General features: G+C 72.4%; 50 protein-coding genes (1 of these 50 running past the window's edge). 27 read left to right on the top strand and 23 right to left on the bottom strand.

The window, feature by feature from the left end; all coding sequences use genetic code 11:
- Positions 1-1,604: the 3' portion of a biotin carboxylase N-terminal domain-containing protein gene (locus ABH925_RS22865; protein WP_370150664.1), read on the top strand. It extends 142 nt beyond the left edge of the window; only the last 1,604 of its 1,746 coding nucleotides appear in the window; the start codon falls outside the window, past its left edge; its stop codon occupies positions 1,602-1,604.
- A gap of 138 nt (positions 1,605-1,742) precedes the next feature.
- On the opposite strand, the gene ABH925_RS22860 is transcribed toward ABH925_RS22865, so the two are convergent.
- Positions 1,743-2,642, bottom strand: coding sequence for a DeoR/GlpR family DNA-binding transcription regulator (locus tag ABH925_RS22860; protein WP_370150663.1), 900 nt, complete (start codon positions 2,640-2,642; stop codon positions 1,743-1,745).
- A 192-nt stretch (positions 2,643-2,834) separates the two neighbouring features.
- Positions 2,835-4,277 (bottom strand): NAD(P)H-quinone dehydrogenase, encoded by a 1,443-nt coding sequence (locus ABH925_RS22855; protein ID WP_370150662.1) that lies wholly within the window; start codon positions 4,275-4,277, stop codon positions 2,835-2,837.
- 69 nt (positions 4,278-4,346) lie between these two features.
- Between ABH925_RS22855 and ABH925_RS22850 the strand changes: the two genes are divergently transcribed.
- The 5 genes from ABH925_RS22850 to ABH925_RS22830 all read left to right on the top strand — a co-directional run bounded on the left by ABH925_RS22850 (position 4,347) and on the right by ABH925_RS22830 (position 9,683).
- Entirely contained in the window at positions 4,347-4,784 is a 438-nt protein-coding gene (locus tag ABH925_RS22850; RefSeq protein ID WP_370150661.1) for a gamma-glutamylcyclotransferase, read from the top strand.
- A 234-nt stretch (positions 4,785-5,018) separates the two neighbouring features.
- Positions 5,019-5,870: an LPXTG cell wall anchor domain-containing protein gene (locus ABH925_RS22845; protein WP_370150660.1), complete on the top strand. Its 852-nt coding sequence runs from the start codon at positions 5,019-5,021 to the stop codon at positions 5,868-5,870.
- A 205-nt stretch (positions 5,871-6,075) separates the two neighbouring features.
- Positions 6,076-6,936, top strand: coding sequence for a purine-nucleoside phosphorylase (locus tag ABH925_RS22840; protein WP_370150658.1), 861 nt, complete (start codon positions 6,076-6,078; stop codon positions 6,934-6,936).
- A 167-nt stretch (positions 6,937-7,103) separates the two neighbouring features.
- Positions 7,104-8,810 carry a phospho-sugar mutase gene (locus ABH925_RS22835; protein WP_370150657.1) on the top strand — a complete coding sequence of 569 codons (1,707 nt, stop codon included), beginning with the start codon at positions 7,104-7,106 and terminating at the stop codon, positions 8,808-8,810.
- 36 nt (positions 8,811-8,846) lie between these two features.
- A complete protein-coding gene (locus ABH925_RS22830; protein ID WP_370150656.1) occupies positions 8,847-9,683 on the top strand; it encodes a tyrosine-protein phosphatase in 837 nt (278 codons plus the stop codon).
- 127 nt (positions 9,684-9,810) lie between these two features.
- On the opposite strand, the gene ABH925_RS22825 is transcribed toward ABH925_RS22830, so the two are convergent.
- On the bottom strand, positions 9,811-10,806 hold the full coding sequence (locus ABH925_RS22825; RefSeq protein WP_370150655.1) for a PH domain-containing protein: 996 nt from the start codon (positions 10,804-10,806) through the stop codon (positions 9,811-9,813).
- Positions 10,807-10,935: 129 nt separating this feature from the next.
- Here ABH925_RS22825 and deoC point away from each other — a divergent pair, with 129 nt between their 5' ends.
- The 5 genes from deoC (at position 10,936) to ABH925_RS22800 (ending at position 15,694) form a co-directional block, all read left to right on the top strand.
- Entirely contained in the window at positions 10,936-11,943 is a 1,008-nt protein-coding gene (gene deoC / locus ABH925_RS22820; protein ID WP_370150749.1) for a deoxyribose-phosphate aldolase, read from the top strand.
- A 132-nt stretch (positions 11,944-12,075) separates the two neighbouring features.
- Positions 12,076-13,506, top strand: a complete 1,431-nt coding sequence (locus ABH925_RS22815; RefSeq protein WP_370150748.1) for an aldehyde dehydrogenase family protein — start codon at positions 12,076-12,078, stop codon at positions 13,504-13,506.
- On the top strand, positions 13,499-14,428 hold the full coding sequence (locus ABH925_RS22810) for an aldehyde dehydrogenase (RefSeq protein WP_370150654.1): 930 nt from the start codon (positions 13,499-13,501) through the stop codon (positions 14,426-14,428). The genes ABH925_RS22815 and ABH925_RS22810 overlap by 8 nt, the downstream gene beginning before the upstream one ends.
- A 179-nt stretch (positions 14,429-14,607) precedes the next feature.
- Positions 14,608-15,024 carry a DUF3052 domain-containing protein gene (locus ABH925_RS22805; protein WP_370150653.1) on the top strand — a complete coding sequence of 139 codons (417 nt, stop codon included), beginning with the start codon at positions 14,608-14,610 and terminating at the stop codon, positions 15,022-15,024.
- A gap of 19 nt (positions 15,025-15,043) precedes the next feature.
- Entirely contained in the window at positions 15,044-15,694 is a 651-nt protein-coding gene (locus tag ABH925_RS22800; RefSeq protein ID WP_370150652.1) for an ATP-binding protein, read from the top strand.
- A 231-nt stretch (positions 15,695-15,925) separates the two neighbouring features.
- Here ABH925_RS22800 and ABH925_RS22795 read toward each other — a convergent pair whose 3' ends face one another.
- A complete protein-coding gene (locus ABH925_RS22795) occupies positions 15,926-16,621 on the bottom strand; it encodes a SigE family RNA polymerase sigma factor (RefSeq protein ID WP_370150747.1) in 696 nt (231 codons plus the stop codon).
- Positions 16,622-16,961: 340 nt separating this feature from the next.
- On the opposite strand from ABH925_RS22795, the gene ABH925_RS22790 reads away from it, so the two are divergent.
- The 5 genes from ABH925_RS22790 (at position 16,962) to ABH925_RS22770 (ending at position 21,054) form a co-directional block, all read left to right on the top strand.
- The gene (locus ABH925_RS22790) at positions 16,962-17,639 is read left to right on the top strand and encodes a response regulator (protein WP_370150651.1); all 678 of its coding nucleotides are present in this window, start codon (positions 16,962-16,964) and stop codon (positions 17,637-17,639) included.
- Positions 17,640-17,740: 101 nt separating this feature from the next.
- A complete protein-coding gene (locus ABH925_RS22785) occupies positions 17,741-19,432 on the top strand; it encodes an ATP-binding protein (protein WP_370150649.1) in 1,692 nt (563 codons plus the stop codon).
- Entirely contained in the window at positions 19,429-20,040 is a 612-nt protein-coding gene (locus ABH925_RS22780) for a hypothetical protein (RefSeq protein WP_370150648.1), read from the top strand. Before ABH925_RS22785 ends, ABH925_RS22780 begins: the two co-directional genes overlap by 4 nt.
- An 81-nt stretch (positions 20,041-20,121) precedes the next feature.
- Positions 20,122-20,679: a VanZ family protein gene (locus ABH925_RS22775; protein ID WP_370150647.1), complete on the top strand. Its 558-nt coding sequence runs from the start codon at positions 20,122-20,124 to the stop codon at positions 20,677-20,679.
- Between the two features lie 186 nt (positions 20,680-20,865).
- Positions 20,866-21,054 carry a PspC domain-containing protein gene (locus tag ABH925_RS22770; protein WP_370150646.1) on the top strand — a complete coding sequence of 63 codons (189 nt, stop codon included), beginning with the start codon at positions 20,866-20,868 and terminating at the stop codon, positions 21,052-21,054.
- Between the two features lie 19 nt (positions 21,055-21,073).
- On the opposite strand, the gene ABH925_RS22765 is transcribed toward ABH925_RS22770, so the two are convergent.
- From ABH925_RS22765 to ABH925_RS22755, 3 genes are all read right to left on the bottom strand, one after another.
- Positions 21,074-21,517, bottom strand: coding sequence for a hypothetical protein (locus tag ABH925_RS22765; protein ID WP_370150645.1), 444 nt, complete (start codon positions 21,515-21,517; stop codon positions 21,074-21,076).
- A gap of 195 nt (positions 21,518-21,712) precedes the next feature.
- On the bottom strand, positions 21,713-22,843 hold the full coding sequence (locus ABH925_RS22760) for an adenosine deaminase (RefSeq protein ID WP_370150644.1): 1,131 nt from the start codon (positions 22,841-22,843) through the stop codon (positions 21,713-21,715).
- Positions 22,844-22,997: 154 nt separating this feature from the next.
- Positions 22,998-23,942, bottom strand: coding sequence for a LysR family transcriptional regulator (locus ABH925_RS22755; protein ID WP_370150643.1), 945 nt, complete (start codon positions 23,940-23,942; stop codon positions 22,998-23,000).
- A gap of 93 nt (positions 23,943-24,035) precedes the next feature.
- On the opposite strand from ABH925_RS22755, the gene ABH925_RS22750 reads away from it, so the two are divergent.
- Both ABH925_RS22750 and ABH925_RS22745 read left to right on the top strand, forming a co-directional pair.
- Entirely contained in the window at positions 24,036-25,358 is a 1,323-nt protein-coding gene (locus ABH925_RS22750) for an MFS transporter (protein WP_370150642.1), read from the top strand.
- 27 nt (positions 25,359-25,385) lie between these two features.
- The gene (locus tag ABH925_RS22745; protein WP_370150641.1) at positions 25,386-25,943 is read left to right on the top strand and encodes a Uma2 family endonuclease; all 558 of its coding nucleotides are present in this window, start codon (positions 25,386-25,388) and stop codon (positions 25,941-25,943) included.
- A 61-nt stretch (positions 25,944-26,004) separates the two neighbouring features.
- Here the strand turns inward: ABH925_RS22745 and ABH925_RS22740 are convergent, their stop codons facing one another.
- From ABH925_RS22740 to ABH925_RS22705, 8 genes are all read right to left on the bottom strand, one after another.
- Entirely contained in the window at positions 26,005-27,285 is a 1,281-nt protein-coding gene (locus ABH925_RS22740; RefSeq protein WP_370150640.1) for a thymidine phosphorylase, read from the bottom strand.
- 159 nt (positions 27,286-27,444) lie between these two features.
- Positions 27,445-27,861, bottom strand: a complete 417-nt coding sequence (locus ABH925_RS22735) for a cytidine deaminase (protein ID WP_370150638.1) — start codon at positions 27,859-27,861, stop codon at positions 27,445-27,447.
- A gap of 13 nt (positions 27,862-27,874) precedes the next feature.
- A complete protein-coding gene (locus ABH925_RS22730) occupies positions 27,875-29,176 on the bottom strand; it encodes an ABC transporter permease (protein WP_370150637.1) in 1,302 nt (433 codons plus the stop codon).
- Positions 29,173-30,618: an ABC transporter permease gene (locus ABH925_RS22725; protein WP_370150636.1), complete on the bottom strand. Its 1,446-nt coding sequence runs from the start codon at positions 30,616-30,618 to the stop codon at positions 29,173-29,175. The genes ABH925_RS22730 and ABH925_RS22725 overlap by 4 nt, the downstream gene beginning before the upstream one ends.
- Complete coding sequence (locus ABH925_RS22720; protein ID WP_370150635.1) at positions 30,615-32,168, bottom strand: ABC transporter ATP-binding protein; 1,554 nt, start codon at positions 32,166-32,168, stop codon at positions 30,615-30,617. The genes ABH925_RS22725 and ABH925_RS22720 overlap by 4 nt, the downstream gene beginning before the upstream one ends.
- Before the next feature lie 119 nt (positions 32,169-32,287).
- Positions 32,288-33,385 carry a BMP family protein gene (locus ABH925_RS22715; protein ID WP_370150634.1) on the bottom strand — a complete coding sequence of 366 codons (1,098 nt, stop codon included), beginning with the start codon at positions 33,383-33,385 and terminating at the stop codon, positions 32,288-32,290.
- 156 nt (positions 33,386-33,541) lie between these two features.
- A complete protein-coding gene (locus tag ABH925_RS22710; protein WP_370150633.1) occupies positions 33,542-34,816 on the bottom strand; it encodes an amidohydrolase in 1,275 nt (424 codons plus the stop codon).
- A gap of 290 nt (positions 34,817-35,106) precedes the next feature.
- The gene (locus ABH925_RS22705) at positions 35,107-36,705 is read right to left on the bottom strand and encodes a methylmalonyl-CoA mutase (RefSeq protein ID WP_370150631.1); all 1,599 of its coding nucleotides are present in this window, start codon (positions 36,703-36,705) and stop codon (positions 35,107-35,109) included.
- A 179-nt stretch (positions 36,706-36,884) separates the two neighbouring features.
- Between ABH925_RS22705 and ABH925_RS22700 the strand changes: the two genes are divergently transcribed.
- The 7 genes from ABH925_RS22700 (at position 36,885) to ABH925_RS22670 (ending at position 43,697) form a co-directional block, all read left to right on the top strand.
- Positions 36,885-37,637, top strand: coding sequence for an SDR family NAD(P)-dependent oxidoreductase (locus ABH925_RS22700; RefSeq protein WP_370150630.1), 753 nt, complete (start codon positions 36,885-36,887; stop codon positions 37,635-37,637).
- Between the two features lie 157 nt (positions 37,638-37,794).
- On the top strand, positions 37,795-38,541 hold the full coding sequence (locus tag ABH925_RS22695) for a 2-oxo-4-hydroxy-4-carboxy-5-ureidoimidazoline decarboxylase (RefSeq protein ID WP_370150629.1): 747 nt from the start codon (positions 37,795-37,797) through the stop codon (positions 38,539-38,541).
- Between the two features lie 286 nt (positions 38,542-38,827).
- Positions 38,828-39,208, top strand: coding sequence for a succinate dehydrogenase, cytochrome b556 subunit (sdhC, locus tag ABH925_RS22690; RefSeq protein ID WP_370150628.1), 381 nt, complete (start codon positions 38,828-38,830; stop codon positions 39,206-39,208).
- A gap of 8 nt (positions 39,209-39,216) precedes the next feature.
- Complete coding sequence (locus ABH925_RS22685) at positions 39,217-39,681, top strand: succinate dehydrogenase hydrophobic membrane anchor subunit (RefSeq protein WP_370150627.1); 465 nt, start codon at positions 39,217-39,219, stop codon at positions 39,679-39,681.
- 25 nt (positions 39,682-39,706) lie between these two features.
- On the top strand, positions 39,707-41,461 hold the full coding sequence (sdhA, locus tag ABH925_RS22680; RefSeq protein ID WP_370150626.1) for a succinate dehydrogenase flavoprotein subunit: 1,755 nt from the start codon (positions 39,707-39,709) through the stop codon (positions 41,459-41,461).
- A complete protein-coding gene (locus tag ABH925_RS22675; RefSeq protein WP_370150625.1) occupies positions 41,461-42,249 on the top strand; it encodes a succinate dehydrogenase iron-sulfur subunit in 789 nt (262 codons plus the stop codon). The genes sdhA and ABH925_RS22675 overlap by 1 nt, the downstream gene beginning before the upstream one ends.
- A gap of 179 nt (positions 42,250-42,428) precedes the next feature.
- Positions 42,429-43,697 (top strand): D-alanyl-D-alanine carboxypeptidase family protein, encoded by a 1,269-nt coding sequence (locus ABH925_RS22670; protein WP_370150623.1) that lies wholly within the window; start codon positions 42,429-42,431, stop codon positions 43,695-43,697.
- An 82-nt stretch (positions 43,698-43,779) separates the two neighbouring features.
- Here ABH925_RS22670 and ABH925_RS22665 read toward each other — a convergent pair whose 3' ends face one another.
- From ABH925_RS22665 to ABH925_RS22635, 7 genes are all read right to left on the bottom strand, one after another.
- Positions 43,780-44,037 (bottom strand): hypothetical protein, encoded by a 258-nt coding sequence (locus ABH925_RS22665; protein WP_370150622.1) that lies wholly within the window; start codon positions 44,035-44,037, stop codon positions 43,780-43,782.
- The gene (locus ABH925_RS22660; RefSeq protein WP_370150621.1) at positions 44,034-44,423 is read right to left on the bottom strand and encodes a hypothetical protein; all 390 of its coding nucleotides are present in this window, start codon (positions 44,421-44,423) and stop codon (positions 44,034-44,036) included. The genes ABH925_RS22665 and ABH925_RS22660 overlap by 4 nt, the downstream gene beginning before the upstream one ends.
- Before the next feature lie 101 nt (positions 44,424-44,524).
- Positions 44,525-45,964, bottom strand: a complete 1,440-nt coding sequence (locus ABH925_RS22655) for a sensor histidine kinase (protein ID WP_370150619.1) — start codon at positions 45,962-45,964, stop codon at positions 44,525-44,527.
- Positions 45,961-46,653, bottom strand: a complete 693-nt coding sequence (locus ABH925_RS22650) for a response regulator transcription factor (RefSeq protein WP_370150618.1) — start codon at positions 46,651-46,653, stop codon at positions 45,961-45,963. The genes ABH925_RS22655 and ABH925_RS22650 overlap by 4 nt, the downstream gene beginning before the upstream one ends.
- Positions 46,654-46,782: 129 nt before the next feature.
- Positions 46,783-47,724 (bottom strand): YihY/virulence factor BrkB family protein, encoded by a 942-nt coding sequence (locus ABH925_RS22645; protein WP_370150617.1) that lies wholly within the window; start codon positions 47,722-47,724, stop codon positions 46,783-46,785.
- 65 nt (positions 47,725-47,789) lie between these two features.
- Positions 47,790-48,545, bottom strand: a complete 756-nt coding sequence (locus ABH925_RS22640; protein ID WP_370150616.1) for a decaprenylphospho-beta-D-erythro-pentofuranosid-2-ulose 2-reductase — start codon at positions 48,543-48,545, stop codon at positions 47,790-47,792.
- A gap of 48 nt (positions 48,546-48,593) precedes the next feature.
- A complete protein-coding gene (locus ABH925_RS22635; RefSeq protein WP_370150615.1) occupies positions 48,594-49,967 on the bottom strand; it encodes an FAD-binding protein in 1,374 nt (457 codons plus the stop codon).
- Positions 49,968-50,076: 109 nt separating this feature from the next.
- Between ABH925_RS22635 and ABH925_RS22630 the strand changes: the two genes are divergently transcribed.
- Positions 50,077-50,613, top strand: coding sequence for a phosphatase PAP2 family protein (locus tag ABH925_RS22630; protein ID WP_370150746.1), 537 nt, complete (start codon positions 50,077-50,079; stop codon positions 50,611-50,613).
- A 49-nt stretch (positions 50,614-50,662) separates the two neighbouring features.
- Here the strand turns inward: ABH925_RS22630 and ABH925_RS22625 are convergent, their stop codons facing one another.
- The gene (locus tag ABH925_RS22625) at positions 50,663-52,891 is read right to left on the bottom strand and encodes a CDP-glycerol glycerophosphotransferase family protein (RefSeq protein ID WP_370150614.1); all 2,229 of its coding nucleotides are present in this window, start codon (positions 52,889-52,891) and stop codon (positions 50,663-50,665) included.
- Between the two features lie 133 nt (positions 52,892-53,024).
- Here ABH925_RS22625 and ABH925_RS22620 point away from each other — a divergent pair, with 133 nt between their 5' ends.
- On the top strand, positions 53,025-56,624 hold the full coding sequence (locus ABH925_RS22620) for a CDP-glycerol glycerophosphotransferase family protein (protein ID WP_370150613.1): 3,600 nt from the start codon (positions 53,025-53,027) through the stop codon (positions 56,622-56,624).
- The last annotated feature ends 93 nt before the right edge of the window (positions 56,625-56,717 follow it).

Genomic DNA, 56,717 nt, shown 5'->3' with positions numbered 1-56,717 from the left:
TCGCCCTCGGTGGCGACACTCCGGCCACCAGCTACCTCGACATCGCCAAGGTGCTGAAGGCCGCCGCCGACGCGGGTGCCGACGCCGTTCACCCCGGCTACGGCTTCCTCTCCGAGAACGCGGAGTTCGCCCAGGCCGTCATCGACGCCGGGCTGACCTGGATCGGCCCGCCGCCGCAGGCCATCCGCGACCTCGGCGACAAGGTGGCGGCCCGCCACATCGCCCAGCGCGCCGGCGCACCGCTGGTCGCGGGCACCCCCGACCCGGTCTCCGGACCGGACGAGGTGGTGGCCTTCGCCCAGGAGCACGGCCTGCCGATCGCCATCAAGGCGGCGTTCGGCGGCGGAGGTCGCGGCCTCAAGGTCGCCCGCACCCTGGAAGAGGTGCCGGAGCTCTACGAGTCCGCCGTCCGCGAGGCCGTGGCGGCCTTCGGCCGGGGCGAGTGCTTCGTCGAGCGCTACCTGGACCGCCCGCGTCACGTCGAGACCCAGTGCCTGGCCGACACCCACGGCAACGTGGTCGTCGTGTCGACCCGCGACTGCTCGCTGCAGCGCCGGCACCAGAAGCTGGTCGAGGAGGCCCCCGCGCCCTTCCTCACCGACGCGCAGAACGCCCAGCTCTACGCCGCGTCCAAGGCGATCCTCAAGGAGGCCGGCTACGTCGGCGCCGGAACCTGTGAGTTCCTGGTCGCCGTGGACGGGACCATCTCCTTCCTGGAGGTGAACACCCGGCTCCAGGTCGAGCACCCGGTCACCGAGGAGGTCACCGGGATCGACCTGGTCCGCGAGCAGTTCCGGATCGCCGACGGCGAGGCGCTGGGCTACGACGACCCCGAGGTCCGCGGCCACTCCTTCGAGTTCCGGATCAACGGCGAGGACCCGGGCCGCGGCTTCCTGCCCGCCCCCGGCACCGTCACCGCCTTCGCCCCGCCCACCGGCCCGGGCGTCCGGCTGGACTCCGGCGTCGAGTCCGGCAGCGTCATCGGCCCGGCCTGGGACTCGCTGCTGGCCAAGCTGATCGTCACCGGCGCCACCCGGACCCAGGCGCTGCAGCGTGCGGCCCGCGCGCTGGCGGAGTTCAACGTCGAGGGCATGGCCACCGCCATCCCGTTCCACCGCGCCGTGGTGACCGACCCGGCGTTCACCGCCGAGCCGTTCACGATCTACACCCGCTGGATCGAGACGGACTTCGACAACACCATCCCGGCCTATGCCGGGGCGGGCGGGGACGGCGACGAGCCGGACACCCGCGAGACCGTGGTGGTCGAGGTCGGCGGCAAGCGGATCGAGGTCTCGCTGCCCGCGAACCTCGCCGCCACCTCCGCGGCGAAGCCCGCGGCCAAGTCCAAGCGCCGCGCGGCCAGCTCCAAGGCCGGCTCCGCGGCCTCGGGCGACACCCTGGCCTCGCCGATGCAGGGCACCATCGTCAAGGTCAACGTGGAGGAGGGCCAGACCGTCGCCGCGGGCGACCTGGTCGTCGTCCTGGAGGCGATGAAGATGGAGCAGCCGCTGAACGCCCACAAGGCGGGCACCGTGGTGAACCTGGCCGCCGCCATCGGCGCCACGGTCACCTCCGGAGCGGCGATCTGCGAGATCAAGGACTGACGCACCGCTGCACCGAGGCATCGCCGCACTGAGGCATCGCAGTACCGGGGCTCGGGGCCCTGCTCGTCCGTCGAGCAGGGCCCCGAGCCCCGTGCCGTGCGCGCGCCAGGGCCCTGCGGGCAGCCGGACGGGGCCGGACTAGCGGACGACGCCGCTGCGGCCCACCGGGACCGGCCTGCGCTGCCCCGGGAAGGGCAGCCCCGCGCCCACCCCGCCCACCGCGGCGGCAGCGGCCCCCTGCGGCACCACCGGCGGCGCCGCGGCGGCCACGCACACCTGCACGCCGCGGTCCGCCAGCGCGTCCAGCTCCCGCGAGGCGACCTCGGAGGCTCCGGCCTGCTCGTCCGTCACCAGGCAGGCGATCGTGTCCGTCGCGACGGTCTGGAACATGGTGTCGGAGCCCAGCTTGCCGTGGTCCGCCAGCACCACCACCTCGGCCGCGGCCGCGACCAGCGCCCGGTCCACGCTCGCCGAGAGCATGTTGGTGGTCGAGAGCCCGCGCTCGGCGGTGAGCCCGCTGCCGGAGACGAAGGCCCGGGACACCCTCAGGCCGTGCAGCGACTGTTCCGCGCCGCTGCCGACCAGGGCGTAGTTGGAGCCGCGCAGGGTCCCGCCGGTCATCACCACCTCCACCCGGTTGGCATGGGCCAGCGCCTGGGCGACCAGCAGCGAGTTGGTGACCACGGTCAGCCCGGGCACCCGGGCCAGGCGCCGGGCGAGCTCCTGCGTGGTCGTACCGGCGCCCACCACGATGGCGTCGCCCTCCGCGACCATGGTCGCGGCCAGGTCGGCTATGGCGCTCTTCTCGGCGGCGGCGAGATGCGTCTTCTGCGGATATCCGGGCTCTCTGGACAGACCACCGGGGAGGACCGCGCCTCCGTGCCGGCGGTCCAGCAGGCCTTCGGCCTCCAGCGCGCGTACGTCACGGCGTACGGTCACCTCGGAGGTCTGGACGACGCGGGCGAGCTCCCGGAGCGAGACCGCTCCGTTGGCGCGCACCATTTCAAGAATCAACTGGCGACGTTCTGCTGCGAACACGAAACAGACGGTAACGTGCGTGACCATCTGCTTTCAGGCGTTTGCCCTTAGTAGCCGAAGTTGTCCACCCTGGATCGGCGCAGAGCGCTACACTGTGCGCCGCCTGCGCCCTCCGCGCGCCCCCCGATCGGGTGCCGCACGCCCCGCCGACCGGGTTGCCCGGCCGCCGTGACGGCCGCCCGCGACCACGACTCAGTGGCCGCCGCGCTTGCGGATGTGCAGCTGCCGCGCCGCCTCGGCGATCGACCCGGACACCGACGGGTACACCGTGAACGCGCTGGCCACCTGCTCCACCGTCAGATTGTTGTCCACCGCGAGCGAGATCGGGTGGATCAGCTCGCTGGCCCGCGGCGCCACCACCACGCCGCCCACCACGATCCCGGTGCCGGGACGGCAGAACAGCTTCACGAAGCCGTCCCTGATGCCCTGCATCTTCGCCCTGGGGTTGCCCCGCAGCGGCAGCTTCACGCAGACCGCGTCCATGGTGCCGCACTCGACGTCGGCGGCGCTGTAGCCGACCGTGGCGATCTCCGGGTCGGTGAAGACGTTCGAGGCGACGGTCTTCAGGTTCAGCGGCTGCACCGCGTCGCCCAGCGCGTGGTACATCGCGATGCGCCCCTGCATCGCGGCCACCGAGGCCAGCATGAAGACGCCGGTGCAGTCACCGGCCGCGTAGACGCCGGGCGCGCTGGTCCGGGAGACCCGGTCGACCTTGACCTGGCCGCCCTCGGTCAGCTTGACCCCGGCCTCCTCCAGGCCCATCCCGGCGGTGTTGGGGATGGAGCCGACGGCCACCAGGCAGTGCGAGCCGGTGATCATCCGCCCGTCCTGCAGCACCACCTCCACCTTGTCGCCGACCCGTCGCGCCGACTCGGCCCGGGAGCGGGACATGACGTTCATCCCGCGCCGCCGGAACACGTCCTCCAGCACCGTCGCCGCGTCCGGGTCCTCGCCCGGCAGCACCCGGTCCCGGCTGGAGACCAGCGTCACCCGCGAGCCCAGCGCCTGGTACGCGCCGGCGAACTCGGCACCGGTGACTCCCGAGCCGACCACGATCAGCTCCTCCGGCAGCTCGTCCAGGTCGTAGACCTGGGTCCAGTTGAGGATCCGCTCGCCGTCGGGCAGCGCGTCGGGCACCTCGCGCGGGTGGGTGCCGGTGGCGATCAGCACCGCGTCCGCGCGCAGCTCCTGGGTACCGCCGTCGACCAGGTCCACCAGGACCCCGCGCGAGCCGTCCACCCCCTGCCCGCCGGGGGCGAGCCGGCCGTGGCCGCGCAGCAGGGTGACTCCGGCGCGGGTGACGGACTGGGTGATGTCGTGCGACTGGGCGACCGCGAGGCGCTTGACGCGTCGGTTGACCTTCCCCAGGTCCACCCCGACGACCCGCCCGGTGTCGTGCGCACTGTCCAGGCCGACCTTGATGCCCAGTTCCTCGTAGGAGCTGTCGAAGGTGGTCATCACCTCGGCCGTGGCAATCAAGGTCTTCGACGGCACGCAGTCCGTCAACACCGCCGCGCCGCCGAGGCCGTCGCGGTCCACGACGGTCACCTCCGCGCCGAGGTCCGCGGCGACGAGCGCCGCCTCGTATCCGCCAGGTCCGCCACCGATGATCACAATGCGAGTCACGCCGTCCATTGTCCCGCACCGCCGACCCCGGGTGACACCGGGCTGGTCCGGACGGACCGCTCCCGTACGCTGGGTCCCATGTCGCTCTACGCCGCCTACGCCAGCAACCTCGATGCGCGGCAGATGAGCCGCCGCGCGCCGCACTCCCCGCTCCGCTGCACCGGCTGGCTCGACGGCTGGCGACTCACCTTCGGCGGTGAGCAGTTCGGCTGGGAGGGCTCGATCGCCACCGTGGTGGAGGACGAGAAGGATCAGGTCTTCGTCGGCCTGTACGACATCGCCCCGGGCGACGAGACCGGCCTGGACCGCTGGGAGGGCCTCCCGCTCGGCTTCTACCGCAAGGTCCGGGTCCGGGTGCACACCCTGGAGGGCGACCTGACGGCCTGGACCTACGTCCTCAACGACTACGAGGGCGGCCTCCCCTCGGCCCGCTACCTCGGCATCATCGCCGACGCCGCCGAGTCCGCCGGCGCCCCGTACGACTACGTCATGGACCTCCGCAAACGCCCCTGCTGAACGCTGAGCGAACGTCAGCGGGCGTTCTCAGCAGACATGGGGAAGGCTGTCCCGGTTCATCCCCTATGACACAGGAGACTCCTGGCGAACCATAAGGTTGTACGAGGATCAGTAAGATTTTCTCACACCCTTCTGGCGTCACTTTCGCCCTCGGCCGGGTTTGGTTACGCACTAACGTGCGATGGTCGCGAGTCCATTCGCGTCCCTGTCATCCCAGCAGAGGGAATCACCCACATGCGCCTCCGTCGCACCTCGTCCGTGGCCGCCGTCGCCGCGCTCGGCAGCCTCGCGCTCCTCGGCATGGCCCCGTCCGCATTCGCCGCGGCGCCGACGAGCGTCACCAAGGTCACCTGCCCCAAGCCGTCGACCGACCTCGGCGTGACGCTGACCGGCCTGACCAACACCAAGCTGACCGCCGGCGGCACCGCGGCGACCGGCAGCGTCTCCCTGGTCAACAACTCCGGCGAGAAGCTGACCAACGTGGTCACCTTCCTCGAGACGGGCCTGGGGGCCGCTCCCACCGCCAGCAGCGCCCTCACCGTCGAGGAGTACGTGAACGGCAAGTGGCAGGCGCTCACTTACCACGTCGACGCCGACGGCAACAGCTTCGTCGTGCTCGGCACCACGCCCACCCTCGCCCCCAAGGGCAAGGACGGCGGCCAGTTCCGCGTCGTCGCCCCGAAGGGCGCCCCGCTCGGCGCCTACGTCGGACTCGCCATCAGCGGCACCGTGCAGGCCGGCACCGCGGTCACCCCCAAGGACCTCGGCAACCTGTCCACGGGCACCATGGGCAACGCCACGCCGATGACCCCCGCGGCCTGCACCACCCACGTGGGCTTCGACCACCACGACTTCACCGTGGTCAAGGCGGCCGGCACGCCGACCCCCGCCCCCAGCCCGACCCACGCGACGCCCAGCAGCGCCCCCACCTCGGCGGCCCCGAGCGCCTCCTCGACCGGCCCGGCCCTGGCCAGCACCGGTGGCGGCTCCAACAGCGGCATGATCGCCGGTGTCGCCGGTGCCCTGGTGCTGGCCGGTGGCGCGGGCGTCGTCGTCGCCCGTCGCCGCAAGGGCGCGCACAACTGAGGCCCTGAACAGCCGACGCTCTGAACCACCGCCGACGCTCTGATCAGCCGAGGCCCGCACGACCCACGGGCGCGAGGAGCCGCTATCGCGGCGCCTCGCGCCCTGCCTATTGGCAGAACCTCCGAAATGAAGAGATGAACGACTGACCGGATCGTCACCCAGTCGTTCTTCTACGCGCGTAGGGGGAACAGATATCCTCGACTACGTGAACGCATCTCCTCAGCCGGTCCCCGCTGCAGCCGACCCCCGCAGCACGACCGCAGACCCCAGGCCCACCGACCCCTACGCCGCCGCCAAGGACGCCGCCGCCGCGCTGCGTGCCCTCACCGGCGTCGAGACCCACGACGTGGCGCTGGTGATGGGCTCCGGCTGGGTCCCGGCCGCCGACGAGCTGGGCGAGCCCGACCACGAGTTCCCCATCACCGAGCTGCCCGGCTTCCCGGCGCCCGCCGTGGCCGGCCACTCCGGCAAGGTCCGCTCGATCACCATCGGCGAGACCCGCGCCCTGGTCTTCCTCGGCCGCACCCACTTCTACGAGGGCCACGGCGTCGCCGCCGTCGCCCACGGCGTCCGCACCGCGGTCGCCGCCGGCTGCCGCACGGTCATCCTGACCAACGGCTGCGGCGGGCTCCGCGAGGGCATGGCCGCCGGCCAGCCGGTGCTGATCAGCGACCACATCAACCTCACCGCGGCCTCGCCCATCGTCGGCGCGAACTTCGTGGACCTCACCGACCTGTACTCCTCGCGGCTGCGCGCCCTGTGCCAGGAGATCGACCCCAGCCTCGAAGAGGGCGTCTACGTCCAGTTCCCCGGCCCGCACTACGAGACCCCGGCCGAGATCGGCATGGTCCGCGCCATCGGCGGCGACCTGGTCGGGATGTCGACCACGCTGGAAGCCATCGCCGCCCGCGAGGCCGGCGCCGAGGTGCTGGGCCTGTCCCTGGTCACCAACCTGGCCGCGGGCATCACCGGCGAGCCGCTGAACCACGCCGAGGTCCTGGAGGCCGGCCGCGCCTCCGCCACCCGGATGGGCGCGCTGCTCGCCAAGGTTCTCGAACGGATCTGAGGCACACCCGCTCCCGGGGACACCCGGTCCGAGAGCCACCCGGCCCGAGGCACACCCGGTCCGGACCACACCGGCGACACGGCACGACCCGCATGGCATCCGCCCGAGTCCCGGCGGATGCCATGCTCGTCGTACGGACCCGAACCAGAGAAAGAAGCGACGCGGCGATGACGCTGACCCCCGACACCGACCTGCTCGCCCGGGCCCGTACCTGGCTCGCCGAGGACCCCGACCCGGACACCCGGGCCGAGCTGGGCCACCTCATCGCCGCCGCCGAGGCCTGCGGCGAGGAGGACGCCGCCCGGGCCTGGTCCGAGCTGGCCGAGCGCTTCGCCGGGACGCTGCAGTTCGGCACCGCCGGGCTGCGCGGCGAGATGGGCGCGGGCCCGATGCGGATGAACCGCGACGTGGTCATCCGCGCCGCCGCCGGCCTGGCCCGCTACGTGCGCCGGGACAGCCCGGACGGGCTGGTCGTCATCGGCTACGACGCCCGCCACAAGTCGTACGACTTCGCCCGCGACACCGCCGCCGTGGCAGTCGGCGCGGGCCTGCGCGCCGTGCTGCTGCCCGGTCCGCTGCCCACCCCGGTGCTCGCCTTCGCGGTGCGGCACCTGGGCGCCGCGGCCGGCGTGATGGTCACCGCCAGCCACAACCCGCCCCGGGACAACGGCTACAAGGTCTATCTGGGCGGCGACTTCGGCGGCTCGCAGATCGTCCCGCCGCACGACGCGGGCATCGCCGCCGAGATCGACGCCATCGGCGGACTCGACGAGGTCCCGCGCGCCCTGGACGGATGGCGGGTGCTGACCGAGGCGGAGATCCTGGACCCGTACCTGGCCCGCGCGGTCACCGTGGTCGACCCGCACACCCCGCGCGACCTCGCGGTCGTCTACACCCCGCTGCACGGCGTCGGCCGCGACACGCTGCTGGCCGCGTTCGAGCGGGCCGGCTTCCCGGCCCCGAGCCTGGTCACCGTCCAGGCCGACCCCGACCCCGACTTCCCGACCGTGGGCTTCCCCAACCCGGAGGAGCCCGGCGCGATGGACCTGGCGTTCCAGACCGGGGCCGCCCTCGGCCCGGACGTGATAATCGCCAACGACCCGGACGCCGACCGGCTCGCCGTCGCCGTCCCCGCGCCGGAGACCGAGGCCGGCTGGCGGATGCTGCGCGGTGACGAGGTCGGCGCGCTGCTGGCCGCGCACCTGGTCAGCAAGCACGCCGAGGGCACCTTCGCGACCACCATCGTCTCCTCCTCGCTGCTGTCCCGGATCGCCGAGGCGGCCGGGCTCGGCTACGCGGAGACGCTGACCGGCTTCAAGTGGATCTCGCGCGCCGACGGCCTGCGCTACGGCTACGAGGAGGCCCTCGGTTACTGCGTCGACCCCGACGCGGTCCGGGACAAGGACGGCGTGAGCGCCGCCCTGTCCATCGCCGAGCTCGCCGCCACCCTCAAGCAGAACGGGCGCACCCTCGGCGACCTGCTGGACGACCTGGCCGTGACGCACGGCCTGCACGCCACCGACCAGCTCTCGGTCCGGGTGCACGACCTGACCGTGATCGCCAAGGCGATGGCCCGGCTGCGGGAGCAGCCGCCGCGATCGCTGGCCGGGCTGCGGGTCGACTCGGCGGAGGACCTGGAGCAGGGCAGCGCCGACCTGCCGCCGACCGACGGGCTTCGCTACCGCCTCAGCGGGGAGGGGATCTCGGCCGCCCGGGTGGTGGTCCGCCCGTCCGGGACCGAGCCCAAGCTGAAGTGCTACCTGGAGGTTGTCGTCCCGGTCGGCTCCGGCGACGCCCTCACCGCCGCCCGCGAGTCCGCCGAGCGGCTGCTGGCGTTGGTCAAGCGCGACCTCGCCGCAGCTGCCGGAATCTGACAGCCCCGTCCTCGCGAGCTGTCTAGGGTGGCGGTCATGGCGACCACCAACCACCCAGCAGCCCCGAGCAGCCCGAAGAGCCCGATACCGGGCGCGGACCGGCTGATCGACGTCCCCGGCGTCCGCAATCTCCGCGACGCCGGGGGCTTCCCCGTCCGCGACGGCCGCAGCGTCGGCTGCGGCCTGCTCTACCGCTCGGCCTCGCTCAGCGAGTTGAGCCCGGACGGGGCGGAGCGGCTGGCCCGGCTGGGTCTGCGCACCGTGGTCGACCTGCGCGGCGAGCAGGAACTGGTGCACTGGCCGAACCAGCGGCACGGGCTGGACTTCGAGCTGGTCTCGCTGCCGACGCTGCCTCCGGAGACCGTCCAGAACCCCGACACCGCGGCGGACCTGGCGGACGAGGGCCCCGACGGGGCGCCGGACGACGACAGCCTCGAAGGCCTGTACGCGTTCATGGCGGACACCGCCGGACCGCCGATCGTGGCCTGCGTCCGGCGCCTGATCGCGCCGGGGGCGCTGCCGGCGCTGGTGCACTGCGCCGTCGGCAAGGACCGCACCGGGGTCACCATCGGAGTGATCCTCTCGGCGGTGGGCGTCGCCGCGGAGGACATCGCGGCCGACTACGCCCTGTCCAACCTGGGCCTCGGGCTGCTCGACGGCCCGGTCTTCTACGTGGACGAGTACGGCGCCGAACGCCGCTCGCGCCCGGTCCACCCCGGCCTGCTCAGCCTGTTCCTGGACCGGATCCACAGCCGCCACGGTTCCACCGAGGCCTTCCTGCACGCCCACGGCCTGACCGCGCCGGAGCTGAACCGGCTCCGCGCCCTGCTGCTCACCCCGGACGCCCCGGCGGCCCCGCCCGCGAACGGCTGAACACCTCCGGCTCCGGGCGGCCGAAGTGGTCGCCCGGAGCCGGGGTGCGCGCAGGCCGGCTCCGCGCCGGGACCGGGTCTTCAGGTCGTGGCCGCGCCCGGGTCGGTCAGGCCGGTGGCCGGGTCGGTCAGGTCGTGGCCAGGACGACCAGGGCGACGGCGCCCAGCACGATCGGGGCGATGAAGGCCCAGGTCCAGGTGACGGTGACCGGCTCGGCCGCGGCCCCGCGGGCCCGCCCCGCCTCGGCCAGCTCGTTGAGCTCGGCCACCACGTGGTCGGCCCAGGCCAGCGACGGGTCGATGGTCCCGAACGGGTCGCCGGCCGAGGGGCGGCTGGCGAGCACACCGGGGCCGCCGACCGGGTGGCGCGGGCCCGCGGCCTCGCTGCGGCGCGAGCTCGTGCCGGCCGCGTCACCCTTGGCGATCATCGCCTTGCGGTTGGCCCGCTTCCGCTGCCGCAGCGACACCGGCACGGACCAGAGCTGGTACTTCTTCCCCTCGGTACGCAGTTCCACCGAGAGCGCGGCCTGGATGGACTCGACCGAGCCCCAGGGGACGACGAGGGTGCGCAGCGGGTTGCGGACGATCAGCCGGTCCTGGTTGGCGCGGACGACCGGCCAGAGCGCGAACGCGCTGATGAGCGGCACCAGCGCGACCATGGCCGCCAGGCCGATCCAGGGAGCCCGTCCGCTGCCGTTGACCAGTGCGTCGACGCACAGCCAGAGGGTGATCGCCAGCAGCAGGCCGCCGCCGATCATGCCCGGGACGGACCGGTAGCGGCGGTCCGCGAACGCGGGGCGGACGCCGGACGCCGCATCCGGCGTGGCCGGCCCGGACGCGGCGCTGCCGGCCGGCTCAGACGCGGGGCCTTCGGCCGGGCTGGACGCGGGGCCTTCGGCCGGGCTGCCGGCAGGGCCTTCGGCCGGGTCGGACGCGGGGCGGTCCGCGGGGCCTTCGGCCGGGTCGGACGCGGGGCCGCCGGCGGGGCCCTCAGCGGGGTCAGACGCGGGGCTGCCAGTGGGGCTGTCGGCCGGGCTGGTGGCGGGGCCTTCGGCCGGGCTGGTGGCGGGCTCGGTGCCGGGGGTCTCCCGGCCGGGGGTGTTCTGGCCCTGGGGGTCGCTCATGGTCAACGATTCTGCCTCAGCCCCGCGCGGAGTTCCGGACGGGACGGATTGCGGTATGGCATCGGCACCATGCGCGGCGACTTGCCACTAGCCAATGGCTACGCGCGTAGATATGCTCACCTGGTGAGCATGCCCACCACTCCCCCAGTCGTCACGCCCGCAGGCACCTCTGTCGCCGACGGTGCCCGTGAAAGGCTCGCCGAGGTCGCCTCGTCGGAGGCGACCCTGCGTCGCTTCCTGCACGGGCTGCCAGGAATCGACGCCGTCGGTCTCCAGTCGCGCGCTGCCTCCCTCGGCACCCGGTCCATCAAGACCACCGCCAAGGCGTACGCCATCGACCTGGCCATCTCCATGATCGACCTGACCACGCTGGAGGGTGCGGACACCCCCGGCAAGGTGCGGTCGCTCTGCGCGAAGGCCCTGCGTCCCGACCCGAGCGACCCGACGGCGCCGAGCACGGCCGCCGTCTGCGTCTATCCCGACATGGTCCCCGTTGCCCGCGTCGCCGTCGCAGGCAGCGGGGTCCAGGTGGCCTCCGTCGCCACCGCCTTCCCGTCCGGGCGCGCCGGACTGCCGGTGAAGCTCGCCGACACCGCGGAGGCGGTGGCCGCCGGCGCCGACGAGATCGACATGGTGATCGACCGGGGTGCCTTCCTCTCCGGCCGCTACCTGGAGGTCTTCCAGACGATCCAGGCGGTCAAGGAGGCCTGCGTCCGCCCCGACGGCAGCGCCGCGCACCTGAAGGTGATCTTCGAGACCGGCGAGCTGCAGACCTACGACAACGTGCGCCGGGCGTCCTGGCTGGCGATGATCGCCGGGGCCGACTTCATCAAGACCTCGACCGGCAAGGTCGCCGTCAACGCGACCCCGCCGTCCACCCTGGTGCTGATGGAAGCGGTCCGCGACTTCCGCGCCGCCACCGGCGTGCAGGTGGGCGTGAAGCCGGCCGGGGGTATCCGTACCACCAAGGACGCCATGAAGTACCTGGTCATGGTGAACGAGGTGCTGGGCGACGACTGGCTCACCCCGGACTGGTTCCGCTTCGGCGCCTCCAGCCTGCTCAACGACCTGCTGATGCAGCGTCAGAAGCTGACCACCGGCCGGTACTCCGGTCCCGACTATGTGACGGTGGACTGAGCCGTGGCGAAGAAGAAGACCGACACCACCCCGAGCGCCGCGGCCGCCGAGGCCGCCGCGGACCTCGCGGTCACCGCGGACATCGCAGCCGCGGCGACCTCCGCGGGCGCGCCGCGCACCGGCGGGCGCTCGCTGTTCGACTACGCGCCGGCGCCCGAGTCCCGGGCCGCCGCGGGCGACATCGCGACCTCGTACGGGCACTTCATCGGCGGCGCCTTCGTCGAGAGCACCGGCAGCGAGGCGCTGAAGACGGTGGACCCGGCCACCGAGCAGGTCCTGGCCGAGTTCGCCCAGGGCACCGACGAGGACGTGGAGCGGGCCGTCAAGGCCGCCCGCGACGCGTTCCCCGGCTGGTCCGCGCTGCCCGGCGCGGAGCGCGGCAAGTACCTGTTCCGGATCGCCCGGATCATCCAGGAGCGCTCCCGCGAGCTGGCCGTGCTGGAGTCGATCGACAACGGCAAGCCGATCCGGGAGACCCGCGACGTCGACCTCCCGCTGGTCGCGGCGCACTTCTTCTACTACGCGGGCTGGGCCGACAAGCTGGAGTTCGCCGGCTTCGGCCCGAACCCGCGCCCGGTCGGCGTGGCCGCACAGGTCATCCCGTGGAACTTCCCGCTGATGATGCTGGCGTGGAAGATCGCCCCGGCGCTGGCCACCGGCAACACCGTGGTGCTGAAGCCGGCCGAGACCACCCCGCTGACGGCACTGCGCTTCGCCGACATCTGCGCGCAGGCCGGCCTGCCGGACGGCGTCGTCAACATCATCACCGGCGACGGCCGCACCGGCGCCGCGCTGACCGCCCACCCCGGCGTGGACAAGGTCGCCTTCACCGGCTCCACCGAGGTCGGCCGGTCCATCGCCCGCACCCTCGCCGGCACCCGCACCCGGCTCTCGCTGGAGCTCGGCGGCAAGGCCGCGAACATCGTCTTCGACGACGCGCCGGTCGACCAGGCGGTCGAGGGCATCGTGGACGGCATCTTCTTCAACCAGGGCCACGTCTGCTGCGCCGGTTCACGGCTGCTGGTCCAGGAGTCGGTGCACGACGAGGTCATGGAGGCGCTCAAGCGCCGGATGGCCACGCTGCGGATCGGCGACCCGCTGGACAAGAACACCGACATCGGCGCGATCAACTCCGCGGCGCAGCTGGCCCGGATCCGCGAGCTCACCGCCGCGGGCGAGGCCGAGGGCGCCGAGCGCTGGTCCCCGCCCTGCGAACTGCCGTCCGCCGGCTACTGGTTCCCGCCGACCGTGTTCACCGGCGTCAGCGCCACGCACCGGGTGGCCCGCGAGGAGATCTTCGGCCCGGTGCTGTCCGTGCTGACCTTCCGCACCCCGGAGGAGGCGGTCGCCAAGGCCAACAACACCCCCTTCGGCCTGTCGGCCGGCGTCTGGACCGAGAAGGGCTCGCGCATCCTCTGGATGGCGTCGAAGCTCCGGGCCGGCGTGGTGTGGTCCAACACCTTCAACAAGTTCGACCCGACCTCGCCCTTCGGCGGCTACAAGGAGTCGGGCTACGGCCGCGAGGGCGGTCGCCATGGTCTGGAGGCCTACCTCAATGTCTGAAGCCTCGGTGTCCGACCCGGTGCTCCGTACCGACGCCAGCCGGCGAATCAAGGTGAGCAAGACCTACAAGCTCTTCGTCGGCGGGAAGTTCCCCCGCTCCGAGAGCGGACGGGTGTACGAGGTGACCGACCGCAAGACCGGCGACTGGATCGCCAACGTCCCGCTGGGCACCCGGAAGGACACCCGCGACGCGGTCGGCGCGGCCCGCAAGGCCTTCGGCGGCTGGTCCGGGACGACCGCGTACAACCGCGGCCAGATCCTCTACCGCGCGGCCGAGATGCTGGAGGGCCGCCGCGAGCAGTTCGCCGCCGAGGTCGCGGCGAGCGAGGGCGTCAGCGCCAGGAAGGCCGCCGTGCTGGTCGACGCGGCCATCGACCGCTGGGTCTGGTACGCGGGCTGGACCGACAAGGTCGCCCAGATCGCCGGCGCGGCCAACCCGGTCGCCGGTCCGTACTTCAACCTGTCCACCCCGGAGCCCACCGGCGTGGTCGGCGTCGTCGCGCCGCAGACCGGCAACGGCTTCTCGCTGCTCGGCCTGGTCTCCGCGATCGCCCCGGTGATCGCCACCGGCAACACGGCCGTGGTGGCGCTCGCCGCCGACGCGCCGTTGCCGGGACTGACCCTGGGCGAGGTGCTGGCGACCTCCGACCTCCCCGGCGGCGTGGTCAACCTGATCTCCGGCCGCACCGCGGACATCGCCCCGACCCTCGCCTCGCACCAGGATGTGAACGCGCTGGACCTGACTGGAGTGATTTCCCTCGAAGGCCACGGCTCGGCGCAGGTTCTCGAAGCGCTCGCAGCGGATACTCTTAAACGTGTACGGCGTTCCGACGTCACCGACGACTGGACCGCCGCCCCGGGTACCGAACGACTGCTGGCCTTCCTGGAGACCAAGACGGTCTGGCACCCGATGGGAATCTGACCCCCCCGAGTCAGACTCCCCCGCAGACCGGGCGGCCCGCCCCACCCCCCCTGGGCCCGGCCGCCCGCTGAGAACGGGCACGCGCTCCTCCCCCCCGAGCGCGTGCTCGTTCGCGTTTCCGATAGTGCTCCTGTCGAATCAACGCTGAATCAACGCCTCCGCACGGGAGGATGACGGGCATGAGCGACACCGGCTACTCGGGAACCCCGCTGGCGCGGAAACTGCGGATCAAGGAGGGGCACCGGGTGGCGCTGGTGCATCCCCCGAAGGGGTGGGAGATCCCGGAGCCACCGCCCGGCGTGGTGGTGCTGAGCGGGGCGGGGCCGGTCACGGACGCGGACGTCACGGTGGCCTTCTTCACCTCCGCCGAGCAGCTGCGGGCCGAGGCGGCCGGGCTGGTGGCCGCGCTGCGTCCGACCGGCTGCCTGTGGATCGCCCGGCCCAGGACGGCGGCCGGCCACCGCAGTGACATCACCGAGACCCTGCTGCGCGAGCTGCTGCTGCCGACCGGCGTGGTGGACGTCAAAGTCGCGGCGCTCGGCACGGACTGGTCCGGCCTCGCCTTCGTCTGGCGGGTGGTGAACCGGCCGCGCTGATGCGTCAGACTGGTGACCCGTGAGCAGCGATCCCGTGAACAGTCCGAAGGTCCTCCCCTCCGCCCGTGTGGTCCTGCTCTGCGGACCTTCCGGGTCGGGGAAGTCGACGCTGGCCGAGCGGGCCGGACTGCCGGTGCTGCAGCTCGACGACTTCTACAAGGACGGCGACGACCCGACCCTCCCGCAGCTCCCGGACGGCGGCGGGACCGACTGGGACCACCCCGGCTCCTGGCACGGCGACGACGCGATGGCGGCGATCCGCGCGCTCTGCGGCGAGGGCCGCACCGAGGTGCCGGTGTACTCGATCCCCGCCAACGGCCGGGTGGGAACGCACACCCTCGGCCTGGCCGGGGCCGGGGCGTTCATCGCCGAGGGGATCTTCGCGGCCGAGATCGTACGGCGCTGCGAGGCCGAGGGGCTGCTCGGCGCCGCCCTGTGCCTGCGGAACCGGCCGCTGACCACGGCGTGGCGGCGGTTCCGCCGCGACGTCAGGGAGCGTCGCAAGTCCGTCCCGTACCTGCTGCACCGGGGCTGGCGGCTGATGCGCGCGGAGCGCGGGATCGTCGCCCGGCAGGTCGCCCAGGGCGCGTACGCCTGCGACGGCGGTGAGGCGCTGGCCCGGATCCAGCTGGCGCAGGCCGAGCCCAGGATCCTCAGCACCGCGCACTGACGACGCCACCCGGACCCACCGACCGCGCGCACGCACGGGGCTGAGGCCGCGCGGGGTGCCGGGCCGGAACGCACGGAACGGGCGCGGCGTCCCTCCCCCGAGGTTGCCGTGCCCGTTCCGTCCCCCTGTCGCCGCCGGCCTCCCCGTGCCTGCGGCTCCCCCCGTGGTCCACGGGAGTGCGAGCACCGTGATCCCCCCGGATCACGGGACTCCCCGTGGTCGAACGTCCCGTCAGGCGACCAGGTCGCCGAAGGCCCTGCCGAGGTCGCCGTCACGCGACGCCAGGGCCTCGTCCTCGCGCAGCCGCCGCAGCGCGCGCCAGATGCTGCTCTTCACCGTGCCGACGCTGATGTTCAGCACGTCGGCGATCTCCGGGTCGGTGCGGCCCTCGTAGTAGCGGAGCACCAGCATGGTGCGCTGCGTCTCCGGAAGCTTGGCCAGCGCCTGCCACAGGACGGCGCGCAGCTCGGTGCCGCCCATGGCGTCGGTGTCGCCGACGGTCTCCGGCATCTCCTCGGTCGGGTACTCGTTGACCTTGCGGCGGCGCCACGCGGAGATGTGCAGGTTGGTCATGGTGCGGCGCATGTACCCGCCGACCGCGCCCTTGTCGCTGATCCGGTCCCAGGCCCGGTAGGTGCTGAAGAGCGCGCTCTGCAGCAGGTCCTCGGCGGCGAAGCGGTCGCCGGTCAGGTGGTACGCGGTGGCGTACAGGGAGGCGCGGCGCTCCCGGACGTACGCCGAGAACTCCTCCTCGTTGCTGATGCCCGAGGGCTCCCCCGGCGCACCTCCCTGGACGCCGACCACGGCGACGGCCTGCGTGGCGGCGGGCTCCCCCGAACCACTCGCCTGCTGACCGTTCTCTCCGGTCCCCGCCGGGAGCTCGCGGACGGTGATGCCGCGCACCACTCCGCGAAGCGTGAGCGTCATCGTCGTCGACGTCTCGTGCGTGCCGTGGGCGGCGTGGCGGCCGCCGTGGGACTGGCAGTGGTGTGACTGGCAGTGGTGGTGCTGCTGTGCCGTGTGCAGGGGGCGCGCGGCACGAAGTGCCGTGGCGCTCCGGGCCTCGATGACTGCGTTCATGGTGCGCTCCCTGGTGGACGACTGTGCTGGGTGTCGGTGTCCCCCGACTTCCGACAACCAGAAGCTTGCCCTGGCGGCGTCATGGCGGTGTCCGCCGACTGTCACAGGCCTGTCACAGAGCACCGGGTGACCCGTCACCGGCGGGCGGGGTCGATCGCCGTGCCCCGGATGGGCCACAATGGCCCGCGTGTCACATCTGCTGCTGATCGAGGACGACGACGCCATCCGCACGGGCCTGGAGCTCGCGCTGACCCGGCAGGGCCATCAGGTGTCCGCCGCCGCATCCGGCGAGGACGGCCTGCGGATGTTCAAGGAGAAGCGTCCCGACCTGATCGTGCTGGACGTCATGCTGCCGGGCATCGACGGCTTCGAGGTCTGCCGCCGGATCCGGCGCGGCGACCAGTTGCCGATCATCCTGCTCACGGCCCGCAGCGACGACATCGACGTGGTCGTGGGCCTGGAGTCGGGCGCGGACGACTACGTGGTCAAGCCGGTGCAGCCGCGGGTGCTGGACGCCCGGATCAGGGCGGTGCTGCGCCGCGGCGAGCGGGAGAGCTCGGACTCCTCGGCCTACGGGGACGTGGTGATCGACCGCAGCGCGATGACGGTCACCAAGGCGGGCGTGGACCTGCAGCTGACGCCGACCGAGCTGCGGCTGCTGCTGGAGCTCAGCCAGCGCCCCGGCCAGGCCCTGTCCCGGCAGCAGTTGCTGCGGCTGGTCTGGGAGCACGACTACCTGGGCGACTCGCGGCTGGTGGACGCCTGCGTGCAGCGGCTGCGGGCGAAGGTGGAGGATGTGCCGTCGGCCCCGACGCTGATCCGCACGGTCCGCGGGGTCGGCTACCGGCTCGACCCGCCGCAGTGACGGTTCGCCACACGCCCGACCGGGACCCCGGCCGCACCGGCCGGATCTGATCTGACCTGACCTGACGTGACCAGACCCGAAGCGACCAGACCCTGACCACCATGCCAGCAGAGAGCCCGAGCGGCGAAGACCACGTGACGGATGACCAGAAGGCCCGGCCCTGGGCGCGGCTGCTGCGGGGCCTGCGGATGACCTCGCTGCGGATACGGCTGATCGCCGTGTTCGCGCTGGTGGCGCTCGCCGCCGCGGTGTCCGCCTCGGGGATCGCGTACTGGCTGAACCGCGACGCGGTGCTGACCCGTACCCAGGACTCCGCGCTGTCGGACTTCCGCAGCTCGCTCAGCCGTACCGTCACCAACATGCCGCTGCATCCGACCTGCACGCAGTGGGATCTGGCGGCGAGGGTGCTGGCGCACTCGGGACTGCAGTACGACGTGCTGATCGTCGCACCGGGCTGCACCGTGATGTCGAACCCGACGCTGAACGCCGACGTGCTCCCGGCCGCGCTCCAGCGCCAGGTGAACCAGCCGTGCGAGCGCTGCACCATCGCACCGGGCCAGTACCACCTGTTCTGGCAGCGGATCACCGTCCAGGGCACCCCCTACGTGGTCGGCGGCACCCGGGTGGTGCCCACCGGTCCCACCGCCTACATGTTCCGGTCGCTGGACGGTGAGCGCCGCGACCTCGACTCGCTGGCCTGGTCGCTGGGCATCGCGACGCTGCTGGCGCTGGTCGGCTCGGCGCTGCTGGCGCAGGCCGCGGCGTCCACGGTGCTGCGTCCGGTGGCGCGGCTGGGCGACGCGGCACGGCAGCTCGGCGCGGGCCATCTGGACACCCGGCTGGAGGTGAGCGGCGCCGCCGAGCTCGCCGACCTGTCGCAGACCTTCAACCAGACCGCGGAGGCCCTGCAGGCGCAGGTCGAGGAGCTGAGCGCGCGTGAGCACGCCAGCCGACGGTTCGTCGCCGACATGTCGCACGAGCTGCGGACGCCGCTGACCGCGATGACCGCGGTGACGGACATCCTGGAGGACGAAGCGGACTCGCTGGACCCGATGATCGCCCCGGCCGTCCGGCTGGTGGTGAGCGAGACCCGCCGGCTCACCGAGCTGGTGGAGAACCTGATGGAGGTCACCCGCTTCGACGCGGGCACGGCGAAGGTCGTCCTGGACGACATCGACGTCTCGGACCTGATCATGTCCTGCATCGACACCCGGGCCTGGCTGGACGCGGTCGAGCTGGACGCCCCGCGCGGCATCGTGGCCCGGGTGGACCCGCGCCGGGTGGACGTGATCCTGGCGAACCTGATCGGCAACGCGCTCAAGCACGGCGGCTCGCCGGTGCGGGTCCAGGTGCGGGTGGCCTCCGCCACGGGTGCGGTCGAGCCCGGCGACACGGGTGCGGACCCGGCGGGGTCCGAGCTGGAGGTGCGGGTCACCGACGGCGGTCCGGGCATCCCCGAGGACGTGCTCCCGCATGTCTTCGACCGCTTCTTCAAGGCCGACGCGGCCCGGCGGCGGTCCGAGGGCAGCGGCCTCGGACTGTCCATCGCGATGGAGAACGCCCGGATCCACGGCGGGACGATCACCGCCGCGAACGCCCCCGCCGGTTCCGGCGCGGGAGCGGTGTTCACGCTGCGGCTGCCGATGGCGCCGGCCGTGGCGGCCGGCCACCCGCTCGCCGCCGACGGCGGCCCGAGCGTCCCGCCCCCGGGGGCCACGCACGGCGGAGGCAGGCCCGGCGCGGACCGCGACGGGGACGACACCGGGGGCGGCACGAAGGGCGACAGCGCGTGAGGCGGCACACAGCGGTGATGGACGGCGGCGGCGCACGGCCCCGGACGAGGGCGGCGGCCTGCGGGCTGCTGGTCGCCGTACCGGCGGCGCTGATGCTGCTGCTCAGCGGCTGCGGCATCCGCGACACCAGCGTGCCGGTCGACGCCGGTGAGGCCGCGTCGCGGACGGCCTGCCCGCCGTCGCCGAACGCGACGCTGACCGTGCTGGAGCACGACGAGAGCTGGATGCCGCTGCCCACGGCCTACCCGTGGCCGGAACCCACCGGCACCGCTCAGGTGGTGTGGCCGGCCGCATCGGCGCAGGCGTCGAAGGAGGCCCTCGCCCGGAAGCAGGCGACCCGGGCGACCCCGACGGCCTCCCCGGCCACGTCGGCCAGCCCGGCGGCCACCGCGCCCGACGGGACCCTGGCCTGCCTGCACGACCCGACCACCCCGGCCGGCAGCGGGACCGGCCAGTCCGGCGCCACCGGGTCGTCCACCGGGTCGTCCGGAGCAGACGGAACCACGGGGACGGCCGGGTCGTCGGGGACGAGCGGAACAGACGGAACGACGGGATCGACGGCAGGGTCCGGAACGCCGGGGACGACAGGACCGACCCCCGCACCCTGACCCGGTCGTTCCCGCGAGAGCCACGGAACCGCTACCAGCAGCGAGCGCGTCCTCACCGACGTGCAGCGAGGAGGCACCGGCGTGCGAACCGGTATCGAGCCAGGGTCCCCACGATGGGACCTGTCCGGCAGTCCGGCGACCGTCCACCGGAGTGCCCGGCGGCTGGGCCTGCTCCTGCTGGCCGTGCACCTGGGGCTGGTGGTCTGGGCCGCGCTGCGGCCGGTCTCCGCGATGTGGATGGCCGACACCAATCTGACGCCGTTCGCCTCCGTCCACGCCGAGCTGGCCGCCGGGACGGCGACCTCGTACCTCGCGCTGCTGCGGGGCGTGCTGCTGCTCGCCCCGCTGGGTGTGCTGCTGCCACTGGCGGGCGGCCGGCTGGACTCGGCGACGCTGCCGTCGCTGCTGCGCACGGTCTTCGCGGGCGTGCTGATCGCCACCGGCGTGGAGGGACTGGAGTCCAGCCTGACCAGCAATCTGCTGAACGTCGACGACGTGCTGCTGGCCGCGGTGGGGATCACGGTCACCCACCTCGCCGTCGTCCCGGCCGCCCGGGCGGCGCTGCGCCGGCGCGAGCGCTCGCGCCGCGCGGCCGCCACCCCGCGCGCGCCCTTCGAGATCGCCCACTCCGCACGCTAGGCGCGGCCCGCGCGCGGCGGAACCCGTTCTCGGGGGTGACCCTGAGCGGCCCCCGAGGCCGGGGTCATCCCGGAGCGGGGGCGGGCAGGGGACCGAATCGTCGGGCAGGGGGAGGGTTCGCCGCTCTTCCGGCGGGAGGCTTGAAGCATCAGGCCGAAGCCCGACGAGATCCCCACGGAGGACCCCATGTCCGCGACCACCCTCTCCCGGCCCCGCCACAACCGCATGATCGGCGGCGTCTGCGCCGGCATCGCGGCGCGCTTCGGCGTCAGCGCGTTCACGGTGCGTGTGCTGTTCCTGCTGTCCTGCCTGCTGCCCGGACCGCAGTTCCTGATCTACCTCGCACTGTGGCTGCTGCTCCCGCAGGAGCCCTGACCCGGCGGCCGACCGGCGCTCAGCCCAGCGGGCTGGCGGGCAGGCTCTGGGCGACCGGGCCGAGGCCGTCCTGGACACCGGGCAGACCGCCGACCACCGGCACGCTGCTCAGCGGGCCGGGCAGGGCCCGGGTGGGGGCGACCGAGGTCAGGTTCCCGGTGCCGACGTCCTTCAGCGCGGGGACGGCCGAGGTCGCGCTCTGCACCGCCGGGGCGGCGGTGTTGATCAGGCCCTGGGCCGCACCGGTGGCCGTGTGCAGGCTGCCGCTCGACGGGTTGAGCAGTTGCTGGGCGCCCGTCTGGCCGCCGGTCGCCGAGGTCATCCCGCCGACCGGGAGGCCGTCCGCGCCGATGCCGCTGACCGAGCCGCCGACTCCGTCCGCGAACGCGGGGGTGATGGCGGCCGCGGCGAGCGCGACACCGAGCACAGCGGTTCCGGCGGCCTGGAGCGTTGCCTTCTTCATGAGCTGTTTCCTCGTGTCCTTGGAGGGGACGGCACCGGGAGCCGGGTTCGACTACTCCGCGTGCTCGACTGGCGGCCCAAGGTATCCACGAGGCGCATTCCGCCCCAAATCCCCCGTCCCCTGATCGGCCTAACGGCCCGCGCACCGGGCAGCGCCCGGCGGCGGACCGTCAGCCGTCGACCGGACCGCGGACGCTCAGCCCCGCAGCTCGGCGTAGCCGGGCTTGATCACGTCGTTGATCAGCGCCAGCCGCTCGTCGAAGGGCAGGAAGGCCGACTTCATCGCGTTGACGGTGAACCAGCGCAGGTCGTCCACGGTGTAGTCGAACGCCTCGACCAGGTGCTCGAACTCGCGGCTCAGGGTGGTGCCGCTCATCAGGCGGTTGTCGGTGTTGACGGTGACCCGGAAGTACAGGTTCCGCAGCAGCCCGATCGGGTGCTCCGCGTAGGAGGTCGCGGCACCGGTCTGCAGGTTGGAGGTCGGGCACATCTCCAGCGGGATCCGCTTGTCGCGCACGTAGGACGCGAGCCGGCCCAGCTTGACGCCGCCGTCCTGGGCCACCGAGATGTCGTCGATGATCCGCACGCCGTGGCCGAGCCGGTCCGCGCCGCAGCACTGCAGCGCCTCCCAGATCGACGGCAGACCGAAGGCCTCGCCGGCGTGGATGGTGAAGTGGTTGTTCTCGCGCTTGAGGTAGTCGAAGGCGTCGAGGTGGCGGGTCGGCGGGTGGCCCGCCTCGGCACCCGCGATGTCGAAGCCGACGACGCCCGCGTCACGGTGGCGGTTCGCCAGTTCGGCGATCTCCAGGGACCGGGCGGCGTGCCGCATCGCGGTGATCAGGGTGCCGATCCGGATCTGCCGCCCCCTGGCGGCGGCCCGGGCCTCGCCGAGGCGGAAGCCCTCGTTCACGGCCTCGACCACCTCGTCCAGGCTCAGCCCGCGCTCCAGGTGCTGCTCGGGGGCGTAGCGCACCTCGGCGTAGACGATCCCGTCGTCGGCGAGGTCCTCGGCGCAGTCGGCGGCGACCCGGACCAGCGCCTCGCGGGTCTGCATCACCGCGCAGGTGTGGGCGAAGGTCTCCAGGTAGCGGACCAGCGAGCCGGAGTCGGCGGCCTCGCGGAACCACTCGCCGAGCGCGACCGGGTCGGGCTGCTTGCCGTTCTCGAAGCCGGGGAGGTCCTCGTACCCGATCGCCTCCGCCAGCTCGACGATGGTCTGCGGGCGCAGCCCGCCGTCGAGGTGGTCGTGCAGCAGCACCTTGGGGGCGCGACGGATCTCGTCGGGCGTGGGGATACGGACGGGGGCAGGGGTGTGGGCGGTCTCCATCGGTCAACGATAGCGCCTACGCGCGTAGACGCATCCGGAGGCACATCGCTATTCGGCAACGAATCGCCGAACCGGCGGCCGGCCGCCGCCGGAGCGCCTGGTCCGCCCCGCCGTGCGGCGGCGACCCCCGCGTGGCGGCCGGCCGGCCGGCGGGTCAGCTGTGCAGCGGCAGGCGGTCGCGGACCGAGAGCACATGGGCCCGGAACGCCTCGGCCGGCCGGGTGAGCGCGCGGCCGGTCACCCAGGCCAGCGCGATCTCGCGGCGGGCGCCCGGGGAGGTGAGGTGGAGCTCGGCGACGTCCGGCCGGGGCGCCGTCGACGGCGGCAGCACCGCGACGCCCAGGCCCGCCGCGACCAGCCCGCGCAGCGTCTCCGCCTCCTCGCCCTCGAAGGACACCCGGGGCGCGAACCCCGCCTCCGCGCACAGCGCGTCGGTGGTCCGGCGCAGCCCGTACCCGGGTTCCAGGGTGACGAAGGCCTCCTCGGCCACCTCCCGCAGCCGGACCCGCTGCCGCGAGGCCAGCCGGTGGTCGGCCGGCACCACCAGCCGCAGCCGCTGCTCGCCGAGCCGACGGGACGTCAGTTCCGGCCCCTCCGGCCGGGGCGACACCAGGCAGAGGTCCAACTCGCCCTCCCGCAGCCGCTGCAGCATCGAGTCGGTGTAGTCCTGCACCAGCTGGAAGCGCACCTTGGGGTACTCCGCCCGGAAGCCGCGCAGCAGTGACGGCACCGCCTCCGAGCCCATGGTGTGCAGGAATCCGAACGCCACCCGGCCGCCCTCCGGGTCGGCCTCCGCGCGTGCGTCCTCCGCCCCGCGCTCCACCTCGGCGAGCGCGCGCTCCACCGCGGCCAGGAAGATCCCCCCGGCCCTGGTCAGCCGCACCGTACGGCCCTCGCGGGCCAGCAGGGCGACGTCCAACTCCTGCTCCAGCCGCGCCATCGCGCGGCTCAGGGTCGGCTGCGGCATGCCCAGCTCGGCGGCGGCCCGGGTGACGTGCTCGCGCCGGGCCACGGCGGCGAACTGCGCCAGCAGCGGGGCGAGCCGGAGCGCGTCCTCGGTGATCGCGGGGGTATCTTCTGCGTCACGTCCCTGTTGCATGCCACCCCACTGACCTCGACTCATACCCTGTCGTATGAATCATCCACGGTCGGGGCATTGGACGCATCAGACCGCCGATCCTAGTTTTGCGGTATGCCGCCTGCCACTGGCGGGGCGTTCGACGGTCGGCCGTCGGATGCCCTCACCCCGTCGTCCACCACCACCACGACTCCCACCGGCTCCGCCTCCCCCGGCGCCACCGCCGACCTGCGTCACCTCCCCGGCAGCCGGGGCCTGCGACGCACGCAGCTGGCGCTGTTCGGCGCGGGGCTGGCCACCTTCCTGCTGCTGTACTCGACCCAGGCGCTGCTCCCCTCGCTCTCCGAGGCCATGCGGCTGACGCCCGGCCAGGCCAGCCTCACCGTCTCGGCCGCGGCCATCGGCCTGGCCCTGGCCGTCATCCCGGTCAGCGCACTGTCCGAGAAGTACGGCCGCACCGCGGTGATGACCGCCTCGGTGTTCAGCGCCGCCGCCATCGCGCTGATGCTGCCGTTCGCGCCGGACCTGGTCACGCTGACCGCGCTGCGCGCGCTCCAGGGCGTGGCCCTGGCCGGACTGCCGGCCACCGCGATGGCCTACCTCGCCGAGGAGGTTCACCCCTCGGCGCTGCCGGCCGCGATGGGCCTGTACGTCGCCGGCAACAGCATCGGCGGCATGAGCGGACGGCTGGTCTCCGGGATCGTGGCCGGCTCCTTCGGCTGGCGCTGGGGCCTGGCCTCGGTCGCGATCCTCGCCCTGCTCTGCGCGATCGCCTTCCGGGTGCTGATCCCCCGGGCCCGCCACTTCCGCCCCGGCCCGATCAACCCGGCCGCGCTGCTGCGCACGGTCACCTCGCATCTGCGCGACCCGCTGCTGGGACGGCTGTTCGCGCTCGGGCTGCTGTTCATGACGGTGTTCGGCGCGGTCTACACGGTGATGGGCTACCGGCTGGTCGCGGCGCCCTTCGACCTGTCCCAGGGACTGGCCAGCTCCATCTTCGCGGTCTACCTGGTCGGCACCTTCGCCTCGGCGCTCTCGGCCCGGATCACCGGGCGGTTCGGCCGCCGCGGCACCCTCTACCTCGCCATCGGCACCACCTCGGCGGGACTGCTGCTCACCCTCCCGGACTCGCTGCCCACCGCGCTGCTGGGGCTGGTGCTGATCACCGCCGGGTTCTTCACCGGCCACTGCGTGGCCTCGGCCTCGGTCGGCCGCACCGCCACCCACGGCCGCGCCCAGGCCTCCGCGCTCTACCTGGCGGCCTACTACCTGGGCAACAGCCTCGGCGGCACCTTCGGCGCCGACGCCTACCACGGCCGCGGCTGGGACGCCACGGTCGTGGTGGGCCTCGCCGCCATGACCATCGCCGCCGGCATCACCCTCTACGGCACCGTCCACGCCCGCACCACCACCCGCGTAGTCGCCGCCGCCCGCTAGCCCGCGGCGGCTCGTTAGGCTCAGCCCATGACCGTCAACGCCGCCACGTATGCCCGGCTGCGCGAGTTCGCCGACCAACTGCCGCAGATCCCGGGCATAGGGCATGTGGAGATCGCCAACGGCCAGATCGTCCTGACGCTCTCCCCGGTCAGACGGCACGAGCTGGCGGTCGTCAGGATCGGCAGGCAGCTCAACGACCAGTTGAGCCGGACCCATCCGGGTTACGTGGCCCACGCCGGCGCCGACCTGGAGGACATCGGATTGGGCCGGCTGCGCCACCCGGATCTCATGGTGTTCCCGGAGTCAGTTCTGGAGGAGGACGCGGCAGCGATGCACCCCGCCGCCGTCCTGCTCGCCGTCGAGATCGTCTCGAAGTCGAACCCCGAGAACGACTACGAGGACAAGGTCAGGGACTACGCCACCATGGGCATCCCGCTCTACCTCATCGTGGATCCCCGTGACGGCACCGGCATCGTCCACTCCCAGCCCAGGTATGCCAACCGCGAGAAGTTCGCCTTCGGCGACACCGTCTCCGTCGGCCCCTGGCGCATCGACACCAGCCAGCTGCTCACCTACGCCAAGTAGGCGGGGCACGACAGTGGCCCCGTCGGCGGTTGGCCGACGGGGCACCGGGGTGGGGCGGGGGTCAGGCGATGCGGTCGAGGATGATCGGGGTGGGCTGGTAGGCCGCGCCCGGGGCGGCGACGGTGATGCCGGTGCCGAGGGCCTCCAGGGCGTACTCGAAGCGCTCCGGGGTGTCGGTGTGCAGGGTCAGCAGCGGCTGGCCGGCGGTGACCGTGGCGCCGGGCTTGGCGTGGATCTCGACGCCCGCGCCGGCCTGCACCGGGTCCTCCTTGCGGGCGCGGCCCGCGCCGAGGCGCCAGGCGGCGACGCCGACGGAGTAGGCGTCGAGCTCGGTGAGCACGCCGGAGGCGGGGGCGGTGAGCACATACTGCTCGCGGGCCACCGGCAGCGGCGCATCGACGTCGCCGCCCTGCGCGGAGATCATGCGGCGCCAGTGGTCCATCGCGGAGCCGTCCTTGAGCGCCGCCTCAGGGTCCTTGCCGCCGCGCACGCCCGCCGCGGCGAGCATCTCCCGGGCCAGGGCGATGGTCAGCTCGACCACGTCGGCCGGGCCGCCGCCGGCCAGCACCTCGACCGACTCGCGGACCTCCAGGGCGTTGCCCGCGGTCAGGCCCAGCGGGGTGGACATGTCGGTGAGCAGGGCGACGGTGTTGACCCCCGCCGTGGTGCCCAGGCCGACCATGGTGCGGGCGAGTTCGCGGGCGTCGTCCAGGTTCTTCATGAACGCGCCGGAGCCGACCTTGACGTCCAGGACCAGGGCGCCGGTGCCCTCGGCGATCTTCTTGGACATGATGCTGCTGGCGATCAGCGGGATCGCCTCGACCGTCCCGGTCACGTCACGCAGCGCGTAGAGCTTTTTGTCGGCCGGGGCGAGGCCGTCGCCGGCCGCGCAGATGACCGCACCGGCCTCGCGCAGCACGTGCATCATCTCATCGTTGGAGAGCAGCGCCCGCCAGCCGGGGATGGACTCCAGCTTGTCCAGGGTGCCGCCGGTGTGGCCGAGGCCGCGTCCGGACAGCTGCGGGACGGCCGCGCCGCAGGCGGCGACCAGCGGCGCCAGCGGCAGCGTGATCTTGTCGCCGACACCGCCGGTGGAGTGCTTGTCGGAGGTCGGCAGCGGCAGCGAGGAGAAGTCCATCCGCACGCCCGAGCGGATCATCGCGTCGGTCCAGCGGCTGATCTCCCGCAGGTTCATGCCGTTCAGCAGGATCGCCATGGCCAGCGCTGACATCTGCTCGTCGGCGACCTCGCCACGGGTGTAGGCGTCGATCACCCAGTCGATCTGAGCGTCGGTCAACTCGGCGCGGTCGCGCTTGGAGCGGATGACGGAGATGGCGTCCATGAAATCTCCTCGAAGGCGGACGAAAGGGCCCGAATGGGCAAGGAAGCAAGGGGGAACAGCACAGTGGCGCGGTACGGGAGTCCGTACCGCGCCACTCTACGCGCGTTGCATGCGATCTGGGGAGGTCACAGCGCCGGGGAAGTCACAGCCGCCCGGAAGTCACAGCCGCTCCGGGCCGAAGGCGTCCGGCAGCAGCTCGGCCAGCGGGCGGATCCCGGACGACGACTCCACCAGCAGCTCCGCTCCGCCGTGCTCCCACAGCAGTTGCCGGCAGCGCCCGCAGGGCATCAGCACCGCGCCCTCGCCGTCGCAGCAGGTGAAGGCGACCAGCCGGCCGCCGCCGCTGAGCTGCAGCGCCGAGACCAGTCCGCACTCGGCGCAGAGCGCGAGCCCGTACGAGGCGTTCTCGACGTTGCAGCCACTGACGATCCGTCCGTCCTCGACCAGCGCCGCGGCGCCGACCGGGAAGCCGGAGTACGGGGCGTAGGCGCGGGCCATCGCGGCCCGGGCCTCCGCACGCAGGGCGTCCCAGTCGACGGCCGCCCGGTCGCCGGTGCCTGCCTGATCGCTCGTCACTCGAACCGCCCTCTCAGCCCTTGACGTACGGCTTGCCGGACGCCGCCGGCGGCCGCGCCATCCCGCCGATCGCCGCGACCACGAAGATCGTGACCAGGTACGGGGCCATCGACAGGAACGCGCCGGGAATCGGCGTGCCCAGCGGCGACAGCGCCACGTTGAGCTCGGTGGCAAAACCGAACAGCATCGCCGCGCCCAGCGCCCCGTACGGCGACCAGCGTCCGACGATCAGGGCCGCGATGGCGATGTAGCCCTTGCCGTCGCTCATGTCCTTGCCGAACTGGCTGTCCAGGCCCAGGGTCAGCCAGACGCCGCCGAGGCCGGACAGCAGACCCGCGGTGATGACGTTGCGGTAGCGCAGCCCGATGACCTTGATACCGACGGTGTCCGCCGCGGTCGGGTGCTCGCCGACCGCGCGGGTGCGCAGGCCCCAGCGGGTGCGGAAGAGCAGGAACCAGATGATCGGGACCAGCAGGTAGGCCGCGTAGAAGAGGATGTTCTCGTCGAACAGCGCGGCGCCGATGACGGGGATCCTCGACAGGCCGGGGATGGCCAGCGGCTGGAAGCCCGGCGGCGTGTTGTAGGCCGCGCCGTTGGTGGACATCAGCCGGTCGTAGAGGAAGCCGGTGATGCCGGAGGCCAGCAGGTTGAGCACGACGCCGAGGACGACCTGTTCGATCAGGTACCGGTTCGCCAGGACCGCCAGCAGCGCGCACATCAGCGCACCGCCCAAGCAGCCCGCGACCAGGCCCGCCCACACGGAGTGGGTGATCGACGCGGTCAGCGCGGCGGAGAAGGCCCCGAAGAGGAACTGGCCCTCGACCGCGATGTTCACCACGCCGGAGCGCTCGCAGAGCAGCGCACTGAGGGAACCCAGAACCAGCGGCACCGCACCGATGGTTGCCTGCTGGATGATCGAGGGAACGTTCAGCCCGCCGGTCCCGGCCGCGGCCCAGACCAGGAACGCCAGCACGAACGAGGCGTAGTAGACCGCCGCCAGCCAGCGTTGCGTCTTCGCCGAGATCGGGGCGAAGGCCCTGACCAGACCACAGATGACGGCGATGCTTGTCAGCGCGATCGCCCAGGGCTGGGCCGGCGCCGAGAACGGGCTGGGGCCACTCGCGGTGGGGTCCAGCTTGAGCGCGAAGAGCGTGTGCGCGCCGTGGGCGGTGCGCGAGCCGAGGCCGAACGCCCACAGGCCGTAGAGCCCGACGACGGCCTGGGCGATGCCGCCGACCAGCTTGGAACGGCGGTCGGTCTTGACCAACGGGGTACCGGCCGTGCCGTTCCCGGTCAGGGTGGAAGCGGTGGTCATGCCTGGTCTCCGGCGGTCGTCGTGTGGAAGGGATCGGGGCTCGGCGGGGTCGGCGAAGCCGGACCCTCGACGACCTTGGACTCGCGCAGCCGGAAGATCTCCGCAACCAGCCGGGGTGCCGCGACGAAGATGACGATCAGGGCCTGGACCACGGTGATGATCTCGATCGAGACCTGCGCCTGGGTCTGCATCAGCGCGCCACCGGCCTGGAGCGCCCCGAACAGCAGGGCGGCCCAGACCACTCCCCAGGGCTTGGTACGGCCCAGCAGTGCCACGGTGATCGCGGCGAAGCCGAGCCCCGCGTCGATGTTGGGGGCGATCGAGTTGTTGTTGGGGTTCGCCAGACCGATGGTCTGGGTCACGCCGATCATGCCCATCAGCGCACCGGAGATCATCATCGAGGCGATCTGCACCCGGCCGACGTTGATGCCGGCCGTCCGTGCGGCACTCGGGGTCAGACCCACCGCCCGCACCTCGAATCCGAGCTTGGAGCGGCGGAAGAACCAGGCCACCCCGAAGGTCGCGGCCAGGGCGAGCAGCAGGCCCACGTCGGTGTTGAGTGAGGAGCCGAACAGGTGCGGCAGCACCGCGCTCGGCGAGGCGGGCTTGGAGATCGCCTGACCTGCGTGCGCCGGGTCGTGGAACACCGAGGTGCTCAGCAGGTAGCTGCCCAGGAAGAACAGGGCAACGTAGTTGAGCATGATCGTGACGATGACCTCGTGCGCGCCTCGCCTGGCCTTGAGCCAGCCGACGACACCGGCGTAGAGCATCCCGCCGACCAGACCGGCCACGACCGTGACCAGCAGGTGCAGTACCCCGGGCAGCGAGGTCCACTGGAAGGCCACGTACGAGGTGAAGATCGCCCCGACGATGGTCTGGCCCTGGCCGCCGATGTTGAACATCCCGGCCCGGAACGCGACCGAGATGCCGAGTCCGCCGAAGATCAGCGGAGTGGCGTACTCCAGCGTGGTGGTGATCGGCCCGAAGAACTGTGCCGGGGTCCCGGACAGCGTCGAGGGGTCGAAGATCGCGCCCTTGAAGAGCGAGGAGTAGGCGCTGGAGATGTCCTGCCAGGCGGAGGAGAAGAAGTCGCCGGGGCTGGCGAAGAAGTAGCCGGCCTTGTCCATCGTCCCGGTGTTCGACAGCACGATCAGCACCGCGCCGACGGCCAGGGAGAGGACGATGGCGAGGAAGGTGACCACCGCGCTGTTGTCGGCGGTGAAGACGTTGCGCACCACGGTGCCGAGGCTTCGGTCTGCCGCGACCGGCTCGGCCGGAGCCTGGGCCGGGGCGGGCGTCTCCGCCTCGGCCGGCGTCGGCTCGGCCGGAGCGGGCTCAGCCGGCGTCGGCTCGGTCGGGGTGGGCTCCGCGGGGGTGGACGAGTCCGGGGCGGCCTTGCCCTGCTCGTCGGACTCGCTGTTGTCCGGGGTGGGCGTGGTCATGAGGTCGCCTCCTCCGTGTTCGTCGGTGCTGCGTCGTCGTTGGTGATCCCAGCCATGAGCAGGCCGATCGCTTCACGTGAGGTGTCCGGCGGGACCGTGGCGACGATCTTGCCGCGGTACATCACCGCGACCTTGTCCGCCAGGGCGAGTACCTCGTCCAGCTCGGTGGACACGACCACCACGGGCCGGCCCTGGTCGCGCTCGGCGACGATCCGCTTGTGGATGAACTCCATCGCGCCGACGTCCACACCCCGGGTGGGCTGCTGGGCGACCAGCAACCGCAGCGGCCGGGAGAGCTCGCGGGCCACCACGACCTTCTGCTGGTTGCCGCCGGACAGTTTCCCGGCCGGGTGCCCGGGCGCGGTCGGGCGGATGTCGAACTCCTCGATCCGCTGCTTGGCGTTCTTCTGGATCTCGGAGAGGTCGATGGACAGCCCCTTGCCGAAGGGCGCCGACTTGTAGAGGTCCAGCACCAGGTTCTCGGCGATGGTGAACTCGCCGACCACGCCGTCGTGACCGCGATCCTCGGGGATGAACCCGATGCCGGTGTCCAGGGCCTGGCGCGGCGTCAGGCCGACCAGTTCGGTCCCGTCCAGGTTGATCGACCCGGACTCGACCGGCGCCAGGCCGAGGATCGCCTCGGCGAGCTCGGACTGGCCGTTGCCCTGCACGCCGGCGATGCCGAGGATCTCGCCGTCGTGGACGGTGAAGGAGACGTCGTCGACGGCGGCGTTGCCGTGCTGGTCCCTGATGGTCAGGTTCTCGACCTTGAAGGAGGCGGCACCGGGGGTCTTCGGCTGCTTCTCGACCACCAGCCGCACCGAGCGGCCGACCATCAGCGAGGCCAGGTCCTGCTCGCTGGACGTCGGGGAGGCCTCGCCCACGACGGCGCCGCGGCGGATCACGGTGATCCGGTCGGCGATCGCCTTGACCTCTTTGAGCTTGTGGGTGATGAAGACGATCGACTTGCCGGCCTCGCGCAGCGAGTTCATCACCGTGAAGAGATCCTCGATCTCCTGCGGCGTGAGTACGGCGGTGGGCTCGTCCAGGATGAGCGTCTGCGCGTCCCTGACCAGGGCCTTGACGATCTCGACGCGCTGCTGCACGCCGACCGGGAGGTCCTCGACCAGTGCGTCGGGGTTGACCGGCAGCCCGTAGCGCTCGGACACCTCGCGCACGTGCTTGCGGGCCCGGCGGCGGTCCAGCAGGCCGAGCGGTCCCGGCCGGGCGCCGAGCTCGTCCTCGTCACCCAGGATCACGTTCTCCGCCACGGTGAAGACCGGAACCAGCATGAAGTGCTGGTGCACCATGCCGATCCCGTTGGCGATCGCGTCGCGCGGGCCGTTGAAGGTCCTGGCGACCCCGTCGACCAGGATCTCGCCCTCCTCGGGCTGGTACAGCCCGTACAGGACGTTCATCAGGGTCGACTTGCCGGCGCCGTTCTCACCCAGCAGGCAGTGGATCTCGCCGGGTTCGACGGTCAGGTCGATGTGGTCGTTGGCGACCAGCGGACCGAATCGCTTGGTGATACCGCGCAATTCCAGACGCACTTGTGAACACACCCCTCACGCCGCGCATCGTTGTCGGGTCGGCGAAAGCTATCGAGGTCTTTGTGGACAGGAAAGGCCGTGCGGGCGCGCCGGGCGCGCCCGCAGGCAGTGGCCCTCGGTCAGCTGGTGGGCTGGTTCTTCGAGGTGATCTTGATGGTGCCGGCGATGATGCCCTGCTTGACCGTGCTGAGCTCGCTGGTCAGGCTGGCCGGGACCTTCGACTCGAAGTCGTGGTACGGGGCCAGGCCGGTGCCGTTGTTGGCCAGCGTGCCGACGAACGGGGTGGCCGAGAAGTTGCCGGCGGCCGCGTCGGTGACGGCGCTGCTGACCGCGGTGGCGATGCCCTTGGTCACGGAGGTCATGATGACCGAGCCGTAGGCCGGGTTGGAGACGAAGCCGTCGTCGTCGACCCAGATCGCGTTCAGCTTGCCGCCGCTGGCCTGGGCCTGGGCGAGCGCGCCGATGCCGGTGCCGCCGGCGACCGGGAAGACGATGTCCGCACCCTGCGACTGGAAGGTCGCGGCGATCTGCTTGCCGCCGGCCTGGTCGGTGAAGCTCTGGGTCGGGTCGAAGGTGCCGGCCTGCTTGGTCTCGTCCCAGCCGAGGACCTGGACCTTGGTGTTGTGCTGCTGGTTGTAGTACTGCACGCCCTCCCAGAAGCCGTCCATGTAGACGGTCACGGTCGGGTAGTTGGCGCCGCCGAACGTCGCCACCTTGCCGGTCTTGGTCATCCCCGCAGCGAAGTAGCCGCCGAGGAACGCGCCCTGCGCGGTGTTGAACTCCAGACCCTTGACCTGCGGCGCCGTCGAGGTGTTGTCGACGATGGAGTAGTGCTGGGTCGGGTTCTTCTTCGCGGAGGCCACGGTGGCGTCGTTCATCGCGAAACCGACGGTCACGATCAGCTTGCAGCCGGCCGAGACGAAGCCGGCGATGTTGCTGGCGTAGTCGTTCTCGGTGGCCGAGGTGGCGTTCTGCACGGTGATGTTGCTGTTGGCCTTGGCGGCGTCCTGCATGCCGGCCCAGGACTCAGCGTTGAAGGAGTGGTCGTCGAGGCCACCGGTGTCGGTGACCATGCAGGCCTTGAAGGACGCGGCGCTGCCGGAGGCCGCGCTGGAGCTGGAACCGGAGCCGCTCGTCGACACCGGCTTCGATCCACAGGCCGAGGCGGTCAGGGCGACCGCTGCCGCTACCGCCACGAGAGCGAGGGGCTTCCTCATCATGTCTCCTTGGTCGACGCGCACCGAACCTGCGCGGATTGAATGCGACGTTAACGCGCGTAGAACACGATTGTGTTACGTACGCTTGGGCGTTATCAGATCGTCGCATACACCCCTTGCCGAGGCGCCTCCTCGGCTGTCCGGAGCTCGCGCGTGTCATCCCAGGGCGAGTGCCGAGAACAGTTCCACGCCGACGCCGATCGCCCCTTCGTCGACGTCGAAGCTGCCCTGGTGGAGGTCGCGCGAGCCGGTCTCGGCGGGTCCGCGGACACCCAGTCGGGCCAGCGCACCGGGCACCTTCTCCAGGTACCAGGAGAAGTCCTCGCCGCCCAGGCTCTGCTCGGTGCCCTCCACCCGGCCGGGGCCGAGGCCGGCGTCCATCGCCGCGCGGAACATCTCGACCGACACGGCCTCGTTCACCACCGGCGGCACACCCCGGTGGTAGTCCAGCACCCACTTGGCCCGACAGGTCTCGGCGATCTGCCCGACCAGTTCCTCGATCGCCCCCGGGGCCTCGTACCAGCCGGCCAGCTCCAGGCAGCGGACCGTCCCCTCCAGTTCGGCGTGCTGCGGGATCACGTTGGCGGCGGAACCGCTCGCGATCCGGCCCCAGACCAGGCTGACGCCCCAGCGCGGGTCCATCCGCCGCCCCAGCGCACCGGGCAGTTCGGCGGCCGTCCTGGCGATGGCCGCGACCAGATCGGTGGTCAGATGCGGACGGGCGGTGTGACCGCCCGGGCCGTCCAGGGAGAGCACCAGCCGGTCGCAGGCGGAGGTGATCGCGCCGACCCGGAGGCCGATCCGGCCGACCTCGACCTTGGGGTCGCAGTGCACCGCGAAGATCCGCTCGACGCCGTCCATGCCGCCGGCCTCGATCACGTCCAGCGCGCCGCCGGGCATGACCTCCTCGGCGGGCTGGAAGATCAACCGGACCGGGCGGGCCAGCCGCCGCTCACGGGCGGCGCGGGCCAGCACCAGCGCCAGGCCCAGCACCACGGTGGTGTGCACGTCGTGGCCGCAGGCGTGCGCCCGGCCCGGCACGGTCGAGCGGTACGGGACGCTCGCGGGCTTGGCGTCGTCGATCGGCAGCGCGTCGATGTCCGCCCGGAAGGCCAGCAGCGGGGCGTCCGGCGCGGCGCGGTCCGCACGGATGTCAGCGCGGTCCGGACGGATGTCGCAGATCAGGCCGGTCCCGCCGGGGAGCACCCGGGGCGAGAGCCCGGCCCGCTCCAGGCGCGCCTTGAGCAGCGCGGTGGTACGTAGCTCCTGCCGACCCAGCTCGGGGTGGCGGTGCAGGTCACGGCGGATCTCCACCAGCTCGGGGACCAGCTCGCGGACCCGGGCGGAGAGGCTGATGGGACCGCTGGCCGGACTGCTCGCGGGACTGCTCGGGGAGGCGGACGCACCGTCAGATGACTGGCTCACCTCCACAAGGCTACGGCTCTGGGGCGACTGGGGCAGGAGATCAACGGAATCCGTACCGCCGGAAGGGACGGAAGTCCCCCGCTCGGCGCATAGACCGCGCGACGATGGGTATGACATCTTTCTTGCGCCCCTCCCTGACGTGGCCGGACACACCGCCAACGAGTGGCACACCGCGAAGGCACGGGTGCCAGGGAGTGACGTGGATCACTGCGAGGGGATGACCGCGCCGGGACGTACTACGTCACAAAGGGCCGGCCTGACCTGAGGTCAGGCCGGCGGTCGCAGGTCCCGTCGGCTCAGAAGCTGTCGGACGGAACGTAGGTGCCCCACACCTGGCGGAGCGCGTCGCAGGTCTCGCCGACGGTGGCCCGGGCGGCGAGCGCCTGCTTCATCGGGGGAAGCACATTCTCCGAGGAGGTCTCCGCGGCCCGGCGCAGCGCCGACAGGGCCCGGTCCACGGCCGCGCTGTCGCGGTCGGCCCGCAGCTTCGCCAGCCGCCCGGCCTGCCGCAGCTCGATCGCCGGGTCGACCCGCAACGGCTCGTACGGGTCCTCGGTCTCCTGCTGGAAACGGTTCACCCCGACCACGGTGCGCTCGCCGGAGTCGGTCTGCAGCGCCACCTGGTAGGCGCTGCGCTCGATCTCGGACTTCTGGTAGCCGCGCTCGATGCCGGCCACCGCCCCGCCCATGTCCTCGACCTTGCGCATCAGCTCCAGCGCCGCCGCCTCGACCTCGTCGGTCATCCGCTCCACCACGTAGGAGCCGGCGAACGGGTCCACGGTGGCGGTGACGTCGGTCTCGTAGGCCAGCACCTGCTGGGTCCGCAGCGCCAGCCGGGCGGACTTCTCGGTGGGCAGCGCGATGGCCTCGTCGAAGGAGTTGGTGTGCAGCGACTGGGTGCCGCCCAGCACCGCCGCCAGCGCCTGGACCGACACCCGGACCAGGTTGACCTCGGGCTGCTGCGCGGTCAGCTGCACCCCGGCGGTCTGGGTGTGGAAGCGCAGCATCTGCGACTTGGGGTTCTTCGCGTGGAACTGGTCGCGCATCACCCGGGCCCAGATCCGGCGGGCCGCGCGGAACTTGGCGACCTCCTCCAGCAGCGTGGTGCGGGAGACGAAGAAGAAGGAGAGCCGCGGCGCGAAGTCGTCCACGTCCATGCCGGCCGCGACCGCGGTGCGGACGTACTCGATGCCGTTGGCGAGGGTGAAGGCGATCTCCTGCGCGGGCGTCGCCCCCGCCTCGGCCATGTGGTAGCCGGAGATGGAGATGGTGTTCCACTTGGGGATCTCGGCGCGGCAGTACTGGAAGATGTCCGAGATCAGCCGCAGCGAGGGCTTGGGCGGGAAGATGTAGGTGCCCCGGGCGATGTACTCCTTGAGCACGTCGTTCTGGATCGTCCCGGTCAGCCGCCCCGGCGCCACCCCCTGCGCCTCGCCCACCAGCTGGTACATCAGCAGCAGCAGCGAGCCGGGCGCGTTGATGGTCATCGACGTGGACACCTCGCCCAGCGGGATGCCGCCGAGGAGCACGCCCATGTCCTCGACCGAGTCGATCGCCACCCCGACCTTGCCGACCTCGCCGGAGGCGATGACCGCGTCCGAGTCGTAGCCCATCTGGGTCGGCAGGTCGAAGGCGACCGAGAGCCCCATGGTGCCGTTGGCGATCAGCTGCTTGTAGCGCGCGTTGGACTCCGCGGCGGTGCCGAAGCCCGCGTACTGCCGCATGGTCCAGGGCTTGCCGGTGTACATGGTCGGGTAGACGCCCCGGGTGAACGGGTACCGGCCGGGCTCACCCAGCTTCTCGGCGGGATCCCAGCCCTGCTGCGTCTCAGGTCCGTAGACGGGCTCGATGGGCAGACCCGATTCGGACATTCGTGAGCCGGTCTGGCGGGCCATGGGGGTCCTCCGCGGGGATGCTGACGGTGTTAGCGGCGATTAACGTCTACTTCGCTACGCACTGTAATGATGGCGCGCACACCGCGACAGCCGCATCCGCTGGGAGGTACGTCACAGGCCTCCGCACCCTGGTCCCTACCCTGGTCCAGACAGAGGCACGAGACCGGAGGTATGACGAGATGACAGGTCGGTTCGAGGGCAGGGTCGCCGTGGTCACCGGGGCCAGCAGCGGGATCGGGGCGGCGACCGCGCGCAGGCTGGCCGAGGAGGGCTTCCGGGTGGTGCTGGCGGCCCGGCGGGCGGACCGGATCGAGGCGCTGGCCAAGGAGATCGGCGGCGAGGCCCGGCCGCTGGACGTCACCGACCGCGCCGCGGTGGACGCCTTCGCCGCCTCGCTGGACCGGGTGGACGTGCTGGTGAACAACGCCGGCGGGGCCTTCGGTGCGGAGTCGGTGGCCGACGGCGACCCGGCGGACTGGCGCCGGATGTACGAGGTCAACGTCCTGGGCACGCTGAACGTGACCCAGGCGCTGCTGGCGCCGCTGCGGGCCTCCGGGGCCGGGACGGTGCTGATCCTCTCCTCCACCGCCGCCTTCGCGGCCTACGAGGGCGGCGGCGGCTATGTCGCGGCCAAGGCCGCGGAGCACGCGATCGCGGCGACGCTGCGGCTGGAGCTGGTGGGCGAGCCGGTGCGGGTGATCGAGATCGCCCCCGGCATGGTCCGTACCGACGAGTTCGCGCTGACCCGCTTCGGCGGCGACGCGGACCGGGCGGCGGCGGTGTACGACGGCGTGGCCGAGCCGCTGACGGCGGAGGACGTCGCCGACACCATCGCCTGGACGGTCACCCGTCCGGCCCACGTCAACGTGGACCTGCTGGTGGTGCGACCGCTGGCCCAGGCCGCCAACCACAAGGTGCACCGAACGAGGTGAGCAGAGCTCAACGGACGAGGTGAGCGGGCGGAACTGATCGTGGCGCGTTCACCGGGGCGAGGCCATCTCATCATTCGGCCGTAAGGGTCTCGACTTGATAGCCAATTCGAGTGAATCCTTATGCAGGGGCACGGACTGCCCGAGACTTGGACCGCCCTTGTGGCGAGCGGTCGCTGAGCCCCCGTTCGCCCCGCTGACGCCCGCCGACCCCGTTCCACCCCCAGGAACCACAGCCGTCCCCCCGCCGTCGCCCCGGTCGAAAGCTGGGCTGGAGGCAGCGGCGATCTGCACTAGCCTCGCCGCGCCGCCCGCCCCGCACCGCTCGACTGAGGAGGACCCGCTGGCCAGCGACATCCCGGCGCAGCCGGACACGTCCAGCGCGCCGAACACGGCACGAGCCAAGGCCACCGCCGTCTCCGGGCTGCGGCGGTTCAACGAGGCCACCCTCGGCGCCGCCGAGGAAGCCCTGCTGGCCTGCTGCGGCAGCCGGCGCTGGGCGCTGCGGGTGGCGGCGCACCGCCCCTACCCGGACGTTCCCGCGCTGCTGGCGGCGGCGAGCGAGGCGTCCTACGACCTCTCCTTCGCCGATCTGACGGAGGCTCTGGCCGACGAGAGCTGCATGCCGCAGCCGCTGCTGGGGATGCGGGCTCCCGGCAGCTCGGCGGCCCGCACCGCGCTGCGCGCCGCGCACGCCGCCTACGAGGCGCGCTACGGACACGTGTTCGTGGTCTGCCTGGACGACTGCCCGCCCGAGGAGATACTGGACCAGGTACTGGTGAGCCTGCGCGCCCGGCTGTCCAACGACCCGGACGAGGAGCGCAGCACCGCCGCCGAGGAGCTGCGGCGGATCGCGCTGAGCCGGCTGGAGCACCTGGTCGCGTCTCACGCCTCGGCGGCCACATGAGACAGCGGGGGTGATCTCTCCCACACCGGACCGCCCCGGAACAGCGGCGACCGCGGCCCTCGGGGCCGCGCCGCCGCAGGCAGCGACCCCCGTGCGGGTTCCTGACGGACCTCCAGCCGACCTGCGGGTTACGCCGGGCAGGGCTGTTTGATCACACGGTGGACCCCCGGCGGGCTGACTGCCTGGTCCCGTGGCTACGATGGCCGGGGCCGGTGGACCATACCCGGCCGGGCCGACCGACGCTGATGCCGGCCGAGCCCCCGCCCCGCTTCCGGAGGGTTGTTCCGTGCCGGCTGGAACGCTGTACCGCGGCCAGGCCGAAGGCATGTGGTCGTGGGTGGCTCATCGAGTCACCGGCGTCCTCATCTTCTTCTTCCTGTTCGCCCACGTTCTCGACACCGCTCTCGTCCGCGTCTCACCGCACGCGTACAACACGGTCATCGCGACGTACAAGACCCCGCTGGTCAACCTGATGGAGTACGGCCTGACGGCCGCCATCCTGTTCCACGCACTGAACGGCCTGCGGGTCATCGCCGTGGACTTCTGGGCCAAGGGCCCGAAGTACCAGGTGCAGATGCTGTGGACCGTCGTGGGCGTCTGGCTGGTCACCATGGGTGGGATGTTCTACCCCATCCTGCGCGAGACCCTTCGTACCTGGTTCGGGTGAGGCGAGAAATGGCTATCGAGACCAACAGCGTTGAGCTCACGGACGCCGGTGTCACCGACCCGGACGCGTTCCTGATCGAGCCGCCCCGCGCCCGCACCAAGCGGACCGGCCGCAAGTCGCGCACCAACTTCGAGATGCTGGCCTGGCTGTTCATGCGGCTGTCCGGCATCGTGCTGGTGTTCCTGGTACTGGGCCACCTGCTGATCCAGCTGGTGCTGGACGGCGGTGTCACCAAGATCAGCTTCGCCTTCGTGGCCGGCCGCTGGGCGTCCCCGTTCTGGCAGGCCTGGGATCTGCTGATGCTGTGGCTGGCGATGCTCCACGGCGCGAACGGCATGCGCACGGTCATCAACGACTACGCGGAGCGCGACACCACCCGCTTCTGGTTGAAGGTCCTGCTGGTGACCGCCACGGTGTTCACCGTGCTGCTGGGCACCCTGGTGATCTTCACCTTCGACCCGAGTATCAGCTGAGCGCGGACGGACGAGGCAGCAGAACATGCAGGTACACAAGTACGACACCGTCATCGTCGGCGCCGGCGGCGCCGGCATGCGCGCGGCCATCGAGTCGACCAAGCGCAGCCGCACCGCCGTGCTGACCAAGCTCTACCCCACCCGCTCCCACACCGGCGCGGCCCAGGGCGGCATGGCCGCCGCCCTGGCCAACGTCGAGGAGGACAACTGGGAGTGGCACACCTTCGACACGGTCAAGGGTGGTGACTACCTGGTCGACCAGGACGCCGCCGAGATCCTGGCGAAGGAGGCCATCGACGCGGTCCTCGACCTGGAGAAGATGGGCCTGCCGTTCAACCGCACGCCCGAGGGCCGGATCGACCAGCGCCGCTTCGGCGGCCACACCCGCGACCACGGCAAGGCGGCCGTGCGCCGCTCCTGCTACGCCGCGGACCGCACCGGTCACATGATCCTCCAGACGCTGTACCAGAACTGCGTCAAGGAGGGCGTGGAGTTCTTCAACGAGTTCTACGTCCTGGACCTGCTGCTGGCCGACGTGGACGGGGTCAAGCGCACCGCCGGCGTCGTCGCCTACGAGCTGGCCACCGGCGAGATCCACGTCTTCCAGGCCAAGGCCGTCATCTTCGCCTCCGGCGGCAACGGCAAGTTCTTCAAGGTGACCTCCAACGCGCACACCCTGACCGGTGACGGCCAGGCGGCCGCGTTCCGGCGCGGGCTGCCGCTGGAGGACATGGAGTTCTTCCAGTTCCACCCGACGGGCATCTGGCGGATGGGCATCCTGCTCACCGAGGGCGCGCGTGGCGAGGGCGGCATCCTTCGCAACAAGGACGGCGAGCGCTTCATGGAGAAGTACGCGCCCGTCATGAAGGACCTGGCCTCGCGTGACGTCGTCTCCCGGGCGATCTACACCGAGATCCGCGAGGGCCGGGGCTGCGGCCTCGACGGCGACCACGTCTACCTGGACCTGACGCACCTTCCGCCGGAGCAGCTGGACGCCAAGCTCCCGGACATCACCGAGTTCGCGCGGACCTACCTCGGTATCGAGCCCTACACGGACCCGATCCCGATCCAGCCGACCGCGCACTACGCCATGGGCGGCATCCCCACCAACGTCCAGGGCGAGGTGCTCATGGACAACGACACCGTCGTCCCGGGCCTCTACGCCGCGGGCGAGGTGGCCTGCGTGTCGGTGCACGGCGCCAACCGGCTGGGCACCAACTCGCTGCTGGACATCAACGTCTTCGGGCGCCGGGCCGGCATCGCCGCCGCCGAGTACGCCTCGACGGCCGACTACGTCGAGCTGCCGGAGAACCCGGCCGCGCAGGTCGTGGCGCAGCTGGAGGGGATCCGCAACGGCAACGGCAGCGAGCGCGTGGTGGACATCCGCAGCGAGCTGCAGCAGTCCATGGACACCAACTCGATGGTGTACCGCACCGAGCAGACCCTGAAGCAGGCGGTGGCCGACATCGCCGCGCTGAAGGAGCGCTACAAGAACATCTCGGTGATGGACAAGGGCAAGCGCTACAACACCGACCTGCTTGAGGCCGTGGAGCTGGGCAACCTGCTCGACCTGGCCGAGGTCACGGCGGTGTCCGGGCTCGCCCGCAAGGAGTCGCGCGGCGGCCACTTCCGCGAGGACTACCCGACCCGCGACGACGTCAACTTCATGCGGCACACCATGGCGTACCGCGAGGTGGACGCTGACGGCAAGGACAGCATCCGCCTGGACTACAAGCCGGTCGTGGTGACCCGCTACCAGCCGATGGAGCGTAAGTACTGATGAGCACCCCCACCATCGACGCGCCCGCCAACGGGCCCCACTCCGCGGGTCTCGACGCCGCCGAGTCCGGCAAGGTCGAGCTGATCACCATCACCGTCCGGATCCGCCGGTTCAACCCGGAGGAGCACCCGGACGCCGTCTGGGTCGACTACCAGCTGACGGTGGACCCGAAGATCCGCGTCCTGGACGCGATCAACACCATCAAGTGGGAGCAGGACGGCACCCTGACGTACCGTCGCTCCTGCGCGCACGGGGTCTGCGGCTCGGACGCCATGCGGATCAACGGCAAGAACCGGCTCGCCTGCAAGACGCTCATCAAGGACGTCAACCCGGAGAAGCCGATCACGATCGAGCCCATCAAGGGCCTCACGGTCCTGAAGGACCTGGTCGTGGACATGGACCCGTTCTTCCAGGCCTACCGCGACGTGATGCCGTTCCTGATCACCACCGGGAACGAGCCGACCCGCGAGCGGATCCAGTCCGAGGAGGACGTGCAGCGCTTCGAGGACACCACCAAGTGCATCCTCTGCGCCGCGTGCACCACGTCCTGCCCGGTGTTCTGGAACGACGGCCAGTACTTCGGCCCGGCCGCGATCGTCAACGCGCACCGCTTCATCTTCGACTCGCGTGACGAGGGTGCGGAGCAGCGGCTGGAGATCCTGAACGACCGCGAGGGGGTCTGGCGCTGCCGGACCACCTTCAACTGCACCGACGCGTGTCCTCGGGGTATCGAGGTCACCAAGGCGATTCAGGAAGTGAAGCGGGCTCTCGTTACCCGTCGCTTCTAGCTTGTTGTGGGCGCGGGGAACTGTTGTGTGTGCTGAACGTGCACCCTGGTGCGTGGTTGGCAGCGCATGCTGTTAATCGAGCAGAGCCTCGCGCCCCTTTTGTTGTGCCCCGCACGTCCGGACGGGGGGTTTGTCCGGGGGTGGGTCGGACGTTCAGCAAGATTGGGTACGGTCTTCCGGTGCGCATCCAACTTCGTAGTGTCGGCTCCGCCACCGCTGTCTGTCTCACCGCCCTGAGCGTCGGTCTCGCGGTGGCCGGCCCCGCCACGGCCACCGGCCGGGCCACCCCGAGCAGTTCGCCCGTCACGGTGCGGCAGCCGCCGTCCACGATGTCCACGGTCGGCGGCGACCAGCTGGGCCGTCCGGGTGTCCAGGTCAACCCGCAGCCCGGCGCCCCGGCGCTGCCCGCCAGGCTGTCGGCGCTGTCCTGGATGGTGTCGGACGCGGACACCGGGGCGGTCCTCGCGGCCGAGAACCCGCACTGGCAGCTGCCGCCGGCCAGCACCCTGAAGACGCTGTTCGCGGACACCGTGCTGCCGAAGATCCCGGACACCTCCAGCCACAAGGTCGCCGACAGCGACCTGGCCGGCATGGGCGAGGGCAGCAGCGAGGTCGGAGTGCTCCCCGGCCAGACCTACACGGTCCCCGACCTGTGGCTGGGTGTCTTCCTGCGCTCCGGCAACGACGCGGTGCACGTGCTCGCGGCGATGAACGGCGGGGTCGCCGCGACGGTGCAGCAGATGCAGGCGGAGGCGGTACGGCTCGGCGCGAGCGACACCCATGTGGTCTCCCCGGACGGGTACGACATGCCCGGCCAGGTCTCCTCGGCGTACGACCTCAGCCTGTTCGCCCGGGAGGGTCTGCGGAACGCGGACTTCGCCCGCTACTGCTCCACCCCGACGGCGAAGTTCCCCGGCGGCCCCGACACCAAGGGCAAGCCCTTCGAGATCGACAACACCGACCGGCTGCTCTCCGGGATCGACGGCGTCCCCCACTACGACGGCCTGATCGGGGTGAAGAACGGCTACACCACCAACGCCGGCAACACCCTGGTGGTCGCGGCCCGGCGGGACGGCCACACGGTGCTGGTCAGCGTGATGAACCCGCAGGACCATGCCCTGAACGCGGTCTACAGCGAGGCCCGGGAACTGCTGGACTGGGGCTTCGCCGCCGAGGGGAAGGTCAGCCCGGTCGGCAGCCTGAACCCGGCGGTGGTGGCGCAGGCGGCGTCCACCGCCGGTGCGGGCGACTCGGCGAGCGTCAGGAGCAAGCCGCCGGCCAGCGGGCCGATGGCCGCCTCCAGCCGGCCCGGAGGGCCCGGCACCCTCGCCTGGATCGGCGGTGGCACCGCGGTGCTGCTGGCCGGCGCGGCGGGCGTGCTGGTACTGGCCCGCCGCAAGCCGGCCCGGCTCCGCCGCCGCTCGGTCTCCCACGACCTGCTGGACTGACTCCCCGGACCGCAGCGCTCTCCGGGACCGGCGCGCACTGCGGCACCGAACCGCTACGGGACCGGTCAGGCGCGGCGGCGGGCTACTGCGGGTCGGTCGCCGCGTCCGAGTCCGCCGCCGCGGCGGCACTCTCCGCCGCGGCGACCTTCTGCTGCACCTGCTGCTGCGTCAGCTGCCCGTTCTGCCCCGACTGTGCCGACTGACCCGACTTCGCCGAGGACGTCGCCTGCGGCTGCGGCGACGACGCCGCGCTGCCACCGCCGCCGCCGCAGGCCGTGAGCGTCACCGCGGCGCCCAGCGCGGCCAGGGCCAGGCCGAGGGCCCGCACCCGTGCCGTCACTTGGAGCTGCCGTTGTCGTTCGCGGCGCACCAGGTCTGCACGGCCCTGAGGTCGGTCTGACGCTGGGTCAGCGTGCCGATCAGCGCCTTGCGGGCGGTCAGCCGGTCGTTGAGGTAGGTCTCGACGGCGCTGTGGCCGGCCTTCTGGGCGTTGGCCACCCGCTGCTGCAGCCGGGCGACGGAGCCGGTCTCGGTGACCGGACCGTTGAGGCGGGCCAGCTCGCGGGTGATCCGGGTGTCCACCTTGGTGGCGCGCAGGCAGATGCCGTGTGCTCCGTCCGTCTTCGGGCCGGAGGTCGCCGCGGAGGCGGGCGACGCCGCGAACAGCGTCCCGAGCAGCGCGAGGCCGGCGAGGCCGGAGGCGAGAGTGGTACGGCGCATGGACATGGTGGTCCTCTCCTGACAAGGTCCCGGGGCCTGGCTGACGCCCCGTCTGCCGGGACACTAGAAACCCTCCTTGTGGAATCCATGTGGCAGGAGCGGGACGATCAGTGCGCGCTGTCGTGGGTGAGCCAGTTGCGGGTGGTGGGCAGCGGGGTGGTCGCCGCGGCGGTGGGCAGCCGGACCTCCACCCGGGTGCCGTGACCGGACGGCGGGTCGGTGAGCCGGACCGAACCGCGGTGCAGCGCGACCTGCTGGGCGACCAGGGTCAGGCCGAGTCCGGAACCCGGGCTGTCCGGACCGCGCCGGAACCGGTCGAACACCGCCTCGCGCTGGTCCGGCGGGACGCCGGGGCCCTGGTCGTCCACCCGCAGCACCGCCGTCCCGTGTTCCAGGCCGAGCTCCACGGCCATCGTTCCGCCGCCGTGCACCATGGCGTTGACCAGCAGGTTGTCCACGACTATCCGCAGCCCCGGCTCCCAGCCGGGGAGCTTCGGCGCCGCCCACGCGTGGACCGTGACCCGGGCCGACGGCCGCGCCCTGCGCAGGTCGGCCACCGCGGACTCGACCAGTTCCGCCAGGTCGACCGTGCCGAAGGCGTCCGCCTCCACCAGGTCGCCCTGGGCCAGTGACCGCAACGCCGTCAGCAGTCCCAGCAGCCGGGCGTGTTCACCGTGCAGGTCGTCGAGCACCTCCCTGCGCTCCTGCGGGCTCAGGTCCGGATGGTCGGCGAGGATGTCCAGGTTGGTGCGCATGCTCATCAGCGGGGTGCGCAGCTCGTGCGACGCGGAGGCGGCGAAGGCCTGCGCGGTGGCCAGCGCCTCACCGGTGCGGGCGGCCTGCTCGTCGTAGCGGCCGAGTACCGACTGCAGCGTGTGAGCCAGGTCGTCGACCTCGGCGACATGGGTGGGCCGGTGGCTGAGCCGGGTCGCCGGGTCGTCCGGGTCCAGGCCGCTGGTGCGACGCTGCAGCAGCCGCAGCGGGCGCGCGGCGCGCTCGGCGATCAGGAAGGCCAGCAGCCCGCCCAGCGGCGCGGCGAACAGCGCGACCAGCAGGATCCGGCCCTGCACGGCGGAGACCTCGTCCTGGATCGCGGAGGACGGCGAGAACAGCCAGAGCGTGCCGCCGGGCTGGCCCGGCGTGGCCGGAACGGCGGTGCCGATCGCCCGCCAGCCGGTGCCGTCGTAGCTCACCGTCACCGGGGTGCGGCGGGCGGCGGGCAGCACCGGGCCGCCGGTCACCGGAGGCTGCGGGCCGTCGAAGAGCAGCACCGAACCGTCGGCGGCGGTGAGCCGGACACCCACGTCCAGCGCGACGGCGGCAAGCCGGTGCTGGTCGTTGGCCTGCACCCGGGGCCGTCCGGTGTCCGCGGCTTTCAGCTCGGACCGGGCGAACGGCAGCGCGGCGACCGCGCGCTCCTGCAGCTTGCCGTCCTGGCCGACCTTCAGGTCCCGGGTGACCAGACCGCTGAGCAGCAGCCCGGAGAGAATCACCAGGACCGGCACGATCGCGGCGGTGACCAGCGCGATCCGGGTCGAGAGCCTCATTGCGGGCCTCCTCGCAGCACGAACCCCACCCCGCGGACGGTGCGGATCAGCCGGGGCCGCCCGCCTGCCTCCAGCTTGCGCCGCAGGTAGCTGACGAAGGTGTCGACCACGTCGGTGCGGACGTCGAAGTCGTAGCCCCAGACCCGTTCCAGCAGCTGGTCCCGGGTCAGCACCAGGCCGGTGTTCCGGGCCAGCACCTCCAGCAGGGCGAACTCCCTGCGGGTCAGCTCGACCGGCGCGTCGTCGTAGCGGACCTGCCAGGTGGTCGGGTCGACGGTCAGCGGGCCGACCCTGAGCAGCTCGGTGGCGCGCGGCGGCCGGCGCCGCAGCAGCGCGTGCAGCCGCAGCACCAGCTCCTGCAGGGCGAAGGGCTTGACCAGGTAGTCGTCGGCGCCGGCCTGCAGCCCGGCCAGCCGGTCCTCCAGCTGGTCCAGCGCGGACAGCATCAGCACCGGGGTCTCGTCGCCGCTCTCCCGCAGCCGGCGGCAGACCTCCGTGCCGGGCAGGTCGGGCATGGAGACGTCCAGCACCAGCACGTCCGTCGGCGACTGCTGGTGCGCGGCCAGTGCGGCGACCCCGCCCTCGGCCAACACCACGGAGAACCCGCTGAGCCGTAGCCCGCGCTCCAGGGAGCGGCGGATCGCCGCGTCGTCGTCGACGACCAGCACCCTGCCGTGTCGCTCCGCCATCGTCCCGCCTGCCTCCTCCGTCTGCACCGGGTGAGCAGCTTCGCAGACCAGGGCAAGAGCACGGCCCCTCCAGAATGAGAACTGCCGCGCCGCGAACTGCCGCGCCGAGAACTGCCGGACTGAGGACGGTCAGCGCTCCGGGCCTGCGCCTCCGGCCGCCTCCAGCGCCTCCAGCGCGCGGTCCCTGGCCCTGGCCGCCGCGGCGGCGGGGTCGTCGGTGGCGGTCCAGGCGGCGCAGTAGAGCAGCCAGCGGGCGATGAAGTTGATCCACAGCAGTAGCGCGACCGGGGTACCGAAGGCCCCGTAGACGCTCTTGCCCGCGACCTGGCTCAGATAGGTGGAGAGCAGCAGCTTCAGCAGCTCGAAGCCCACCGCGCCCAGCAGCGCGCCCTGCGCCAGCACCCGTCTGCGCCGGTGCCCGTGGAAGGCCCCGCCCAGCCGCGGCAGCCCGGCCAGCAGATAGGCGAAGAGCAGCATGTCCGCGCCCACCGCGATGACGAACCCCACCACCCGGAGCAGCACCTTCCCCGCGGTCGAGTGCTCGATCCCGAACCAGTGCGCGGCCTGCCCGGCCAGGGCCGAGGCGAACGAGGAGGAGCCGATCGAGACGGCCGCGACCAGCCCCAGGCCGATCAGCACGCCGACGTCCAGCACCTTGCGCACGACCGGGTTGCCGGGCTCCGGCGGCAGGCTCCAGACCAGGCGCAGCGAGACCCGGGTGGTGTCCACCCAGCCCAGCCCGGAGACCAGCAGCAGCACTCCGCCGACCAGGCCGACCGTGCCGGCGTTGCGGGCCAGCGAGCCCAGGTCCAGGGAGGAGGCCAGCGCCGGGACCTGCTCCTCGATCTTCTGCTGCAGCTTCGCCACCTCGTGGTGCCCGAGCGCCGAGGCGGTGATCGCCATGGCCACCGTGATCAGCGGGAACATCGCCAGGAACCCGAAGAAGCTGACCGCCCCGGCCAGCCGGTTCGAGCCGACCCCGTTGAAGTGCTCGTACACCCGGTAGGGCCGGCTCCGCAGCAGCCGGCCGACCAGCGGGCCGATCACCGGAAGCCGCGTCAGCCAGTCCATCAGCAGTCCCTCAGCCAGTCCCTCAGCAGTCCCTCAGCCAGTCCTCGGCGGTCGTCGGCCCCCGGTCAGACCGGCAGGCGCCGGAACAGCGGGCGGGGCAGATGGCGCAGGCCGGACATGACGATCCGCAGCGCGCCCGGGGCCCACACCGTATCGCTGCCCCGCCGCAGCCCGGCCAGCAGGGCCTCGGCGACCGCGTCCGGAGTGGTCGCCATCGGGGCCTCCGGCAGGCCCTCGGTCATCCGGCCCCGGACGAAGCCGGGTCGGACCACCATGACGTGGACTCCGGTGCCCTGCAGCGAGTCGCCCAGACCCTGCGCGAAGGCGTCCAGGCCGGCCTTGGTGGAGCCGTAGATGAAGTTGGCCCGGCGGGCCCGCTCACCCGCCACCGAGGAGAGCACCACCAGCGAGCCGTGGCCCTGCTGACGCAGCGCCTGGGCGCTGACCAGCGCGGCCGTCACCGCCCCGGTGTAGTTGACCTGGACCACGGCGGCCGCGGCCAGCGGGTCGCGCTCGTCCCGCCGCTGGTCGCCGAGGACCCCGAAGGCCAGCAGCACCACGTCGATGTCGCCGTCCGCGAAGACCTTGCCGAGCACCGGCTCATGGGTGTCGACGGCGGCGGCGTCGAAGTCGTGCACCGTCACCTCGGCGCCCAGCGCCGTGAGTTCGTCGGCGGCGGCGGTCAGCGCGGGCGACGGGCGGCCGGCCAGGTGGACCCGCCGGGTGCGCTCCCGGACCAGGCGGCGCGCGGTGGCCAGGCCGATCTCGGAGGAGCCGCCGAGCAGCAGCAGCGACTGGGGCTGGCCCAGGGCGTTCTTCATGGCGCCGTCCTTAGGGGCTCGTGATGGGGACCTGCGGGCGGGCCGGCCTCAGAGCGAGAGGCGGCGGGCCAGGTCGGAGGTGAACCGCTGCCGTGGGTCGAGCCGGGCCCGCAGCTCACGGAAGTCGTCCAGTCTCGGGTACATCCGGGCCAGCGACTCGGGGCTCAGCCGGGAGTCCTTGGCCAGGTAGATCCGGCCGCCGGCCCGCAGCACCTCGTCGTCCAGGCGGTCCAGCAGCGGGCCCAGGCCGGGCAGCGCGGCCGGGATGTCCAGGGCCAGGGTCCAGCCGGGTGACGGGAAGGAGAGCCAGCCGGGGTCGCCGGCGCCGAAGCGCTTCAGCACGGCGAGGAAGGCCGGGCAGCGGTGCCGGCTGATCGACTCGACGATCCGGCGCAGCGTCGCCTCCGCCCCGTACGGGACCACGAACTGGTACTGCAGGAACCCCTCGCGGCCGTAGACCCGGTTCCAGTCGGGGAGCCCGTCCAGCGGGTGGAAGAAGCGGGACAGCTTCTGCAGCTGCCCGCGCCGCTCCCGGGGCGCCCTGCGGTACCAGAGTTCGTTGAAGGCACCGACGGTCGCCGCGCTGAGCAGCCCGCCGGGGATGCCGCGGGGCACCGACGGCAGCCGGGAGGTGCGGAACTCCAGCGGGTCGCCCCGGCCGCCCGGGTCGAGCTGGTCCAGCGTCGCGTGGTCACCCCGGGTGAGCACCGCGCGGCCGGTGGCGGCGCCCCGGGCGAGCAGGTCGATCCAGGCCACCGAGTAGCGGTAGCGGTGGTCGGTGGCCTCCAGCCGGTCCATCAGGTCGTCCAGGTCGGAGGCCCGCTCGGTGTCCACGCTCATCAGCGCGGTCTGCACCGGCAGCAGCTCGATCTGCGCCGACAGGATCACCCCGGTCAGGCCCATGCCGCCGGCCGTCGCCCAGAACAGCTCCGGCTGCTGCTCCGGGGTGAGGCTGTGCACCGTGCCGTCGGCGGTGAGCAGCTCCAGGGACCGGACATGGCGGCTGAAAGCGCCGCTGACGTGGTGGTTCTTGCCGTGGATATCGGCGCCGAGGGCACCGCCCACGGTGACGTACCGGGTTCCCGGGGTGACCGGGACGAACCAGCCGAGCGGCAGCAGCACCCGCATCAGCGTGTCCAGGGTGACCCCGGCCTCGCAGCTGACCAGGCCGCGCCCGGCGTCGATGAAGCGGATCGCGGTCAGCGCGGTCATGTCGAGGACGGTGCCGCCGGCGTTCTGCGCCGCGTCCCCGTACGAGCGGCCCAGTCCGCGCGCGACCACGCCGCGGGTGCCGGCCGAGCGCAGCGCGGCGGCCACCCCGGCGGCCGTGGCCGGGCTGCGCAGCCGGGCGACGGTCGGCGCGGTCCGGCCCCAGCCGGAGAGGGCGACGGTGTCCGTGTCGGGGACCGCTGATCCGTGCATGAGAACGAACGTACCGTCCTGACCCGTGTCATCCCGGCACATTCGCGGCCAATCACTGCATCGTGTGCATCAGCGGCACGGAGCGGTGGCCGCGGAGAGCGAGGAGCGCATGGCCCTGTGGGACAGTCCCCCGCCCCGGGATCCGGACGAGTGGCTGCTGCGCGCGGCCCGGGGAGCCGCCGGGCGTCCGGGCGTCGCCGCGGCCGCCCGGGCGCTGTCGCTGGCCGGCGAGCACGGTGCGGTGTGGCTGGCGGCCGGCCTGGCCGGAGCGGCGGCGGACCGGGCCCGCCGGGCCGACTGGCTGCGGGCCACCGCCGTCGTCGCCGCGGCGCATCTGGCCAGCATGGGCCTGAAGCGGGTGGTGCGCCGGCCCCGGCCGCGGCTGCCCGGTCTCGAACCGCTGGTGCGCACCGCCGGCCGGCACAGTTTCCCCAGCTCGCACGCGGCGTCCTCGGCGGCGGCCGTGGTCGCCTTCGACGGCCTGCTGCCCGCTGCACCGACGCTGCTGCTGGCCGCCGCGGTCTGCGGCTCGCGGCTGGTGGTGGGGGTGCACTACCCCTCGGACGTGATGGCCGGCGCGGCCCTCGGCGGCTGGGCCGCCGCGATCGGCAGGCCGCATCGGCCCGCCGTACCGCCCCCGGTCTGAGCGCACCCGAACCGGGACATCTGCCGCCGGGACACCGCCGCCGAGCCGCTCAGGCCAGCTGGTCCGGCCGGGGGGCGGGGCGGCGGTCGGCCATCGGCAGGAACGGCAGCGGTTCGGGTTCACCCAGGAACAGCGAGCGGACCACGCGCTCGGCGGCGCGGCCGTCGTCGAAGCCGCAGAAGCGCTCGCGGAACGCCGCGCGCGGCCCGTCGTACTCGGCGGAGCGCCAGCCCCCGGAGCGCAGCAGCTCGGTGAGCTCGCCCTCGGTGCGCACCGCCGCGCCGGGGGTCTCCCCCGGGCGGCCGGAGAAGAGGTCGAGGTAGACGCCCCGGGTCTCCCGGTAGACGTCCCAGTCGTCGGCGAAGACGATGATCGGCCGGTCCAGGTTGGCGTAGTCGAACATCAGCGAGGAGTAGTCGGTGACGAGCGCGTCCGCCGCCAGGGCCAGCCGCTCCACCGAGGGATGCCGGGAGACGTCGACGACGCCGGCCGCGGCGGCCTCCGCCCCGGCGCCGAAACCCTCGCCGAAGCCGGCCAGGTCGTCGTAGAGGTAGTGGCTGCGGTTGAGCACCACGAAGGAGGGCCCGAGCGCCCGGGCCAGCCGGGCCAGGTCCAGCGCCGGCCGGTAGGAGGAGCGGTAGTCACGTAGGGTCGGCGCGTACAGCACGGCGGTCCGGCCCGGTGCTATGCCGAGTTCCGCGCGCGCCGCCCGCACCTCCTCGGCGCCGGCGGTGAGGAAGACGTCGTTGCGCGGGTAGCCGTACTCCAGGGTGCGGTAGCCGGAGGGGTAGACCCGCTCCCAGATCAGCGTGGAGAAGTGGTTGGAGCTGAGGCTGTAGTCCCAGCGGTCGATCCGCTCCAGCAGATCGGGGAACTTGATCTCGCCGCCGGCGGCCGGGTAGTCCTGCAGGTCAAGGCCCATCTTCTTGACCGGGGTGCCGTGGTGCGTCTGCAGGTGGACGGTGCCCGGGCGCTTGGGCGCGCCGTCCGGGAAGTTGACGTTGTTGACGAAGAACCCGGCCCGGGAGACCGCCTCCCGGTACGCGCGCGATCCCGGGGCGACCGCGGTGAGGCCGGGCGGGACGTCCTGGCGGCGCTGCGCCTCGACCACCCAGACGGTACGGAAGTCCGGGGCCAGCTCGCGCAGCTTGGCGTCGATCGCGGCCGGGTTGCAGGACGGCACCCGGCCCCAGTACGAGGAGAACACCGCCAGCCGGTGGTCCAGCGGCAGCGTTCGCTGGACCCGCTGGTAGCCGCCGAGGACGGGTACCGCCGCCGCGCGGCGCACCACCGGCCTGGCCTCGCGCACCGTCTGCCGGGCCGAGCGGGCCAGCCGGCCGACCGGGCCGGACCTCCAGCCCGCCGCGACAGACAGGTCCGGCGCGCCGGCCGGGCGGTGCCGTCGCTCGGCCTCCCGGGCCTGCTGGAAGAACTCCCCGCGCAGCGCCGCGGGCACCCGGTCGGGGTGGCCGCCGATGGTGTTCAGGTGGTCCACCATCCGGCGGTGCAGCAGCGGGCGCCAGCGCTCCAGCTCCGGGTGCCGGTCCAGGTGGGCGAAGACCAGGTCGTACTGGGCGAAGACCTCGAAGTGCCGGCGGCTGACCGTGGCCAGGATGTTGCCGCCCTGACGCCGCTGCCGGTAGCGCACCACGACCCGGTCCAGCAGGGTGACGGTCTCGGCGGTCAGCATCACCGGGTAGGTCCACGGGGTGTCCTCGTAGTACCCGGCCGGGAAGCGGAACCGGTGCTTCTCCAGGAAGTCCCGCCGGTACGCCTTGTTCCAGGCCACCATCAGCAGGCCGAGCAGGTCCTCGCGCTCGGCGACCGCGAACACCTCCGGCAGCCCGTCCCGGGCCGCCAGCGCCCCCGCCGTGCCGTCCTGGCTGCGGACCTCCCGGCCGTCCCAGTAGGTACGGGCGTAGTCGTAGACCAGCAGCTCCGGGTCGCCGGTGGCGTCGAGCCGGTCGGCGATCGCGGAGAGTGAGCCTTCGGTAAGAGTGTCGTCGCTGTCGAGGAAGATCACGTAGTCCCCGGTGGCGACGTCGAGGCCGGCGTTCCTGGCCCGCCCGAGCCCGACGTTCTCGGCCAGCTCCAGCACCCGGACCCGGTCGTCGGCGCGCCGGTGGGCAGCGAGGATCTCCGCACTGCCGTCCGGTGAGCAGTCGTTGACGCAGATCAGTTCGAAGTCGCGGAACGACTGTGCCAGGACGGAGTCGAGGCACTCGCCGAGGTACGCCTGGACCTGGAACACGGGGACGACGATGCTGAACCGGGGCATAGCCCATCACCCTATCGCCCGCCGCAGCGCGCACCGCTGCCGCTCGCCGCCGGGCGACGCCGCTAGGCTGAGGCCGTATCGCCCGAGCCTGTTCCGAGAAAGGCCCGCAGCTCCTATGGCCCCCCGCCTCTCCGTGGTTGTCCCCATCTACAACGTCGAGCTCTACCTCGACGAGTGCCTGGAGTCGCTCGCCGCACAGACCTTCGCGGACTTCGAGGCCGTCCTGGTCGATGACGGATCCACCGACGCCAGCGCCGAGATCGCCGAGGCCTTCACCCGCCGCGACCCGCGGTTCCGGCTGGTCCGGCAGGAGAACATGGGCCTCGGGCCGGCCCGCAACACCGGTGCCGCCGCGATCGACCCGGACGGCGAGTTCCTGACCTTCGTCGACAGCGACGACATCGTGCCGCCGAACGCGTACCAGCTGATGATCGAGACGCTGGACCAGACCGGCTCGGACTTCGTGGCCGGCAACGTGCTGCGGTTCCGCTCGGTCGGCTTCAACCAGTCCTGGGTGCACAAGGCGCCGTTCGGCAAGACCCGGCTGCGCACCCACATCAGCGCGTTCCCGCCGCTGGTCACCGACCGCACCGCGTGGAACAAGGTCTACCGGCGCAGCTTCTGGGACGAGCACTCCATGCGGTACCCGGGCATCCTCTACGAGGACGCCCCGGTCAGCATCCCGCTGCACTTCCTGGCCAAGAGCGTCGACGTGCTCTCCGAGCCGGTGTACTTCTGGCGGATGCGCGAGGTCGGCACCAAGTCGATCACCCAGAACCGGACCGACCCCAAGGGCCTGGTCGACCGGGTCACCTCGATCCGCATGGTCCGGCACTTCCTGCGCGACCGTTCCGGCGCCGAGTTCCGCACGTTCCAGAGCTTCTACGACGAGAACTCGCTCACCGAGGAGATGCCGATATTCTTCAAGGTGCTGCCGCTGGCCGGCCCCGAGTACCGGGACGCGTTCCTCGACCACGTCGGCGCGATGATCGAGGACATCGGCGGCTCGGTCATGAACGCCCTGCCGGAGACGCTGCGGCTGAAGTACTGGCTCACCGCCAAGCGCCGGATGGACGACCTGCTGGCGCTGCAGGCGTTCGACGAGGAGTTCCCCCGCGCCGTGCCGACCCGGGGCACGGTCCGCCCCAGGGCCGACTACCCCTTCCTGCGCACCAGCCCGCCGGTCGACGACACCGTGCTGGCGCTGCACCGGGCCGTGGGCCTGCAGGCCAACGTGGACGTGGTGCGGCGGCAGGACGACGGCCAGCTGCAGTTGCAGGGGAACGCGTACCTGAAGAACCTCGGCGCCGAGCACCGCTACGACTCGGTGCGCGCGCTGATGCTGCGTGAGACCGGCAGCCGCCGCACCCTGGTGCTGCCCACCAGGACGGTGCGGCGCCGGGACGTCACCGCCGGCACCCCGGAGCTGGTGTTCCGGCACGCGGACTGGTCCGGCTTCTCGGTCTCCTTCGACCCGGCCCGCCTGAAGCGGCGCGGCCAGTGGCAGGACGGCACCTGGCGGGTCACCCTGGGCCTGTTCGGCAAGGGCCGTCCCCGGCGCACCCGGCTCAAGGCCGGCCTCACCGGGTCCGGTCAGGTGCCCACGCCGTTCTGGGTGAGCGACGACGTCCGGGTGGTCCCGGAGATCCGCGACAGCCACCTCTACCTCCGGGTGGAGACCGCCAGGGCCCGGGTGGGCGCGGCCCGGCAGATCGACGACCGGATAGAGCTGCGCGGCTCGATCGCGCAGCGCGGCGGCCTGGACGGCGCGCTGCTGCGGGTCAGGCACAACGAGGACGGCAGCGGCCGCGAGCTGCGTTACCCGCTGGAGCTCGGCACCCCGGGCGGCGGCCAGGTGCCGTTCACCGCGGCCTTCGACCCCGCCGACCTGGAGGAGGTGCGGCTCGACGAGGCGCAGCTCCGGCCGACCGCACTGGAGCGGGAGTCCGACCACTGGAGCGCGGAGCTGCTGCTCGCCGACGGCACGGAACTGCCGCTGGTCATGGACGGCGGCGAGGACAGCTCCTCCTCGGCCCAGTTCCCGTTCAGCCGCACCGATGGTGACGGAACGGGTGGTGACGGAACCGATGGTGACGGAGCGGTGGGCGACGCCAGGGCCCTGCTGTTCAAGCCGTCCCCGAGCGGCTACCTGGAGATCTGCGACCAGCCGGTGCAGCCGCGGGTGGAGCGGGTGTCCGCCGTGCCCGAGCAGCAGGGCTTCCTGCTCGAAGGCACGTTCCCGCTGCCCGGCCGGCACACCTTCGACCTGGTGCTGCGCCACAAAATCCACACCCGGCGCGCCCCGGTGACGCCGGGCGAGTCGGTCGACGGCCGGTTCAGCGTGGTACTGCCGGCCGTGCCCAACGACAGCTTCGGCGGCGACCTGCCGCTGCAGGCCGGCGAGTGGGAGCTGCGGGTCCGGCTCGACCGGGGCGAGGCGGTCGAGGAGTTCAAGCTGCACATCGCCCCCAACGCCATGGACGCGCTGCCGCTGGCGGTCGAGGCGCGGGGCAAGCAGGTCACCTTCTCCCGCCGCTGGTACGACTGCCTGCTGCTGACCGCCGACAGCGCGCTGGCCGACAACGAGGCCGGGAACTACCACCAGTACCGGCTGCGCACCGAGTTCTACCCCGCCGCCCGGACCCGGCCGCTGCGCCAGGCGGTGCTCTTCGACAGCTTCGACGGCGGCGGCTACGCCGACTCGCCGCGCGCCGTGCACGAGGAGCTGGTCCGCCGCGGCAGCGAGCTGGAACAGCTGTGGGTGGTCGACGACCTGCAGGCCGAGCTGCCGCCGACGCTCACCGCGGTCCGCCGGCACAGTCCCGAGTGGTACGAGGCGCTGGCCCGCTCCCGGTACCTGGTCGGCAACACCACGCTGCCGCCGTGGGTGGAGCGGCGCGAGGGCCAGATCATCCTGCAGACCTGGCACGGCACCCCGGTCAAGAAGATCGGCTTCGACTTCGAGAACGACTGGTACACCGACCCGGACCAGCTGCGGGACCTGGAGCAGGGCGCCCGGCAGTGGAGCCTGCTGCTGTCCCCCAACCCGGCCAGCACCCCGGTGCTGCGGCGCGCGCTGCGGTTCGAGGGCGAGGTGCTGGAGACCGGGCTGCCGCGCACCGACCGGCTCTACGCCGAGGACCGGGAGCAGCGCGCGGCCCAGGTGCGGCACCGGCTGGGGCTGCCCGAGGGCAAGCAGGTGGTGCTGTACGCGCCGACCTGGCGCGAGGACCAGCAGGGCTTCTACCACGGCCTGGGTCTTGACCTGCGGATCGACCTGGCCGCGGCGAAGGCCGCGCTGGGCGCGGACCAGGTGCTGCTGGTGCGTCCGCACCAGCAGGTCACCGAGGTGGCCCCCGGCTCCGGCGACGGCTACCTGTGGGACGTCGCCGACTACCCGGACGTCGAGGAGCTGATGCTGGTCGCCGACGTCCTGGTGACCGACTACTCCTCGGTGCTGCCGGACTTCGTCGGCACCGGCAAGCCGGTGCTGCTGTTCGGCTACGACCTGGAGCACTACCGCGACGCGCTGCGCGGGTTCAGCTTCGACTACGAGGCCGAGGCGCCCGGCCCGCTGCTGCGGACCTCGGAGGAACTGGTCGAGGCCCTGCGGGACGTGGCCGCGGCCACCGCCCCGTACGCCGAGGCCTACGCGGCCTTCCAGAAGACCTACAGCCCGTGGGACGACGGCAGGGCCGCGGTGCGGGTCGTGGACGCGCTGCTGAACAAGTAACAGGGCACCGGACAGGGGAGGGGCGTGGGGCCCGGCACAGCGGGCCCCACGCCACCCCGGGTGAGACGCGGGGTGTTTGGGTGCCCGCGCGGC

The organism is Streptacidiphilus sp. EB129 (genome assembly GCF_041262645.1).
In the GTDB taxonomy this organism is placed as follows: Bacteria; Actinomycetota; Actinomycetes; order Streptomycetales; family Streptomycetaceae; genus Streptacidiphilus.
This window is presented reverse-complemented; position numbering and strand designations above follow the sequence as displayed.

Excerpts from the sequence above, each read along its gene's own strand:
- ABH925_RS22730 (WP_370150637.1), bottom strand. The coding sequence starts at position 29,176 with ATGACCACCGCTTCCACCCTGACCGGGAACGGCACGGCCGGTACCCCG.
- ABH925_RS22850 (WP_370150661.1), top strand. The coding sequence starts at position 4,347 with ATGTCGCTCTACGCCGCCTACGCCAGCAACCTCGATGCGCGGCAGATG.
- ABH925_RS22645 (WP_370150617.1), bottom strand. The coding sequence starts at position 47,724 with ATGGACTGGCTGACGCGGCTTCCGGTGATCGGCCCGCTGGTCGGCCGG.
- ABH925_RS22640 (WP_370150616.1), bottom strand. The coding sequence starts at position 48,545 with ATGAAGAACGCCCTGGGCCAGCCCCAGTCGCTGCTGCTGCTCGGCGGC.
- ABH925_RS22745 (WP_370150641.1), top strand. The coding sequence starts at position 25,386 with ATGACCGTCAACGCCGCCACGTATGCCCGGCTGCGCGAGTTCGCCGAC.
- ABH925_RS22715 (WP_370150634.1), bottom strand. The coding sequence starts at position 33,385 with ATGAGGAAGCCCCTCGCTCTCGTGGCGGTAGCGGCAGCGGTCGCCCTG.
- ABH925_RS22835 (WP_370150657.1), top strand. The coding sequence starts at position 7,104 with ATGACGCTGACCCCCGACACCGACCTGCTCGCCCGGGCCCGTACCTGG.
- ABH925_RS22705 (WP_370150631.1), bottom strand. The coding sequence starts at position 36,705 with ATGGCCCGCCAGACCGGCTCACGAATGTCCGAATCGGGTCTGCCCATC.
- ABH925_RS22635 (WP_370150615.1), bottom strand. The coding sequence starts at position 49,967 with ATGCACGGATCAGCGGTCCCCGACACGGACACCGTCGCCCTCTCCGGC.
- ABH925_RS22805 (WP_370150653.1), top strand. The coding sequence starts at position 14,608 with ATGAGCGACACCGGCTACTCGGGAACCCCGCTGGCGCGGAAACTGCGG.
- ABH925_RS22845 (WP_370150660.1), top strand. The coding sequence starts at position 5,019 with ATGCGCCTCCGTCGCACCTCGTCCGTGGCCGCCGTCGCCGCGCTCGGC.
- ABH925_RS22625 (WP_370150614.1), bottom strand. The coding sequence starts at position 52,891 with ATGCCCCGGTTCAGCATCGTCGTCCCCGTGTTCCAGGTCCAGGCGTAC.
- ABH925_RS22650 (WP_370150618.1), bottom strand. The coding sequence starts at position 46,653 with ATGGCGGAGCGACACGGCAGGGTGCTGGTCGTCGACGACGACGCGGCG.
- ABH925_RS22795 (WP_370150747.1), bottom strand. The coding sequence starts at position 16,621 with ATGACGCTCACGCTTCGCGGAGTGGTGCGCGGCATCACCGTCCGCGAG.
- deoC (WP_370150749.1), top strand. The coding sequence starts at position 10,936 with ATGCCCACCACTCCCCCAGTCGTCACGCCCGCAGGCACCTCTGTCGCC.
- ABH925_RS22760 (WP_370150644.1), bottom strand. The coding sequence starts at position 22,843 with ATGGAGACCGCCCACACCCCTGCCCCCGTCCGTATCCCCACGCCCGAC.
- ABH925_RS22830 (WP_370150656.1), top strand. The coding sequence starts at position 8,847 with ATGGCGACCACCAACCACCCAGCAGCCCCGAGCAGCCCGAAGAGCCCG.
- ABH925_RS22725 (WP_370150636.1), bottom strand. The coding sequence starts at position 30,618 with ATGACCACGCCCACCCCGGACAACAGCGAGTCCGACGAGCAGGGCAAG.
- ABH925_RS22655 (WP_370150619.1), bottom strand. The coding sequence starts at position 45,964 with ATGAGGCTCTCGACCCGGATCGCGCTGGTCACCGCCGCGATCGTGCCG.
- ABH925_RS22785 (WP_370150649.1), top strand. The coding sequence starts at position 17,741 with ATGCCAGCAGAGAGCCCGAGCGGCGAAGACCACGTGACGGATGACCAG.
- ABH925_RS22685 (WP_370150627.1), top strand. The coding sequence starts at position 39,217 with ATGGCTATCGAGACCAACAGCGTTGAGCTCACGGACGCCGGTGTCACC.
- ABH925_RS22810 (WP_370150654.1), top strand. The coding sequence starts at position 13,499 with ATGTCTGAAGCCTCGGTGTCCGACCCGGTGCTCCGTACCGACGCCAGC.
- ABH925_RS22700 (WP_370150630.1), top strand. The coding sequence starts at position 36,885 with ATGACAGGTCGGTTCGAGGGCAGGGTCGCCGTGGTCACCGGGGCCAGC.
- ABH925_RS22765 (WP_370150645.1), bottom strand. The coding sequence starts at position 21,517 with ATGAAGAAGGCAACGCTCCAGGCCGCCGGAACCGCTGTGCTCGGTGTC.
- ABH925_RS22675 (WP_370150625.1), top strand. The coding sequence starts at position 41,461 with ATGAGCACCCCCACCATCGACGCGCCCGCCAACGGGCCCCACTCCGCG.
- ABH925_RS22750 (WP_370150642.1), top strand. The coding sequence starts at position 24,036 with ATGCCGCCTGCCACTGGCGGGGCGTTCGACGGTCGGCCGTCGGATGCC.
- ABH925_RS22660 (WP_370150621.1), bottom strand. The coding sequence starts at position 44,423 with ATGTCCATGCGCCGTACCACTCTCGCCTCCGGCCTCGCCGGCCTCGCG.
- sdhA (WP_370150626.1), top strand. The coding sequence starts at position 39,707 with ATGCAGGTACACAAGTACGACACCGTCATCGTCGGCGCCGGCGGCGCC.
- ABH925_RS22825 (WP_370150655.1), bottom strand. The coding sequence starts at position 10,806 with ATGAGCGACCCCCAGGGCCAGAACACCCCCGGCCGGGAGACCCCCGGC.
- ABH925_RS22630 (WP_370150746.1), top strand. The coding sequence starts at position 50,077 with ATGGCCCTGTGGGACAGTCCCCCGCCCCGGGATCCGGACGAGTGGCTG.
- ABH925_RS22855 (WP_370150662.1), bottom strand. The coding sequence starts at position 4,277 with ATGGACGGCGTGACTCGCATTGTGATCATCGGTGGCGGACCTGGCGGA.
- ABH925_RS22770 (WP_370150646.1), top strand. The coding sequence starts at position 20,866 with ATGTCCGCGACCACCCTCTCCCGGCCCCGCCACAACCGCATGATCGGC.
- ABH925_RS22740 (WP_370150640.1), bottom strand. The coding sequence starts at position 27,285 with ATGGACGCCATCTCCGTCATCCGCTCCAAGCGCGACCGCGCCGAGTTG.
- ABH925_RS22755 (WP_370150643.1), bottom strand. The coding sequence starts at position 23,942 with ATGCAACAGGGACGTGACGCAGAAGATACCCCCGCGATCACCGAGGAC.